Source organism: Pseudorhizobium xiangyangii, from assembly GCF_020531965.1.
GTDB classification, from domain to species: Bacteria; Pseudomonadota; Alphaproteobacteria; order Rhizobiales; family Rhizobiaceae; genus Neorhizobium; species Neorhizobium xiangyangii.
Window position 1 is genome coordinate 1 of record NZ_JAJAWH010000012.1, and the last position, 56,457, is coordinate 56,457.

At 61.1% G+C, this 56,457-nt stretch carries 57 protein-coding genes and 1 other annotated feature (1 of these 58 only partly in view); of the genes, 22 read left to right on the forward strand and 35 right to left on the reverse strand.

Annotated features, from left to right (window positions below):
- Positions 1–28: 28 nt before the first annotated feature.
- From LH464_RS12335 to LH464_RS12360, 6 genes are all read left to right on the forward strand, one after another.
- Positions 29–1,051: a hypothetical protein gene (locus LH464_RS12335; protein WP_226786690.1), complete on the forward strand. Its 1,023-nt coding sequence runs from the start codon at positions 29–31 to the stop codon at positions 1,049–1,051.
- Positions 1,044–1,793 (forward strand): DUF5131 family protein, encoded by a 750-nt coding sequence (locus LH464_RS12340; protein WP_226786691.1) that lies wholly within the window; start codon positions 1,044–1,046, stop codon positions 1,791–1,793. The genes LH464_RS12335 and LH464_RS12340 overlap by 8 nt, the downstream gene beginning before the upstream one ends.
- Complete coding sequence (locus LH464_RS12345) at positions 1,790–2,305, forward strand: hypothetical protein (RefSeq protein WP_226786692.1); 516 nt, start codon at positions 1,790–1,792, stop codon at positions 2,303–2,305. The genes LH464_RS12340 and LH464_RS12345 overlap by 4 nt, the downstream gene beginning before the upstream one ends.
- Positions 2,302–2,628 (forward strand): helix-turn-helix domain-containing protein, encoded by a 327-nt coding sequence (locus LH464_RS12350; RefSeq protein ID WP_226786693.1) that lies wholly within the window; start codon positions 2,302–2,304, stop codon positions 2,626–2,628. Before LH464_RS12345 ends, LH464_RS12350 begins: the two co-directional genes overlap by 4 nt.
- Before the next feature lie 44 nt (positions 2,629–2,672).
- Positions 2,673–3,644, forward strand: a complete 972-nt coding sequence (locus LH464_RS12355; protein ID WP_226786694.1) for a tyrosine-type recombinase/integrase — start codon at positions 2,673–2,675, stop codon at positions 3,642–3,644.
- A gap of 365 nt (positions 3,645–4,009) precedes the next feature.
- The gene (locus tag LH464_RS12360) at positions 4,010–4,495 is read left to right on the forward strand and encodes a hypothetical protein (RefSeq protein WP_226786695.1); all 486 of its coding nucleotides are present in this window, start codon (positions 4,010–4,012) and stop codon (positions 4,493–4,495) included.
- Positions 4,496–4,677: 182 nt separating this feature from the next.
- Here the strand turns inward: LH464_RS12360 and LH464_RS12365 are convergent, their stop codons facing one another.
- From LH464_RS12365 to LH464_RS12400, 8 genes are all read right to left on the reverse strand, one after another.
- Positions 4,678–4,872: a hypothetical protein gene (locus tag LH464_RS12365; protein WP_226786696.1), complete on the reverse strand. Its 195-nt coding sequence runs from the start codon at positions 4,870–4,872 to the stop codon at positions 4,678–4,680.
- A gap of 190 nt (positions 4,873–5,062) precedes the next feature.
- A complete protein-coding gene (locus LH464_RS12370) occupies positions 5,063–5,536 on the reverse strand; it encodes a BA14K family protein (protein ID WP_226786697.1) in 474 nt (157 codons plus the stop codon).
- Between the two features lie 100 nt (positions 5,537–5,636).
- Positions 5,637–6,173 carry a MerR family transcriptional regulator gene (locus LH464_RS12375; RefSeq protein WP_226786698.1) on the reverse strand — a complete coding sequence of 179 codons (537 nt, stop codon included), beginning with the start codon at positions 6,171–6,173 and terminating at the stop codon, positions 5,637–5,639.
- A 137-nt stretch (positions 6,174–6,310) separates the two neighbouring features.
- On the reverse strand, positions 6,311–6,649 hold the full coding sequence (locus LH464_RS12380) for an integration host factor subunit alpha (protein ID WP_226786699.1): 339 nt from the start codon (positions 6,647–6,649) through the stop codon (positions 6,311–6,313).
- A gap of 137 nt (positions 6,650–6,786) precedes the next feature.
- Complete coding sequence (locus tag LH464_RS12385) at positions 6,787–7,758, reverse strand: beta-ketoacyl-ACP synthase III (protein ID WP_226786700.1); 972 nt, start codon at positions 7,756–7,758, stop codon at positions 6,787–6,789.
- An 18-nt stretch (positions 7,759–7,776) separates the two neighbouring features.
- The gene (gene plsX, locus LH464_RS12390; protein WP_226786701.1) at positions 7,777–8,823 is read right to left on the reverse strand and encodes a phosphate acyltransferase PlsX; all 1,047 of its coding nucleotides are present in this window, start codon (positions 8,821–8,823) and stop codon (positions 7,777–7,779) included.
- Positions 8,824–8,915: 92 nt separating this feature from the next.
- Positions 8,916–9,485 (reverse strand): YceD family protein, encoded by a 570-nt coding sequence (locus LH464_RS12395; RefSeq protein WP_226786702.1) that lies wholly within the window; start codon positions 9,483–9,485, stop codon positions 8,916–8,918.
- Positions 9,486–9,492: 7 nt separating this feature from the next.
- A complete protein-coding gene (locus tag LH464_RS12400; protein WP_226786703.1) occupies positions 9,493–10,029 on the reverse strand; it encodes a ubiquinol-cytochrome C chaperone family protein in 537 nt (178 codons plus the stop codon).
- Positions 10,030–10,269: 240 nt separating this feature from the next.
- Between LH464_RS12400 and LH464_RS12405 the strand changes: the two genes are divergently transcribed.
- Positions 10,270–10,755 (forward strand): outer membrane protein assembly factor BamE, encoded by a 486-nt coding sequence (locus tag LH464_RS12405; RefSeq protein ID WP_226786704.1) that lies wholly within the window; start codon positions 10,270–10,272, stop codon positions 10,753–10,755.
- A gap of 75 nt (positions 10,756–10,830) precedes the next feature.
- Here LH464_RS12405 and LH464_RS12410 read toward each other — a convergent pair whose 3' ends face one another.
- The 14 genes from LH464_RS12410 to LH464_RS12470 form a co-directional block, all read right to left on the reverse strand.
- Positions 10,831–12,969 carry a sodium-translocating pyrophosphatase gene (locus LH464_RS12410; protein WP_226786705.1) on the reverse strand — a complete coding sequence of 713 codons (2,139 nt, stop codon included), beginning with the start codon at positions 12,967–12,969 and terminating at the stop codon, positions 10,831–10,833.
- A gap of 149 nt (positions 12,970–13,118) precedes the next feature.
- The gene (locus LH464_RS12415; protein ID WP_226786706.1) at positions 13,119–14,342 is read right to left on the reverse strand and encodes an MFS transporter; all 1,224 of its coding nucleotides are present in this window, start codon (positions 14,340–14,342) and stop codon (positions 13,119–13,121) included.
- Positions 14,343–14,355: 13 nt separating this feature from the next.
- Positions 14,356–14,835, reverse strand: a complete 480-nt coding sequence (gene nusB, locus LH464_RS12420; protein ID WP_226786707.1) for a transcription antitermination factor NusB — start codon at positions 14,833–14,835, stop codon at positions 14,356–14,358.
- 4 nt (positions 14,836–14,839) lie between these two features.
- Entirely contained in the window at positions 14,840–15,286 is a 447-nt protein-coding gene (ribH, locus tag LH464_RS12425; RefSeq protein ID WP_390624973.1) for a 6,7-dimethyl-8-ribityllumazine synthase, read from the reverse strand.
- A 182-nt stretch (positions 15,287–15,468) separates the two neighbouring features.
- Positions 15,469–15,933 (reverse strand): group III truncated hemoglobin, encoded by a 465-nt coding sequence (locus tag LH464_RS12430; RefSeq protein WP_226786709.1) that lies wholly within the window; start codon positions 15,931–15,933, stop codon positions 15,469–15,471.
- Positions 15,934–15,980: 47 nt separating this feature from the next.
- Positions 15,981–16,574, reverse strand: a complete 594-nt coding sequence (locus LH464_RS12435; protein WP_226786710.1) for a sugar O-acetyltransferase — start codon at positions 16,572–16,574, stop codon at positions 15,981–15,983.
- Positions 16,575–16,758: 184 nt separating this feature from the next.
- Positions 16,759–17,376 carry a riboflavin synthase gene (locus tag LH464_RS12440; protein ID WP_226786711.1) on the reverse strand — a complete coding sequence of 206 codons (618 nt, stop codon included), beginning with the start codon at positions 17,374–17,376 and terminating at the stop codon, positions 16,759–16,761.
- Entirely contained in the window at positions 17,376–18,422 is a 1,047-nt protein-coding gene (gene ribD / locus LH464_RS12445) for a bifunctional diaminohydroxyphosphoribosylaminopyrimidine deaminase/5-amino-6-(5-phosphoribosylamino)uracil reductase RibD (protein WP_390624974.1), read from the reverse strand. Before ribD ends, LH464_RS12440 begins: the two co-directional genes overlap by 1 nt.
- Positions 18,423–18,454: 32 nt before the next feature.
- Entirely contained in the window at positions 18,455–18,934 is a 480-nt protein-coding gene (gene nrdR, locus LH464_RS12450; RefSeq protein WP_226786713.1) for a transcriptional regulator NrdR, read from the reverse strand.
- Between the two features lie 18 nt (positions 18,935–18,952).
- Complete coding sequence (gene glyA, locus LH464_RS12455) at positions 18,953–20,242, reverse strand: serine hydroxymethyltransferase (RefSeq protein WP_255648357.1); 1,290 nt, start codon at positions 20,240–20,242, stop codon at positions 18,953–18,955.
- A 170-nt stretch (positions 20,243–20,412) separates the two neighbouring features.
- Entirely contained in the window at positions 20,413–21,741 is a 1,329-nt protein-coding gene (locus tag LH464_RS12460) for a L,D-transpeptidase family protein (RefSeq protein ID WP_226786714.1), read from the reverse strand.
- A gap of 297 nt (positions 21,742–22,038) precedes the next feature.
- Positions 22,039–22,173 (reverse strand): hypothetical protein, encoded by a 135-nt coding sequence (locus tag LH464_RS24540; RefSeq protein ID WP_255648358.1) that lies wholly within the window; start codon positions 22,171–22,173, stop codon positions 22,039–22,041.
- Between the two features lie 119 nt (positions 22,174–22,292).
- Positions 22,293–22,805, reverse strand: coding sequence for a transcriptional regulator LdtR (ldtR, locus tag LH464_RS12465; RefSeq protein ID WP_226786715.1), 513 nt, complete (start codon positions 22,803–22,805; stop codon positions 22,293–22,295).
- 230 nt (positions 22,806–23,035) lie between these two features.
- Positions 23,036–23,473, reverse strand: a complete 438-nt coding sequence (locus tag LH464_RS12470) for a DUF6163 family protein (RefSeq protein ID WP_226786716.1) — start codon at positions 23,471–23,473, stop codon at positions 23,036–23,038.
- 143 nt (positions 23,474–23,616) lie between these two features.
- Here LH464_RS12470 and hemB point away from each other — a divergent pair, with 143 nt between their 5' ends.
- The 3 genes from hemB to LH464_RS12485 all read left to right on the forward strand — a co-directional run bounded on the left by hemB (position 23,617) and on the right by LH464_RS12485 (position 26,031).
- On the forward strand, positions 23,617–24,630 hold the full coding sequence (gene hemB / locus LH464_RS12475; protein WP_226786717.1) for a porphobilinogen synthase: 1,014 nt from the start codon (positions 23,617–23,619) through the stop codon (positions 24,628–24,630).
- Between the two features lie 75 nt (positions 24,631–24,705).
- Positions 24,706–25,164, forward strand: a complete 459-nt coding sequence (locus LH464_RS12480; protein ID WP_226786718.1) for an RDD family protein — start codon at positions 24,706–24,708, stop codon at positions 25,162–25,164.
- Between the two features lie 108 nt (positions 25,165–25,272).
- The gene (locus LH464_RS12485; protein ID WP_226786719.1) at positions 25,273–26,031 is read left to right on the forward strand and encodes an arginyltransferase; all 759 of its coding nucleotides are present in this window, start codon (positions 25,273–25,275) and stop codon (positions 26,029–26,031) included.
- A gap of 151 nt (positions 26,032–26,182) precedes the next feature.
- Here LH464_RS12485 and parC read toward each other — a convergent pair whose 3' ends face one another.
- On the reverse strand, positions 26,183–28,441 hold the full coding sequence (gene parC, locus LH464_RS12490; RefSeq protein WP_226786720.1) for a DNA topoisomerase IV subunit A: 2,259 nt from the start codon (positions 28,439–28,441) through the stop codon (positions 26,183–26,185).
- 180 nt (positions 28,442–28,621) lie between these two features.
- Between parC and LH464_RS12495 the strand changes: the two genes are divergently transcribed.
- Positions 28,622–29,812, forward strand: coding sequence for a hypothetical protein (locus LH464_RS12495; protein WP_226786721.1), 1,191 nt, complete (start codon positions 28,622–28,624; stop codon positions 29,810–29,812).
- A 54-nt stretch (positions 29,813–29,866) separates the two neighbouring features.
- On the opposite strand, the gene LH464_RS12500 is transcribed toward LH464_RS12495, so the two are convergent.
- The 3 genes from LH464_RS12500 to aspS all read right to left on the reverse strand — a co-directional run bounded on the left by LH464_RS12500 (position 29,867) and on the right by aspS (position 33,849).
- On the reverse strand, positions 29,867–31,351 hold the full coding sequence (locus LH464_RS12500; protein ID WP_226786722.1) for a SulP family inorganic anion transporter: 1,485 nt from the start codon (positions 31,349–31,351) through the stop codon (positions 29,867–29,869).
- Positions 31,352–31,433: 82 nt separating this feature from the next.
- Positions 31,434–31,491 (reverse strand) — a sequence feature (sul1 is cis-regulatory element that is thought to sense ions involved in sulfur or methionine metabolism; They are found in Alphaproteobacteria).
- Between the two features lie 99 nt (positions 31,492–31,590).
- Complete coding sequence (locus LH464_RS12505) at positions 31,591–31,917, reverse strand: DUF1236 domain-containing protein (RefSeq protein ID WP_226786723.1); 327 nt, start codon at positions 31,915–31,917, stop codon at positions 31,591–31,593.
- A gap of 144 nt (positions 31,918–32,061) precedes the next feature.
- Positions 32,062–33,849, reverse strand: a complete 1,788-nt coding sequence (gene aspS, locus LH464_RS12510; RefSeq protein WP_226786724.1) for an aspartate--tRNA ligase — start codon at positions 33,847–33,849, stop codon at positions 32,062–32,064.
- Between the two features lie 221 nt (positions 33,850–34,070).
- Between aspS and LH464_RS12515 the strand changes: the two genes are divergently transcribed.
- Positions 34,071–35,309, forward strand: a complete 1,239-nt coding sequence (locus tag LH464_RS12515; protein WP_226786725.1) for an MFS transporter — start codon at positions 34,071–34,073, stop codon at positions 35,307–35,309.
- Positions 35,310–35,390: 81 nt separating this feature from the next.
- A complete protein-coding gene (gene rnd / locus LH464_RS12520; RefSeq protein WP_226786726.1) occupies positions 35,391–36,536 on the forward strand; it encodes a ribonuclease D in 1,146 nt (381 codons plus the stop codon).
- Positions 36,537–36,564: 28 nt separating this feature from the next.
- Here rnd and LH464_RS12525 read toward each other — a convergent pair whose 3' ends face one another.
- Positions 36,565–36,972, reverse strand: coding sequence for a DUF2000 family protein (locus LH464_RS12525; protein ID WP_226786727.1), 408 nt, complete (start codon positions 36,970–36,972; stop codon positions 36,565–36,567).
- On the opposite strand from LH464_RS12525, the gene LH464_RS12530 reads away from it, so the two are divergent.
- A complete protein-coding gene (locus tag LH464_RS12530) occupies positions 36,971–37,864 on the forward strand; it encodes an AraC family transcriptional regulator (RefSeq protein ID WP_226786728.1) in 894 nt (297 codons plus the stop codon). The genes LH464_RS12525 and LH464_RS12530 overlap by 2 nt on opposite strands.
- 104 nt (positions 37,865–37,968) lie before the next feature.
- On the forward strand, positions 37,969–39,327 hold the full coding sequence (locus tag LH464_RS12535; RefSeq protein WP_226786729.1) for an esterase-like activity of phytase family protein: 1,359 nt from the start codon (positions 37,969–37,971) through the stop codon (positions 39,325–39,327).
- Between the two features lie 50 nt (positions 39,328–39,377).
- Here LH464_RS12535 and ppx read toward each other — a convergent pair whose 3' ends face one another.
- The 4 genes from ppx to LH464_RS12555 are packed head-to-tail and all read right to left on the reverse strand — an operon-like array spanning position 39,378 to position 44,996.
- The gene (gene ppx / locus LH464_RS12540) at positions 39,378–40,898 is read right to left on the reverse strand and encodes an exopolyphosphatase (protein ID WP_226786730.1); all 1,521 of its coding nucleotides are present in this window, start codon (positions 40,896–40,898) and stop codon (positions 39,378–39,380) included.
- 5 nt (positions 40,899–40,903) lie between these two features.
- Positions 40,904–43,090, reverse strand: coding sequence for an RNA degradosome polyphosphate kinase (locus LH464_RS12545; RefSeq protein WP_226786731.1), 2,187 nt, complete (start codon positions 43,088–43,090; stop codon positions 40,904–40,906).
- A 59-nt stretch (positions 43,091–43,149) separates the two neighbouring features.
- Positions 43,150–43,857 carry a DnaA regulatory inactivator HdaA gene (gene hdaA / locus LH464_RS12550; RefSeq protein ID WP_226786732.1) on the reverse strand — a complete coding sequence of 236 codons (708 nt, stop codon included), beginning with the start codon at positions 43,855–43,857 and terminating at the stop codon, positions 43,150–43,152.
- Entirely contained in the window at positions 43,854–44,996 is a 1,143-nt protein-coding gene (locus LH464_RS12555) for an AI-2E family transporter (RefSeq protein ID WP_226786733.1), read from the reverse strand. Before LH464_RS12555 ends, hdaA begins: the two co-directional genes overlap by 4 nt.
- A gap of 172 nt (positions 44,997–45,168) precedes the next feature.
- Here LH464_RS12555 and purM point away from each other — a divergent pair, with 172 nt between their 5' ends.
- Positions 45,169–46,242 (forward strand): phosphoribosylformylglycinamidine cyclo-ligase, encoded by a 1,074-nt coding sequence (gene purM, locus LH464_RS12560; protein WP_226786734.1) that lies wholly within the window; start codon positions 45,169–45,171, stop codon positions 46,240–46,242.
- A complete protein-coding gene (purN, locus tag LH464_RS12565; protein WP_226786735.1) occupies positions 46,239–46,913 on the forward strand; it encodes a phosphoribosylglycinamide formyltransferase in 675 nt (224 codons plus the stop codon). Before purM ends, purN begins: the two co-directional genes overlap by 4 nt.
- 66 nt (positions 46,914–46,979) lie before the next feature.
- Here the strand turns inward: purN and LH464_RS12570 are convergent, their stop codons facing one another.
- Positions 46,980–47,588 (reverse strand): NUDIX domain-containing protein, encoded by a 609-nt coding sequence (locus tag LH464_RS12570; RefSeq protein ID WP_226786736.1) that lies wholly within the window; start codon positions 47,586–47,588, stop codon positions 46,980–46,982.
- A 50-nt stretch (positions 47,589–47,638) separates the two neighbouring features.
- Positions 47,639–49,771, reverse strand: coding sequence for a molybdopterin-containing oxidoreductase family protein (locus LH464_RS12575; protein ID WP_226786737.1), 2,133 nt, complete (start codon positions 49,769–49,771; stop codon positions 47,639–47,641).
- A gap of 83 nt (positions 49,772–49,854) precedes the next feature.
- Between LH464_RS12575 and LH464_RS12580 the strand changes: the two genes are divergently transcribed.
- A complete protein-coding gene (locus LH464_RS12580) occupies positions 49,855–50,703 on the forward strand; it encodes a 23S rRNA (adenine(2030)-N(6))-methyltransferase RlmJ (protein WP_226786738.1) in 849 nt (282 codons plus the stop codon).
- 4 nt (positions 50,704–50,707) lie between these two features.
- Here LH464_RS12580 and LH464_RS12585 read toward each other — a convergent pair whose 3' ends face one another.
- Positions 50,708–51,664, reverse strand: coding sequence for a lysylphosphatidylglycerol synthase domain-containing protein (locus LH464_RS12585; RefSeq protein WP_226786739.1), 957 nt, complete (start codon positions 51,662–51,664; stop codon positions 50,708–50,710).
- Positions 51,665–51,750: 86 nt separating this feature from the next.
- Here LH464_RS12585 and LH464_RS12590 point away from each other — a divergent pair, with 86 nt between their 5' ends.
- The 3 genes from LH464_RS12590 to LH464_RS12600 all read left to right on the forward strand — a co-directional run bounded on the left by LH464_RS12590 (position 51,751) and on the right by LH464_RS12600 (position 54,219).
- Positions 51,751–52,404, forward strand: a complete 654-nt coding sequence (locus LH464_RS12590) for a ribonuclease T2 family protein (protein ID WP_226786740.1) — start codon at positions 51,751–51,753, stop codon at positions 52,402–52,404.
- Between the two features lie 26 nt (positions 52,405–52,430).
- Positions 52,431–53,030 carry a glutathione S-transferase gene (locus LH464_RS12595; RefSeq protein WP_226786741.1) on the forward strand — a complete coding sequence of 200 codons (600 nt, stop codon included), beginning with the start codon at positions 52,431–52,433 and terminating at the stop codon, positions 53,028–53,030.
- A 199-nt stretch (positions 53,031–53,229) separates the two neighbouring features.
- A complete protein-coding gene (locus LH464_RS12600; protein ID WP_226786742.1) occupies positions 53,230–54,219 on the forward strand; it encodes a Bug family tripartite tricarboxylate transporter substrate binding protein in 990 nt (329 codons plus the stop codon).
- 75 nt (positions 54,220–54,294) lie between these two features.
- Here the strand turns inward: LH464_RS12600 and LH464_RS12605 are convergent, their stop codons facing one another.
- Positions 54,295–54,930 carry an outer membrane protein gene (locus LH464_RS12605; protein ID WP_226786743.1) on the reverse strand — a complete coding sequence of 212 codons (636 nt, stop codon included), beginning with the start codon at positions 54,928–54,930 and terminating at the stop codon, positions 54,295–54,297.
- Positions 54,931–55,502: 572 nt separating this feature from the next.
- Here LH464_RS12605 and uvrC point away from each other — a divergent pair.
- Positions 55,503–56,457 carry the 5' portion of an excinuclease ABC subunit UvrC gene (gene uvrC / locus LH464_RS12610; protein WP_226786744.1) on the forward strand. Its footprint extends 1,076 nt past the window's final position, so the window shows 955 of its 2,031 coding nt (coding positions 1–955); its start codon is at positions 55,503–55,505; its stop codon lies off the right edge, out of view.

Consider the following 56,457-nt stretch of genomic DNA (forward strand, 5'->3'; position numbering starts at 1 on the left):
TCACCCCAACCGAATGTGGAGGGCGGCAATGGCTGAACTTTTCGGGAAAGTGCTGGTGTATTCGCTGAACTGCGATCACCCGGAACATGACAGGGAAGCCTACGCGAAGAAGCGTTTCTCTTCGCCAGAAGGGGATGAGTGGGCCATGCGGGAGCCAACCACCGTTGCCGAGTGCAGACGCTTCGCAAGGCTGGATGGGTGGCAAATCAAAAATGGTCGGGCGATCTGTTCAATGTGCCGAACCCCACCGCCCCAGACGAATGTGCAGGCGGCTGACATTGACCAGCGAGCGTTGGCGGTCGCCGACGACATTGTTCGCCAGATGATGGACAAAGGCGCGCTGCTAGCCGTCCGCGACAATGACGACGAGATGGTTCCCATGGCGCTCGATCGACAGTTCCAGCTAAAGGCCGGCTGGCAAGTTGCCATTGCTGCCGCAATCGAAGCGCCACCCACTCCAGATTTGCATGTGGAGCCGGTAGCGTACCTTCGTCACGGCGAGGAGGCTCCAGTTCGGCAGGTGCCATGGGGCGCAATGTGGATCAGTGACAAGGACGATCCGCGAGCTTTCCCGGTCTTCGCCACACCTCCCGTGCAGCATGCGGCGGGGGAGCAGATTGACTATCCAAAGATCCTATACGTCTGCGAGATATGCGCCGAGAACAACGCGGAGGCATGCGGCAACGATCGGGGCCGTATCAACGTCACCCCCGATGGGCGTTGGCTCTGCGACGATTGCCGGGACGGCGAGGGTGTAGACGTTGGCGAATGCCGGGATGCTCCGAAGCTCTACACCGCTCCCGCCACCAATGTGCCGTGCCGGGACTGCGACGGATATACCTGTGATGATGGTTGCGCATACCCTGACCCATCACCCTCACCGACAACGGCCTCCACGAACGCTTGGCACACTGCCTGTGTCAACATCCTCTGGACGAGCGGCGAGACCTACAAGCTATTCTACAAGATCAAGGAGCTGGCTGAGGCAATCGAGCGTGGTGAAGTTTACCCCGCGACCGAAACGAAATCGGAGCGCACAGATCATGGCTGAGAACAGCAAGATTGAGTGGACCGACCACACCTTTAACCCTTGGATCGGCTGCACAAAAGTCTCACCGGCGTGCGACGGCTGCTATGCTGAGAACCTGATGGCCAACAGATACCGTCGCGTCCAGTGGGGACCCGGCGAGGATCGTCAGCGCACCGGGAAAGCGAACTGGCGCAAGCCAATTACATGGAACAGGGAAGCAGCAGCCTCCGGTCGCCGTCCTTTCGTATTCTGCGCATCACTTGCCGACGTCTTCGACAATGAGGTCGATGACCGCTGGCGCGACGATCTTATGGACCTGATCGAGGCGACACCGAACCTTATCTGGCTCCTGCTGACTAAGCGTATCGGGAACGTCATGAAGATGACCGATCCCTCCCGCGGCCATCGGATGCTCCCACGCAACGCCGCGATCGGCGCCACGATCGCCAACCAGCAGGAATACGACCGCGACCGCATGAAGCTCTGGGAGGTCAAGCAGTCGCTCGAGCCCCTTTTCACGTTCGGTAGTTTTGAGCCCCTGTTAGGCCGCACTATTCTCGACAATTACGCACCGGACTGGATCATCACCGGCGGAGAAACCGACCAGGGACCGCACAAGGCACGCCCGACCGATCCCGATGACTTCCGGTACCTGCGCGACCAGAGCCGATCGCTCGGCCGAGCATTCTTCATGAAGCAGATGACGCGGAAACAACCGATCCCCGCGGATCTCCAAATTCGCCAGTGGCCGGAGGTAGCATGAACCTGGTCGAGGCCAAGGCCCTGTACCCGCAGGCGAAGGAGATCGCCGGCCTGATCAGCGACTGGACAGAGTCCTACAACGTCGATGAAAAGCGCCCGGAGATATGTATTCGCGACACCCTGACCGGCGAAATCGTGCCAATCGCAACGATCATGCCAGAGTGCAGCTACGACGATCGCCGCCTTATGGCGGCGGCGCCACGGCTTCTGACCGCAACCCTCCTGCTCCTTGAGGCGGCATTCGCCGAGATTCGCAAACTGAAGCCAGATGAGGACAAGAAGGATTTCGCCGCCGAGGTGGCGATGAAGTGCAGAGGCGACCGACGGTTTTCAGACTACCTGATGGAGCACCACGGCCTGCAGGACCCATCCAACAGCGAGCGCATCAAAACGCGAGTTCGCTCGATCCTTGCCGTGCAGTCACTGGGCGAACTTAACGAAGACCCCGCCGCAGCCGACCGTTGGCTGAAACTTCGCGGCGATTTCAAAGCATGGCTGAGGAGGAACCGATGAGCGAACACGATCTCCTCACCCCTGCAGAGGCCGCCGGTCAGCTTCGAATTTCGGAACGACAGCTCAGGGACTTGACCGATGATGGCCTTCTGCGCTGGATTAACGTGGGCCGAGGCAAGAAGAGAGCGGCCCGACGGTATGCCCAGCAGGACATCGACGAGTTCAAAGAGAAACAGGCTAAGACAATATGTCGGTCTACAAACGTAGCGGTAAAGAAACCTACTCGTACGATTTCGTCGTCGGGCACCGTCGATTTTCTGGCGATACTGGCGCAACGAAAAAGCGAGACGCAAAAAGCTTCGAAGACAACCAGCGGCAGATAGCCAAAGCAACAGTTGCCGCCGAATCTGCACTTCAGGCAGACACGATGACATTCGAAATCGCCGCCCTGCGCTGGTATCACGAGGTCGGCCAGCATCATAAGAACTTTGAGACCACGCTGAAGGTTTTGGAATGGCTGCGGCAGAATGTTGGCGCCGGAACGGATCTTCGCGATATCGACGACGCCACAGTTGCGCGCCTAGTCGCAAGGCGGCGCGGTGAACGCGTGCGCCGGAAGCATAAGGACGGAAAGTTCCACGAAGGAAACCTTGTGAGTTCCGCGACCGTCAACCGGTCCTGCACCCAGCCACTTCGAGAGATCATCCTGAGAGCCAAGAACGTCTGGAAGGTTTCTGTCGGTGACATCACATTCGGAAAGCACCTGCTGAAGGAGCAAAAAGAGCGCGTCCGCGAGGCCTCAGTCGAGGAGGAAAGCGCAATTATGAATGCGCTTGGTCGTGGCTACGAGGACGCCGTTCGCTTTGCTTTTCTCAACGGCTGCAGGCGCATGGAAATCCTTGGCCTCGAATGGCAGCACGTAGATTTCTTCTCGCGCCGCTTCACTGTTACGGGAAAAGGTGGCCACTCGCGGACGATCCCCATGTCACAAGAGACCTTCGATTTACTGTGGGCACAGAAGGACAACCATCCCGTCAGGGTCTTCACCTTCGAAGCAGCCAGGGCCAACAAAAAGCTGAAGCTGTCCCGTGGGAAGCGCTACCCCCTGACGGAGAGCGGATTGAAGAGTGCGATGCGGAGAGCGGTTCCGGCTGCCGGCGTTTCGAATTTTCGCTTCCATGATACGCGCCACACCGCAGCGACCCGTGTCCTGCGGAAGTCTAACCTGCGCGTTGCGCAGCGGCTTCTCGGCCATGCTGATATCGCTACGACGACCAAGTATGCCCACGCGCAGGATGACGACCTGAGAGCGGCGCTAGAGGCGACATCAAGTCCCACCAGAAATCCCACCAACGGGACCGACGAGGAAGCCAAGACTATGGAAGGAAAGAGAAATTAGGCTTGAGGGGATCGTTCCCCCAGTCAAGTGCGCTACCGGGCTGCGCTACGCCCCGACCTGCTCAATGAGCATGATTTCCCTAGTCTTTCGGCCGTTCAGGTGCAAGGGAAAAAACGGCATGGTTCGCAAAAAGGATCCTCAGCGGGCGGAAAGAGGCAGCGTTGGTGGGAAAGGTCATGCGAAATCCCTGCGGCATGCTGCACTGCCCTTCCAGATATCGACGCGGTTTGCACACCGCGCCGAGGCCACGCAAAAAAACATAGTCAATGTCAGGTTTACCACGGCGTGTAACAGGCCACGTTGAACGGGGTGACTTTGCTAGTAAGCGGCATCGATCGTATGAAACGATCATGGAGGCGAGCTCGATGAATGAGCCATTAGAAGATTGGATCGCTTTGGCGTCTGTGGCTCGAAGCTATCGGCGCAAGTTTGATCTGGCCCGCTATATCGATTCTCGCTCGGAGAACCCGGCTCTGACGGCGGCTGCCGCACGGGTTCTGGACAGCCTGGCGGAGGTCATCGATTCTCCCATCGCGGATGCTGCCGTCCTGAAGCGCGCAAATGGCGCATTTTTCATCCTTCGGAGGGTGCTGAACGCCGCATCCAAGACAAGGACGCCGGTTGCATACCCGTCTGCTATCGACCCACCACAGGCGCGCATGTTACGCAACGCGAAGGCCGTCCAGGCCAGCTTCCCTCGCAAGGACGAGCAATTCCCGCACCCCCGCGCCGCCGCGCTTCTGTCACCCATTGCCGTGCGGCCGTGCATGCAGGCAGAGAACGATTCTCCGTTTCGCGAACTGGACCTCCAACGACATCCACTGATCCGCCTTCGATCCCACCCGTCTTAGTGGCACATCGATTCTATACGCAGTTTTACTTGGGGAACGTGACAGGCGGGCAGGACTGAGCGGCAGCTGCCAAGCGAACAAACGAAATGCCGTCATCCTGCGTTGTTCAGGTGCCGGGTTCGCAAACGGGGATCGGGCGGCGTCCGTGCGCCTGCCCGCCGGAAAGCAAGATTAAGTGAAGTTCAGGCAAAGCCGGGCGGCTGGTGATCCATCGTGCGGGCCAGCGAATAGTCTCGGGCGTAGGACTCGCGGAAATTCCTGTCGCGCTCGTTGGCCAGTTCCTTCGCGGCAAGAACCGGGTACAGGCCATCTGGATAGGTGCCGGTCGCAAGCTGGTTGTCGCTAGTGAAATAGGAACCGAAAATCTTCAAGATCATAACCCGAGCCTCCATTTGCGCACCGCATGAACGATGCGTCTGCCCCACAGGTTCCCAGTCTACAAAGACTTTGTTTACGAAGTTTTACATTAAATTCTAATCGAATTGTAAATCCGTTGACACGCGCCTGCAATTGGCGTGTGGGCACAAAAAAGGCCGGGCGAACCCGGCCTTTGGATGGATCTCCCTATCAAAAGGGAGAATAGCACTGGCGACGTGGCCCGTTGTAGGGCTGGAACGTGTTGTCGAATGCCCGATAGGAACGGTACTGCGAGTAGCACCAGTTCACGTGATCGTTGCCGCCGCCGCCGCGATAGTAGCGAGGCTGCTGTGAGGCGATCGCGCCGCCGATGATGGCACCTGCGGCCAGACCGCCGATGATCGCGCCCGCGTTGTTGTTGCGGTGGCGGTAGTGGCGGCGATGGCTATAGCGCCGGTCATCACGCCAATGACGGCCTCGATCCCCGCGCCAGTCACGGTCGCGACCACCGCGCCAATGGCGGTTGTCATGACGGCTCCAGCGTGGATGACCGTCCCGCACCTGCTGCACGTCAGGCATCTGGGTCTGAACCTTGGGAGCCACGACCGAGGGGAATGCCTGCGCAGGCGCAACGCCCGAAATGGCTGTGACCAGTGATATAAGAATAATTGCGAGTCTATTCATGCTTCCTCACCTGTTCTCGCGTCCCTTGCTGCGCTCATAGTCGAGCCTCCCGCCTGAACGAGAGGTGAACATGGAGCTGACGTTATTGTGAGGTGATCGGTTAGCGGACCTGATCCAGCAGGCGCTTGCATTCCAGAAGATCGAACAACGCTTCCTGCAGCAAGGCGCGATCCTCCTTGCCGACGCTGCCCTTGCCCACGGAAACTTCCGATCCATCGTCATCGCCACTGGAGCCGAAGCCGAAGAAACGGCCGCTCGGCTTGGTCTTCGGCCGCCCGACGATCTGATCGTCCTCGGCATGAGCGACCTTGGGTTCCGCCTGCTTCTCGCTGCTGGCCGCCATGATCGCGTCCATCGTGGCGAGATCACCGGACGCGATAGCGGCGACAAACTTGTTGCCGTTCGTCTTCAGAAGCTTCTGTACGCCCTTGATGGTATAACCGTGATCGTAAAGGAGGTGCCTTATGCCCTTCAGCAGGTCGACGTCATCGGGGCGATAGTAGCGGCGTCCGCCCCCTCGCTTCATCGGCTTTATCTGCGGGAAGCGTGTCTCCCAGAACCGCAGCACATGCTGCGGCAGGTCCAGGTCTTCGGCGACCTCGCTGATGGTGCGGAAAGCGTCGGGGCTTTTGTCCACGTCAGTCTCCAAGATGCAAGGACGGCGCTCGCGAGCGAGCTGCCGCTTGCCACAGGGAACATCACGAATCGTGAATATTTCAGCGCTTTAAAGGTGGAAATTCAAGTATGCACGCAGGAATTACACAGGCAAATGCATCAGGCTGCCGGCGCGGCGGGCTTCTGCTTCAGCTTTCGCGTGTTGTGAGCACGAAGAATACGCTGCTTGAGCACGTTCGAGGCCTTGAAGGTCATGACACGACGCGGGGAGATCGGCACCTCCTCGCCCGTCTTCGGATTTCGTCCGATACGCTCGTTCTTGGCGCGAACCTGGAATGTGGCGAAGGAAGAAAGCTTCACCATTTCCCCGCGAACGATGGCGTTGCAGATCTCGTCGATGATCGTTTCCACCAGCTCGGCAGACTCGGTTCGTGAAAGCCCGACCTTGCGAAATACCGATTCCGCCAGATCTGCCCGTGTCACTGTCTTTCCGGCCATGATCCCCGCCCAGTTAACTGATGTTCTGAAAGCTGGGGCAAGATTATTTTGGTTGAGCGTCAGGGTCAAGCTCTACTGTAAAATCAGCAGCTTCCGAGCCTGTCCTGAAACAATCCGGCGCTATCTGCGGTATCAGACTACCAGCGAACCAGAAGAGCACCCCAGGTGAAACCGCCGCCCATGGCTTCCAGCATCACAAGGTCCCCCTTCTTGATGCGGCCGTCGTCCAGCGCCACGGACAGGGCCAGCGGAATGGAAGCTGCCGACGTGTTGCCATGGAGATCGACGGTGACCACCACCTTCTCGGTCGGGATTCCCAGCTTTTTGGCGGAACCGTCGATGATGCGACGGTTGGCCTGGTGGGGCACCAGCCAGTCGAGATCGTCGGCCGTCGTGCCGGTGGCATCGAACGCTGCCTCGATCACGTCGGTGATCATGCCCACCGCATGCTTGAAGACCTCGCGGCCTTCCATGCGAAGATGGCCGACCGTACCGGTGGTCGAGGGTCCGCCGTCCACATAGAGCTTTTCCTTGTGGGAGCCGTCGGAACGCAGATGCGCCGTCAGCACGCCGCGATCGGAAACAGTCCCCTCGCCCTCAGCCGCCTCCAGTATGAGTGCGCCTGCGCCATCGCCGAACAGCACGCAGGTGGTGCGGTCCTTCCAGTCGAGGATGCGGGAGAAGGTCTCTGCGCCGATGACCAGAACGCGCTTGGCCATGCCGCCGCGAATATACATGTCCGCCGTTGCCATAGCGAAGACGAAGCCGGAACAGACCGCCTGCATGTCGAAGGCGAAGCCATGCTTCATGCCAAGCCGGTTCTGGATGTTGACCGCAGTGGCGGGAAAGGTGTTGTCCGGTGTCGAGGTGGCGACCAGCACCATGTCGATGTCGTCCGGCGTCAGGCCTGCCTTCGCGAGAGCAGCGCGTGCAGCCTCTTCACCAAGCGACGCCGTCGTCTCGCCCTCGCCGGCAATGTAGCGCTGTCGAATGCCGGTCCGCTGGACGATCCACTCGTCCGACGTCTCGACAATGCCTTCCAACTCGCGGTTGGCTACCGCGCGCTTGGGGAGCGCTGCCCCGTAACCGCGAACCACTGAACGGATCATGCTAATCACATCCTGTCGTCATGCCGCCTCTGGGTCAGCAGGCGGCTGACGTCGGGCATGATAAATTCTCAAATCTTCGGCGATCTTTTCTGTCAGCCCGTTGTGGGCCATGTCATAGCCGACATCGATCGCCGCTGCGAAACCCTCGGCATCGGTGCTACCATGGCTCTTGATGACAATCCCGTTCAGCCCGAGAAATACACCGCCATTCACCTTGCGTGGGTCCATCTTCTCGCGCAGGCGATCGAAAGCGCTCTTGGCAAAGAGATAGCCGATCTTGGCGAGGAGCGTCCGCGACATCGCTTCACGCAGAAGCTGGGCCATCTGACGGGCGGTTCCCTCGGCGGCCTTCAGTGCAATATTGCCGGTGAAGCCTTCGGTAACGACCACGTCAACCGTGCCCTTGCCGATATCGTCGCCTTCGACGAAGCCGTGATAGTGGATCGTTCCCAGATTGGCCTCGCGGATCAGGCGACCCGCTTCCTTGACGTCCTCCTGGCCCTTCACCTCCTCGACGCCGACATTGAGGAGGCCGACAGTCGGCCGCTCCGCGTCGAAGAGAGCACGCGCCATGGCACCGCCCATGAGGGCGAAATCCATCAACTGCTGCGCATCCGCTCCGATAGTCGCGCCGACGTCGAGAACGATCGATTCGCCCTTGAGGGTGGGCCAGATGGCTGCAATCGCGGGCCGCTCGATATGGGCCATGGTGCGCAGGCAGAACTTGGCCATCGCCATCAACGCGCCGGTGTTGCCAGCCGATACGGCGACATCCGCCTCACCCAGCTTTACCGCTTCGATGGAGCGCCACATCGTCGAGACGTAACGGCCCCGGCGCAGGGCAGCACTCGGCTTTTCATCCATTCCGACCGCAAGTTCGCAGTCGTGAAAGACCGAACGCTCGCGCAGTTTCGGAAATCTCTGGAGAATGGGCTCGCACTCGGCCTTCAAGCCATACAGAATAAAGCTGACGTCGGGATGCCGTTCCAATGCCTTTGCTGCACCGGCGATGGTGACTTCGGGTCCGAAGTCGCCCCCCATGACATCAAGAGAAATTCTGATCACGCGTCGTTGATCCTTATGCTCGCCGTCGGCGAAATCGATGCCAAAATAATGGTTCCGCCGGTGCTTACAACCCAATCGCGGCGATTTCCATCCTAGTCTTTCTTTTTCCAGTCCTTCAGAACCGCAAAAGGTGACGGCTTTGGGGCATCGGTGGAATCATCGCTCTCAATGCGGTCGGCAAATTCCGCGCTTTCGGCGCGTGGATAGGGGTCGATCGCAAGTGCCGCCATTTCGGCGACCAGCTCACCGGCATCGATCGTATCACCGGTGAATGTTTCCGGCAGATCCGGACCTTCCGGATCAAGCACCATCTCCGCCGTTTCGCTCAGCACCACGCGTGCAAGCTTCGAGCCATCGGGCACGAACAGCTGCTCGAATGTCTCGTCGATCCTCGACGTCACCGGCTCGAGCGTCACCACGCAGGCCTGCACGATCTCCGCCTCGACCCGTCCCCGGACACGCACGCCATCCTTTTTCCAGCGGGCGATCTGCAAGTCTGCGCTCAGCGAACGAACGACCTCCACTTCCCAGAGCTTTGCCAGCCCCACCAGTTCGGTGGGGCTCGCCTCGAGGTGGACCGCGACTGCGTTGGCCGACACATGCCCGACACGAACGGGATATGAAAAGGGAGGCGTGTCGCCTCTACCATGTTCTTGATTCATCGAAACCTCACTTCGTTGGGGACGGCATGATGGCCGAACCTCGAGCAATGTCTTCCTCGGAGAGTGAAGACAACGCTGCTTCTGCACCGACCATCCAGTCGGCAAGGCCCAGCATCGACGGCGCATCGCCAGTCTCGGGGTGGATATTGCGTGCCAGCCCCTGCGCCAGGGTTTCGCGGTCGACAGCGTCGAGAGCCAAGGCGTAGCTTTCCAGACGTCCGTAGAACATGCCAGCAAGCTTCTTCATGCGCTTCGGCACGCCTTGATCGCCGATCCCCAGTTCGCGAATGGAATGATCGATGTCCTGGAAAAAGGCATCGATGATTTCCTGCGCGATTTCCTGCCCGCTGACATTCGACTTGGCGGTTCGGCGGAAGAACAGGATCATGACGATCGACAACATCTCGAAACGCCCCATGACTGTGTCAGGCACGCCGAGATCGGTATAGAAGAAAGGATCGCGCGCCGCCGATGTCAAGGCGGCGTACTGGCGATCGACAATCGGCTGGTTTTGTTTTTTCTTTCGGAACAGGCCGAAGACCATAAGAATTCTCGCAGTTGTTCTCCATGTGTTGCATGGAAGCGAAAGCTGGTTTACCGAAGCAGGCACGAATTGCAACGTCGTTGCGCATATCTTCATCAGCGGCCGCAGGCTGCGTGGTTTTCCAGGCAAGGTGATCGCCTCTCCCCGGAATAGCCACAATGATATGGACTGCAGGTGACGGCGAAGGCCGCAAATCGAATGTTTCGGGAAGCCTTTCAAAGGCGAGTGTTAAGGTCTGAAATGAAGTTCTTGAGCAGAACCGCAGTCGCGGTCATCATCGCATCGACCGCAATCACTGGCTGCACATCCATGGACATCGGCCAAACGATGTACAACGGCTACGTGCTTGACGAGGAATCGCTGGCGCTGATCCCGGTCGGATCGAGCCGCGAGCAGGTGTTGCTGACCATGGGCACGCCTTCGACCACCGCAACCTTCGATTCCGAGGTTCTCTATTATATCTCCCAGAAGCGAGAGCGGCCGGTGGCCTTCATGAAGCCGCGACTGGTCGAGCAGACTGTCCTTGCGATCTACTTCGACAAGGACGGCGTCGTGGAGCGCAAGGCGCACTACACGCTTCAGGACGGCAAGGTCTTCGACACGATTTCGCGCACGACGCCGACCGGCGGCAGCGACCTCACCTTCCTTCAGCAGTTGCTGTCGGGTGGCGGAGCAGGCGGTGCCAATGCCGCAAGAAGCATTTTCCAGAACATGGGCGCCAACTAAACCTCGGCGAACGTTCGAAACGAAAAGGCCCGCGAGACGATGTCTCGCGGGCCTTTTTCTTGTTTACCTGGTGGCTTAGCCTGCCAGCACCGCCAGCAGCAGCAAGGCGACGATGTTGGTGATCTTGATGGCCGGATTGACGGCAGGACCCGCCGTATCCTTGTAGGGATCGCCGACGGTATCGCCGGTCACCGAGGCCTTGTGGGCCTCCGAGCCCTTCATGTGCCGTGTGCCGTCCTTGTCGACGAAGCCGTCTTCAAAGCTCTTCTTGGCATTGTCCCAGGCACCGCCGCCCGATGTCATCGAGATAGCCACGAACAGGCCGTTGACGATGACGCCCAGTAGCGATGCTCCCAGTGCTGCAAAGGCAGAAGCCTTCGATCCGGAGATTGCAAGGACACCGAAGTAGACGACGATTGGGGCCAGGACCGGAAGGAGCGAGGGGATGATCATCTCGCGGATGGCGGCACGGGTCAGAATATCGACGGCGCGGCCATAGTCCGGCCGTTCGGTGCCTTCCATGATGCCGGGCTTCTCGCGGAACTGACGACGGACCTCCTCGACGATCGAGCCGGCCGCCTTGCCTACGGCGGTCATCGCGATGCCGCCGAACAGATACGGAATGAGCCCGCCGAAGATCAGGCCGGCCACGACGTACGGATTGGACAGGCTGAAGGAGATGTCGCCGATGCCTTCAAAATACGGGTACTGGGCAGGGTTGGCGGCAAAGTACTGCAGGTCGTTCGCGTAGGCTGCGAACAGGACGAGTGCACCGAGGCCGGCCGAACCAATGGCATAGCCCTTGGTCACCGCCTTGGTCGTGTTGCCGACGGCATCCAGAGCATCGGTGGACTTGCGCACCTCGGGCGGCAGGCCGGCCATTTCCGCGATACCGCCGGCATTGTCCGTTACCGGCCCGAAGGCGTCGAGTGCGACGATCATGCCCGCGAGGCCAAGCATGGCGGTAACCGCGATGCCGGTGCCGAACAGGCCACCGAACTGGTAGGTGGCGATGATGCCGGCAACGATGACGATTGCCGGAAGGGCAGTCGATTCCAGGGAAACAGCAAGGCCCTGAATGACGTTCGTGCCATGCCCCGTAACCGAGGCCTGGGCGATAGAATTGACCGGACGCTTGTTGGTGCCCGTGTAATATTCGGTGATGACCACGATCAGCGCGGTTACCACGAGCCCGAGAATGCCGCAGATGAACAGGTTACCGCCGGTGATCTCCTGGCCGGCCACCGTGCCGATCGTGCCCCAGCCCACAGTCAGCGAGGTTGCTGCTGCCAGACCTATGATCGACAGAAGGCCGGTGACGATCAGGCCCTTGTAGAGAGCACCCATGATCGAGCCGTTTGCGCCAAGCTTGACGAAGAAGGTGCCGATGATGGAGGTGATGATGCAGACGCCGCAGATGGCCAGCGGATAGATCATCGCGCTTTCAAGCACCGGCGCACCGGCGAAGAAGATCGCAGCGAGTACCATCGTCGCGACGACCGAGACTGCATAGGTTTCGAAAAGGTCTGCCGCCATGCCGGCGCAATCGCCGACATTGTCTCCGACGTTGTCGGCAATGGTGGCCGGGTTGCGAGGATCGTCCTCCGGAATACCGGCTTCCACCTTGCCGACAAGGTCACCGCCGACATCGGCGCCCTTGGTGAAGATACCGCCGCCGAGACGGGCGAAGATCGAAATCAGGGAGGCGCCAAAGCCGAGGGCAACGAGCGAATCGATCACGTCGCGCGAACCGCTTTCGTGCCCAAGGGCCGCGGTCAGTATCCAGTAGTAGATGGAGACGCCGAGAAGCGCGAGCCCAGCGACCAGCATGCCGGTAATCGCGCCGGACTTGAAGGCGATGTCGAGGCCTGCCGCCAGGCTCTGCGAAGCCGCCTGTGCCGTGCGCACGTTGGCGCGGACGGAGACGTGCATGCCGATGAAGCCGGCCAAGCCCGAGAGCACTGCACCGATGATGAAGCCGATGGCCGCCGTTCCGGACAGTAGAAGCCAGGTCAGAATGGTCACCACCACACCGACAATGGCAATGGTCAGGTATTGGCGGGCCAAGTAGGCCTGAGCCCCTTCACGGATATAGCCTGCGATTTCCTGCATACGGGCATTGCCCTGATCAGCGGCAAGTACGCTTCGCGTCGCCCATGCGGCATACGCGACCGACAACAGGCCGCACAGGATCACACCGAAAATAACGGTCATTTCGCTTCTTCCTCTCCCTTTCGCCGACGAGGTCCCCTCGGCAGCATTAAGCAGCAACCACCTCCCCTCCCAAGGAAACCAAGGGTTGCCATGCGGAGGGAGATTGCCCGTGAGGAGGAGGCTGCGTCAAGTCCCAGAATACCGGAGGGTCAGGGGGCTTTTGTCGCAGCCTTATTGCGCATCAGGAGGAGGATGAGGATGAGGCAGACGATCGTCACCGGCCAGATGGCGAGGTTGATCGCCGACCAGCCCCAGGCCGTGAACACCTTGCCGGAGGAAAAGGATGAGAGCGCCACGGTGCCGAAAAGGATGATGTCGTGGAAGCCCTGCACCTTGTCGGCCTCATGCGGCCGATAGCTGGAAGCGATGATTGCGGTGGAACCGATAAAGCCGAAGTTCCAGCCGATGCCGAGGAGCACGAGCGCACCCCAGAAATTCCAGAGCTCGATGCCCATATGCGCGACGACGGCGCAGGCCATGAGAATCACAAGCCCGGCGGCGACCACTTTCTCCGTGCCGAAGCGGGAGATCAGCATGCCGGTGAAGAAGCTCGGAGCGAACATGGCAAGCACGTGCCACTGGATTCCGAGCGTCGCGAGTTCCGTGGAGAAACCGCAGCCGATGACCATGGCGAGCGGCGCGCCGGTCATCATGAAGGTCATCAGTGCAAACGAACCGATGCCGCAGATCATGCCGGTGAGAAAGCGCTGTGTCAGCACGATCTCCTTGAGCGGGCGTACGGGCAGGTCTCCGGCGGACTTGATGCTGGCCTCCGGAAGCTTCAACGCCGAGAGAACGAGGACGGCAATGAGGCAGAGGGGAATCACCGTGATGAAGGCGCCCGCGAACATCACAGGAGCGAACAGGTCCTTGGCCCAGATCGCCAGTTGCGGCCCAAGGATCGCGGAGACGATCCCGGCGGCCAGGATCCAGGAAATGGCGCGGGGCTTGTAGAAGGTCGGCGACGCGTCGGCAGCTGCAAAGCGTATCTTCTGGGTGAAGCCGCCCGAAATTCCGATCAGCAGCAGGCCGAACGCGAAAAGCCAGAAATCGGAGCGGAACAAGGCGACCGCTGCGACCGCCGCCCCGGTGGCGCCCATGAACGCACCGAGGATAAAGCCCACCTGACGACCGAGAAAGCGGGACGCGATGGCAACCGCCACGGCACCGAACGCGACACCCAGATTGAAACCGGTCAGTGGTGCCGTGGCGAGCGACTTGTCCTCGCCCAGCATCTGGTAGCCGGCGAGCGCGCCAAGAGAGAAGACGAGAGGTGGTGCCGATCCGAGGATCGCCTGCACCGTGGAGAGGAGGAAGACATTTCGCTTGGCGGATTTCAGCTGTGCCTGCAAGCCGTCAACACTTCCCTCCATGGTCGTCCATTCCCTATCTGGCAGTTGGCCCGCGAACCTGCTTGGCGATCCGATCGAGAACCGCGTTGACGATCTTCGGCTCCTCGCCCTCGAAGAAGGCCTGGGCAATCTCGACATATTCGGTGACGATGACCGGGATCGGAACATCCTTGCGCTCGAGAATTTCGAACGTGCCGGCGCGCAGGATGGCGCGCAACGTCGAATCGAGACGCGACAGCGGCCAGTCGTTCTGCAGAGCGGACCGGACGACCGGATCGATTTTCACCTGGTCGCGCACGACGCCGGACACGATAGACCGGAACCAGGAAGCATCGGCCTTGAGATAGGTGTCGCCGTCCAGCTCCTGGCCGAGGCGATGCGCCTCGTATTCGGCGACAACTTCCAGGACGCCGGCACCGCCAACATCCATCTGGTAAAGTGCCTGAACCGCGGCAAGCCTTGCGGCGCCACGCTGATTGGCAGGTTTCACCGCCGGCTTTTCTTCATTCGTCATTGGATCAACCATTCAGCTTTTCGCGAAGCGCGATCATGGCCAGCGCAGCGCGTGCGGCAAAGCCGCCTTTGTCCTTGTCGGAGCGGCGGACCCGTGCCCATGCCTGCTCGTCGTTTTCAACCGTCATGATGCCGTTGCCGATCGCAAGCGATTCCGAGACCGCGAGGTCCATCAGCGCACGTGAAGATTCGTTGGCGACGATATCGAAGTGATATGTCTCGCCACGAATGACCATGCCAAGCGCGACGAAACCATCATATTCCCGCCCATCGTTTTCGCCCGCGTCGAGCGCCATCGCGATCGCAGCCGGCACTTCCAGCGCGCCGGGCACGGTCACGACGTCATAGGTCGCGCCAGCTTCCTTCAGCGCATGCGTAGCTCCGTCGAGAAGCGCATCCGCCATGTCGTCATAGAAGCGGGCTTCCACGATCAGAAGATGAGGCTTTGACATATCTGACATGACGGCTTCCTAAGGAAAAATCGGCGCAACGGGATGGCGCGGGTCAAACCACGGCATCGTCAGGAAGGCAAGCGTTTTTAGCCATAGCAGCCCTGCGCCAGCGACGCATCAGCGGGTCGTCCCGCGCTTTCGGGGATGACGCATGGCAACATGTTACCTTAGCAAGGCTCCTGCTATTTCCGCACTATCAACGCCGGATCGTCAAGCGCCGGGTTGTAAAACAGCGAGAGCGTCAGACTTTGTGCGATGCGAGCCGCCGTTGCCATGAACCAATCCCTCGCCGCCTTACTCGGCGCGATATCGTCTAGCGTGGCGGCAAACAGCTCGAGCCATTTCGCGAAAAGCTCCGGTGTGAGATTGGCCACGCCGGTATGCGCCTGGACAGGTTTTCCGCCATAGGCACCGCTGCGCAGAGCCACTGAGGACCAGAAGCTCTTCATCTTCACCAGATGGTCCGGCCAGCGCCCGGAAAGGCGCGCATCGAAGACAGGTCCCAGTTCGGGGTGCGCCAATACGCGGCCGTAGAACGTATCGACGAGCTCCCCGATAAAGGTCTCGTTGATGCCGATTGCATTCATGTCTGCTTCTACGCGTTGGCGTGCTGCCGCCATGTGGATCGACCGATCACTATTGTGCATTCTGAACTCCGTTGGCGCCCCTGGTATCCGACAGACAAGGCCCCGCCTCACTTCCGGGTAAAATTCTCCCGGGTGCCATCTTCATCGGTAATGGCACGAATGACCCGTGCCGGATTCCCTCCGACGACGACAGCGGGCGGTACGTCGCGCGTCACGACTGCTCCTGCGCCGATGACGGCCCTCTCACCAATGGTCACGCCGGGCATTATAGACACACCGCCCCCAATCCAAACACTGTCACCGATCGTTATCGGCAAAGCATACTCAAGCCCTGCGTTTCGACGCTCCGCATCCAGCGGGTGCCCGGCGGTATAGATTCCGACATTGGGAGCGATGAAGACGTTATTCCCGACCGTGACCTTTGCTCCGTCGAGGATAGTGAGATTTGTGTTGGCATAGAAGTTGTCGCCAATCTCAATGTTGAAGCCATAATCGCAATGGAACGGTCCCTCGATTACAAAGCTCTCGCCTATCCGGCCAAGCAGGCCCTTGATCAACTCCGCATGTTCGGACCCGGCGTCGGGCGACAGCGCATTCAGGCGGTGCAGGACGCGTTTGGTTGCCCTGCGCATATCCAGGACAGCAGGATCATAATTCGCATCATAAAGCAGTCCTTGAGCAGCCTTCTCAAGTTCTTCCATTGATCACCTTCATCGTCGGAGAGTTTGAAGCACTGCCGGGTTTGCAGACAATCGGGGCCATATTGGGCCAGATAAGATGGTTTTTTACCCGCAGTTTCTGCTTCTGGCCGAACCAGAAGGTGCCTCACCTCTCGTTTTCGCAGTGTCCGCAACATGGGCGGCACACCTTCTGCCTTGTTCGCGTCTATTTCCCTGCCCCAGGAAACTCAGCCAGACGGGCGGCGTAGCGTGCCATTGTGTCGACCTCGAAGTTGACGAAATCGCCCGGCTTGCGATCGCCCCAGGTGGTGACGGCGAGCGTGTGGCGGATCAGGAGGATGTCGAAATCGGTGCCGTCCACGGCGTTGACTGTGAGCGACGTGCCGTCGAGGCAGATCGAGCCCTTCGGCGCGACGAAACGGGCAAACTCTTCCGGTGCCCGCAAGCGAATGCGGACTGCCTCGCCTTCCGACTCGACCGACAGGATCTCCGCCTTGCCGTCCACATGGCCCGAGACGATGTGACCGCCGAGTTCATCGCCAATCTTCAGCGCCCGCTCCAGATTGATGCGCGTGCCTTCCTGCCAGCCGGCGATCGTCGTCAACCGCAGGGCTTCTTCCCAGGCCTCGACCTCGAACCAGCGCTCATTGCTGGTGTCGCCCGGCAGGCCCGTAACCGTGAGGCAGACGCCGCCGTGGGCAATCGACGCTCCCATGTCGATGGTCTTCGGATCGTAACTGGTGGCAATGCGCAGCTTCACGCCCTCGTCCATCGGCGAAACCTTCGACACGGCGCCAACGTCGGTGACGATACCAGTGAACATCAGGAAGACCTTTCGTATTCATAATAACGGTCGGTAGCGAAGGTGCCGCTACGGACCAGGCTGAAACCATCCGGAATATCGGAGTGGACGACAGGCGATTCAATGCCAGCTTCGCCGATGACGACATCGCTCTCGAAGAGGAGGATGCGATCAACCAGTCCGGCATCGAGGAAGTTGCGAGCAACGCCTGCGCCGCCCTCGACCAGTAGCGACGAGAGACCACGGGCGGCAAGCGCATTCAGGAGTGTGTGGAGGTTTTCGGCCTCGAGAACTTCGACGCCGGCCTCTTGCAGTTGCTCCTGCCGCTGGGGCCCCGAGGGGGATATAGTAACGTTCAGGACAGGCACGTGCCGCGCTGTGCTGGCAAGCTTGGATGTCGGCGGCAGGTCCAGCCCACGGTCCAGTACGATCCGGACGGGCGACCTGCCCTCCAGACCCGGCAGGCGGACGGTGAGTTCCGGATCGTCCGCAAGCGCCGTGCCAATGCCGACGAGAATGGCATCCGTTTCGGCGCGCAGGACATGGACCTGCGCACGCGCCGCAGGACCGGTGATCGCCACCTGTCCATTGCCTTTTCGTCCGATCATGCCATCGGCGGAAACCGCAAGTTTCAGAGTCACATAGGGGCGGCCTCTCGTCTGACGCATGAGGTAGGCCCGCAGCACCTGGCGCCCCTCCTCTTCCAGCACGCCGCTTTCGACCTCGATGCCGGCATCGCGCAGGATGGCAAGCCCGCAACCGGACACACGGGGATCGGGATCGGTAAGGCCGACGACGACACGCGCCACGCCGGCGGCAACGGTGGCATCGGCACAGGGCGGCGTCCTGCCATGATGTGAGCAGGGTTCGAGCGTGACGTAGAGGGTCGCCCCCCTCGCCTTCTCTCCCGCCATGGCCAAGGCTTGCGATTCCGCATGCGGACGCCCGCCCGGCGCGGTGACGGCGGCGCCGACGATGGCACCGTCCTTCACGAGGACGGCTGCAACGGAGGGATTGGTCTCGGTCTGCCCCGTATGCCAGCGCGACAGCCGCATTGCTGCCGCCATGTAGCGCCGGTCCTCGGAGGAGACAGGCACGACTAAGGCTCTAGCCCGGGGTCGCGGGCAATCTTGGCGTTGATCTCTTCGATGACCTTCTCGAAGTCTTCCGCATGGCTGAAATCGCGATAGACGGAAGCGTAGCGAACGAAGGCCACGTCATCGAGGCTCTTCAGCGACTCGAGCACCTGCAGGCCGATTTCTTCCGAGGAGATCTCGCTCTCGCCGGAGCTTTCAAGCCGGCGGACGATGCCCGACACGGCACGCTCGATGCGGTCGGGATCGACGGGCCGCTTGCGCAGTGCGATCTGGAACGACCGCACCAGCTTGTTGCGGTCGAACGGCACCTTGCGATTGGTCTTCTTGACGACCATCAGCTCGCGCAGCTGCACCCGTTCAAAGGTGGTGAAACGGCCGCCGCAATCCGGGCAGATGCGCCGCCGGCGGATGGAGGTGTTATCCTCCGCCGGGCGGGAATCCTTGACCTGCGTATCTTCCGAACCGCAATAGGGGCAGCGCATTCGCTTGGTTCTCTTCGGTTACATGTACGGATACATCGGGAAGCGACCGGTGAGCGCTACGACCTTTTCGCGCACGCCTGCCTCGACCGCAGCATTGCCCTCGTCGGAATTGGCGGTCTTCAGGCCATCCAGGAGTTCGACGATGAGGTTGCCGATTTCCGTGAACTCAGCTTCCTTGAAACCGCGCGTCGTACCGGCCGGGGTCCCGAGACGGACACCGGAGGTAACGAACGGTTTTTCAGGATCGAACGGGATGCCGTTCTTGTTGCAGGTGATGAAGCCGCGGCCGAGCGCTGCTTCCGCGCGCTTGCCGGTGGCGTTCTTCTTGCGAAGATCGACCAGCATCAGGTGGTTGTCCGTGCCACCCGAGACGATGTCGAGACCGCCGGCCATCAGCGTGTCTGCAAGCGTCTTGGCGTTCTTGACGATCTGGGCAGCGTAATCCTTGAAGTCGGGCTGCAGCGCTTCGCCGAAGGCAACGGCCTTGGCGGCGATGATGTGCATCAGCGGGCCGCCCTGCAGGCCGGGGAAGACGGCCGAATTGAACTTCTTCGCCAGATCCTCGTCATTGGTGAGGATGACGCCACCGCGCGGGCCACGCAGCGACTTGTGCGTCGTGGTGGTGGCGACGTGGCAATGCGGGAACGGCGACGGATGCTGGCCACCGGCGACGAGCCCGGCGATGTGAGCCATGTCAACCATCAGATAGGCGCCGACTTCATCAGCGATCTCGCGGAAACGCTTCCAGTCCCATATGCGGGAATAGGCGGTGCCACCGGCGATGATCAGCTTCGGCTTGTGGGTGCGGGCCTTTTCGGCAACCGCGTCCATGTCGAGCAGGTTGTCGCCTTCGCGCACGCCGTAGGAGATGACGTTGAACCACTTGCCGGACATGTTGACCGGCGAACCGTGCGTCAGGTGACCGCCCGAATTGAGGTCGAGGCCCATGAACGTGTCGCCCGGCTGCAGCAGCGCCAGGAAGACGGCCTGGTTCATTTGGCTACCGGAGTTCGGCTGAACGTTGGCGAAGTTGACTCCGAACAGCTTCTTGGCGCGCTCGATGGCCAGCTCCTCGGCAATATCGACAAACTGGCAGCCACCGTAGTAGCGCTTGCCCGGATAACCCTCGGCATACTTGTTGGTCATGATCGAACCCTGCGCGTCGAGTACGGCGCGCGAGACGATGTTTTCCGAAGCGATGAGTTCGATCTCATGGCGCTGGCGACCCAGTTCCTTCTCGATCGCGCCAAAGATTTCCGGATCTGTTTCGGCAAGCGGACGGGAGAAGAAGGCGTCGGTGTTCGACATGGGCAGGGCTCCTCAGGCGGATCAGGATGCGTGTGCCCCGCGTCTTAACGGGTGGCCCGGATTTGGGCAATACGGCGCGCGACATTTGCGCGTCCGCGGACCGCCAACGCACATGAAAAAAGCCGCGACGAACGCCGCGGCTTTGAAGCAATCGTATCCGGCTATCGCAATTATTGCGGCAGCAGATCGGCATCTATCGGGCCGGCCGACTGCTCGATGCCGGTCGTCGTCTGCAATGCGAGCTCAGTTGCGCCGTCGCGCTGATAGATGTCGTCGCGGAACTGGACCACACCGTCGTCCGCCGACCAGGCGGTGATGTAGGTGAAGTAGACCGGCACTTCTTCCGCCAGCTTGATCGGGTTGTTCTGGCGCGTGGCAATGACGCGCTCCATCTCCTGGCGAGACCAGCCGGGTGTTTCATTGAGCAGCCAGGTAGACAGGTCGCGGACGTTCTGGACGCGCACGCAACCGGAGGACTCAAACCGCATCAGCTTGTTGAACAAGCCCTGCTGCGGCGTATCGTGCATGTAGACGGCATGCTCGTTGTGGAAGTTGATCTTCGTCGACGACATGGCATTGATCTTGCCCGGGTCCTGCCGGAACATCAGGTTCGGAGCCTTTTCGGCATTCCAGTCGAGGGTTTCCGGGGCCACTTCGCCGCCGTTGCCGTCGAACAGGCGGATGTTGTTGCGCGCCAAGTAGGTCGGATCCTTGCGCATCAGCGGCATGATATCCTTCTGGATGATCGAGCGCGGCGCAGTCCAGTACGGATTGAGGATGACCTCATAGATCTTCGAGTTGAGCGTCGGCGACTGGCGCGAGATGGATCCGACGACCGCGGTATTGCGCAGGGCGACACGGCCGTTCTCGACAGCTTCGATATAGGCGGCCGGGATATTGACCATCACGTAGCGGCGGCCGAGATCACCGGACATCGACTGCAGCCGGACAAGATTGGTCTCGAGCTGATGCAGGCGGGTGTTCGCCGGGATATTCAGCGCCTTCACGGAATATTCGCCAAGCACACCGTCGGCCGGAAGGCCGTGGCGTGCCTGGAAGCGCTTGACCGCGCCATCGACGTAGCTGTCGAAGGAATTGGACATGCCTGCGCCCTGTGGCAGATCGCCCGAAATCATCAGGCGCTGGCGCAATTGCTGCACGGCCGGGTCGACGACACCGAGGCGGAGCGTCTGCGCGGGATTGACTTGCGGCCAACCACCGTTCGAAGCGATCATCTGGTAGTTAATGATCGCCTGCTGGATGTTGGCCGGCGCATGCGGCCCAAGAACCGGATTGTTCGTGGCGACGGCGGTGACCGTGCGCGTACCTGCCTTGGCGTCGAACTGGTCGTCCCAGGCACCGCGGCGCGGCGCGGCAATGAGGCTTTCGAGAGCGGTCTGCGCCAATGCAGGTGCTGCAAGCGCAACCGCGCCGGCAGATACGGCAGACCGCAGCAGCATGCGGCGAGAAAGACTTTCCGATCCGATTTTCTTCGACATCATCCTACCCAACTATTCCCGATCGGCTTCCAGAGACACGTAGCGGGATATGGTTAACAAACGCGCAAAACGCGCAGCCGGCAACGACACCTAGGGGTGATTCCTGCCCAGCGACCCTAGCTGCCGATCCCATGGTAATATGGCCAATTCGTGTCCCGGGCGAGGCCTGCCCAGCGGCAGACGCATGACAATGCCGTGACAGGCCACGCGCCGGCGGCCTTGTGACCTTTCGGTAACGCGTCACGACCGGATTGAAACTGGCGCCTCACGGCATGCCCGCAGGCACAAGAAATGTCTTCAGAGGACGGTCTCGGGGATCGGCGCCCAGGTACCGTCGACCTGGGTGAACTGGGGAATGTGTGCGAGGCTGTGGATCAGCCCGGCATCTTCGCCGAGCGTTTCCTGCCAGTCCTTCGCCTCCGTCAGTACCACGCCGATGCCGACCACCTCCCCACCGACCGCACCAGACCCCCCGTGCCGTTTGACAAACGCGAAAACCGGACGCGCAGGGGACGCATCCGGTTTCGATCGCGACTGGAGTCTTTTTTGTATTACAGGCGGTAGGCGATGCTGTCGTTCCAGAACCGGTCGAGGCGCTGAAGCAGCTTGTTCATCTGCGTGAATTCGTCGGAGCCGATGCCGCCGACCTTTTCGATCGAGCCTACGTGGCGCTCATAGAGCTTGGCGACTGTTTCGGCGATTTCCTGGCCTTGTTCGGTCAGGCTGATGCGGACCGAGCGGCGGTCGATGCGCGAACGCTGGTGGTTGATGAAGCCGAGGTCTACCAGCTTCTTGACGTTGTAGGATACGTTGGAGCCGAGGTAGTAACCGCGTGAGCGCAGTTCACCGGCCGAGAGTTCCGAATTGCCGATGTTGAAGAGCAACAGTGCCTGTACGGCGTTGATGTCGTCGCGGCCCTGGCGATCGAATTCATCCTTGATGACGTCGAGAAGGCGGCGATGGAGACGCTCAACGAGGTGAAGAGACTCCAGGTAGAGCGAACGGATGGCTTCTTCACGCGGTTCTACGGCGACCGCTGCCTGCGGCTTCAGGTTCGTATTCATGATGTCTGCCTCACTGTTTGTTTGGCGGTTTTTGTTTCTGTCCGCCTTGTGAGTGACACTAACGAATGCCGATAAAATTCGACTTAAAACATATGTTTAACAATGCCTTACCCGCATATTTCGGATTGCGGCCGATCAAAGGCAGGTCCGCACCGGATATATTTCCGCCATTGAAAATCAAATAGTTAGGCCGAAAAATCATTCAAATTTCAGCGCTCAAAGCTTTCGCATCAGGGTAAATCAGTGGTTACCGGTTCAGCCTTCCGGCGCTCCTCCAGCCACAAAGCGACGCGAAAGAGCACGTATAGCGATGCGACGACGGCATGGAAAAGCAGGACGACGCTGTTGGTGCCGAAGATTTCGGGCCACAGCTTGTACATCAGAAACTGGGAGACGGCAGCGATCACCCACAGGACCGGCCCCCAGGAAACCGCCAGCCACAGGCCGAGCGAGGCGACGGGAAAAAGCACGGCGAGGCTGGGTGCCGCCACCTGCCACGGGACGGACAGGAGATCGAAACGACCGCCCCCACCCCTCGAATAGCCGACGAGCATTGCCCAGTACTGCAGGCCGAACCAGAAGCAGGTGACCGCGACCAGCCTTAGAAAGATCACGAACATGATCTGGGTCAAGGTGCGCTTCATGACTGTGGGTGAATCAGGCTCCATGCGCACACCATAGCCAGCGTAACCGGTGACCGCTAGCCTTGGGACGCAGCTGGGACACATGCGCGGCGTTCTGCCCATTCGCATTCGGCGCCCGAAATGCTATGGACGGCCTAAAATCAGACTAGGGAAAGCGAGGCTTCTTCATGAACGACAAGACACACCTCGTCGACGAGATCACCGGCCATCGCCGGATGCGCCGCAATCGCAAGGCCGACTGGACACGCCGCATGGTGCAGGAAAGCCGGCTGACGACGGATGACCTGATATGGCCGATCTTCCTCGTGCCCGGAACGGGCATCGTGGATCCGATTGCCGCCATGCCCGGCGTCAACCGCATGAGCGTCGACAAGGCGGTGGAAGCCGTCAAGGAAGCAGCAGACCTCGGCATCCCGGCGATTGCCACCTTCCCGGATATCGAAATGGAACTTCGCGACGAGACCGGCTCCCAGAGCCTTGTCGCCGATAACCTGATCAACAAGGCGACGGCAGCGATCAAGAAGGCCGTGCCCAATATCGGCATCATCACCGACGTGGCGCTCGACCCGTTCACCAGCCACGGCCACGACGGCATCCTGCGCGACGGTATCATCGTCAACGACGAGACGGTGGACCAGATCGTCAGGGCAGCCGTGATGCAGGCCGACGCCGGCGCAGACATCATTGCACCATCCGAGATGATGGACGGCCGCATCGGCGCCATTCGCCGCGGCCTCGATGCGAATGGCCACCAGGATGTCGGCATCATGTCCTATGCGACGAAGTTTTCGTCCGGTTACTATGGTCCCTATCGCGAGGCGATCAGTACCGGCGGCCTACTGAAGGGCGACAAGAACAGTTATTATATCAGCCCGGCCAACGCCGCCGAGGCACTCCGAGACGCCGCACTCGACGTCGAAGAGGGTGCCGACATGCTGATGGTGAAACCGGGTCTCGCCTATCTCGATATCTGTTGGCGCCTCAAGGAGGCCTTCGGCCTGCCGACCTTCGCCTATCAGGTCTCCGGCGAGTACACGCAGATCAAGGCAGCGGCGATGAACGGCTGGATCGACGGCGACCGGATCATGATGGAGACGCTGCTATGCTTCAAGCGGGCCGGCTGCGACGGTATCCTGACCTATTTTGCCGTCGACGTGGCCCGCAGGCTGGCCAAGGGATGATGAGTGGATCGGGTGACTGCTTGCGCAGACACCTTCGACCTCCCATATCGAGTACAACAACTGGAGGTAACCGACATGGCACTCGATCCGAACCCGACCTATTCCGCACCGGACGACTGGCGTGCCTATAGCGGCGTGCTATCGCGCCGTGCCTTCGCTTTCGTGATCGACTACGCAATCGTGCTGCTGCTCTGCATTCCGGCGGCGGTGGTCGTCTTCTTTCTGGGCATCATCACGCTCGGCCTCGGCTTCTTCCTGTATCCGGCACTGTTCGTGATCGTTGCGCTCCTGTACTTCGGCATGACGCTGGGCGGACCCAGCCAGGCAACGCCGGGCATGCGCGCCATGGGCGTCGCCATGATGCGGCTCGACGAAAGGCGGATGGATTTCCTTACCGCCATGGTCCACACGGTGCTGTTCTGGATCATCAATTCGGTCCTGACGCCGCTCATTCTGCTGGCCGGACTGTTCACGAACCGCTCGCGGCTCGTCCATGACATGCTTCTGGGTACCGTCGTCATCCGCAGGGATTGAAACGCCTGCCCGCAAGCATGCGCAAGGCCATGTTGACCTTTTTCCAAAGTGCGCCATGGTATGGCTTTTACGGCATCTTCAGGAAGCCAAGGGGCTGATTGCGCCGCGATGAACACACAGACAACGCCCTCCCCGCAGTTCTATCTGACGGCGCCGGCTACGTGCCCCTATCTAGCGGGGCAGCTGGAGCGGAAGGTATTCACGCATCTGGTCGGGCCCCGAGCGCCGGAGATGAACGACCTCCTGACGCAAGGCGGCTTCCGACGCTCCCAGAACATCGCCTACCGCCCGGCTTGCGAGACCTGTCGCGCCTGCATCTCCGTGCGCATCCTGGCCGACGAATTTCAGCCGACGCGCACCATGCGGCGGGCCCTGGCCGCCAACAAGGACGTCATAGCCACCCTGCTTCCCGCCCAGCCCACGCCGGAGCAGTTCTCGCTTTTTCGTGGTTACCTGGACGACAGGCACCGGCAGGGCGGCATGTCCGACATGTCCGCGCTCGACTACGCGATCATGGTGGAGGACACCCACGTCAACACCCGCATCATCGAGTATCGCCGCCGCGAGCCAGGTGACGGCATCGGTGAGAAGCCCAAAGGTGAACTTCTCGCCGTAGCGCTCACGGACATGATGAGCGACGGGCTGTCCATGGTCTATTCCTTCTTCAATACCGATCTTGCCCGGCGATCGCTCGGAACGTTCATGATCCTCGACCATGTCAGCCGGACACAGGCGCTCGGACTGCCGCACGTCTATCTCGGTTATTGGGTGAAGGGATCGAGCAAGATGGGCTACAAGACGCGGTACCAGCCGCAGGAGCACCTGACGCCGCGCGGCTGGGAGCGGTTTTACGGCGAGCAAGAATAGCCGATCATCGTGAATTTCCGCCGATTAGCGGGCACTTGATCGAAGCGACCCAGGCCGAGGTCATCGCTTTAGTTCCGGCCATCGCGGCAGGTGAGATGGACGAGGAAGGCGCGACCGCTTTCTGCGCGATCACGCCGTTCCCTATCCCTGGTCACCCCGAAAACTTTCCGCTGCGGGGAAAGCCCTTCGGCACGAGACGCCCGGCCGTGGCACGGTCGCCCAGCCATTCGACCAGTTCTTCCTTCGACTTGGTGAAGATACGACCGGCCGAGTCTTCCCAGGTGAGGCCGTCGGCGATCGCGAAGCACTTGACGTCGGAAATGCCGCCGTCCTTGTAGCGCTGCAGGCGTACGCCCTTGCCGCGGCTCATCTCAGGCAATTGCGCCAGCGGGAAGACCAGCAGCTTGCGGTTTTCGCCAACGACGGCCACGTGGTCGCCGGCAACCGGCACGACCAGCTTTGTTTCGTCCGGCATGCCGACGTTCATGATCTGCTTGCCCTTGCGGGTATTGGCGATCATCTCGCTTTCGGCGACGACGAACCCGTTCCCGGCAGTCGACGCCAGCACAAACCTGCGCGACGCGTCGTGGACGAAGGCCGTCAGGATGTCCTGGTCGTTTTCCATGTCGACCATGATGCGGAGAGGTTCGCCATGACCGCGGCCGCCCGGCAGCTTGTCGGCGCCGATCGTGTAGACCTTGCCGCCCGTCGTGACGAGCAGCAGCTTGTCCGTCGTCTGCGCAGGGAAAGCGAGCCTCAGCGCATCGCCCTCCTTGAAGGTCAGCGATGACGTGTCGGCGATATGTCCCTTCAGCGCACGAATCCAGCCCTTTTGCGAGATGACGATCGTGACCGGTTCCTTCTCGATCATCGCCTGCTGGATAGCCTCGACATCGGCGTCCGGGGCTTCTGCGAACTGGGTGCGGCGACGGCCAAGCTCCGTCGCCTTGGCGAACTTCTTCTTGACGTCCTGGATCTCGACTTCGACGACCCGCCAGAGCTTCTCGTCGGAAGCGAGCAGGGTTTCGATGTCGGCCTTTTCCTGTGTCAGTTCGTCGAATTCCTTGCGGATCTCGAACTCTTCCAGCTTGCGCAGGTTGCGCAGCCGCATGTTGAGGATCGCTTCGACCTGGATCTCGGTCAGGTCCCACTTGGCGACCATGACGGGCTTCGGCTCGTCCTCCTCGCGGATGATCCGGATGACCTCGTCGAGATTGAGATAGGCGATGAGCAGGCCGCCGAGGATCTCAAGGCGACGATCGATCGCGGCGAGTCGGAACTTCGAGCGGCGGACGAGGACTTCCTTGCGATGGTCGAGCCATTCCAGCAGGACCTCGTTGATCGCCATGACCCGGGGTACCTTGCCCATGGACAGGACGTTCATGTTGAGCGGGAAGCGGTTCTCGAGATCGGTCAGCCGGAACAGCGATTCCATCAGCAGCGTCGCATCGACCGACCGGCTCTTCGGCACGAGAACGACACGGACATCCTCCGCGGACTCATCGCGGATATCTTCCAGCAGCGGAAGCTTGCGGGCGATGAGCAGCTCGGCGATCTTCTCGATCAGCCGCGACTTCTGCACCTGATACGGGATTTCGGTGATGACGATCTGGTAGCCGCCGCGACCGAGATCCTCCATCTCCCATTTTGCGCGGACGCGAAAACCGCCGCGGCCGGTCCTGTAGGCCTCGATGATCTGCTCGCGGCTGTCGATAATGATGCCGCCCGTCGGCATGTCCGGGCCGGGAATGAACTCCACCAGCTTTTCGACCGTCGCGTCGCGATGCTTGATAAGATGCAGTGCCGCGTCACAAAGCTCGTGCGCGTTGTGCGGCGGGATCGACGTCGCCATGCCGACAGCAATGCCTGACGAGCCGTTCGCGAGCAGGTTCGGGAAGGCGGCCGGCATGACGACCGGTTCCTCGTCTTCCTCATTGTAGGTGGGGCGGAAATCGACGGCGTCCTGCTCTATCCCTTCCAATAGAAGGGCGGCGACCTCGGTCATGCGCGCTTCGGTATATCGATAGGCGGCGGCACTATCGCCGTCGATATTGCCGAAGTTGCCCTGCCCGTCGACGATCGGATAGCGCTGCGAGAAATCCTGCGCGAGGCGCACCAGCGCATCGTAGACCGACTGGTCGCCGTGCGGGTGAAACTTACCGATCACGTCACCGACGATACGGGCGCATTTCTTGAAGGCGGAGTTCGGGCGGATTCCCATCTCGCTCATCGCATGGATGATGCGGCGGTGAACCGGCTTCAACCCGTCGCGAACGTCGGGCAGCGCACGGTGCATAATCGTCGATAGAGCATAGGCGAGATAACGCTCTTCGAGCGCCGCCTTCAGGTCGATCGGTACGATGTGATCGCCGCCTTCGCCGTCTGACGGCGGTGTAAGATTTTGTCCCATGGCCTTGACTAGCGGAAAGCCTGATTTTCAGCAAGATTCGTGGCAAAGCAGCCTGTGGATGAAACGTCGCAGGATGGTCGCGGCCCTTCAACAAAATCATGGACGTTTGTTCGCCGCCGCCTATAACAGCGGGAAATGCAACATGTCGGGCTGCACCGCCCGAAAAGGGAGAACTTCGTAATGTCTCACGCCGGCAAGATGCGGCTTCTCATGGCCGGTACGGGCCTCCTGATGATGGCGGGACCGGCCTTTTCGCTGGACGGTGCCGACCTCGTCGCGAAGATCAACGCGGCAATGGGCCTGCCCGACAACCCGCTTGCCGCCAAGACCATAGATGTTCGCGGATCGACCGTCACCTTGCGCGACGCAACCTACAAGCCGGTGCCGACAGGCGAAGCCATGTCGCTTGGCGACATCACGCTCGAAGGCGTCGTTGAAGACGGCGGCGCCTACACGATCGAGAAGGTGCTTTTCCCGAACGTCAACGTTCGGGAAGACAAGACCACCGTTTCGATTGCCGACATCTCCATGACAAACGTGACCGTGCCGGCTGACGTCACCGGCGACACGCTGGATTCCGTTCTTCTCTATGAGGAAGCATCGTCGGGTCTGATGGAGGTTACGTTTGACGGAAAGCCGGTATTCTCCGTCGAGTCGTCCGTCTCGACGACCGAAATTGCCGAAGACCAGTCTTCGGTCGGGTTCGCGATGGAAGTCTCGGGTATCGCGGCGGATCTCTCGACGGTGGAAGATCCCAAGTCACGCGAGGCCATCGAAGCGATGGGCGTTACCTCGCTGAACGGCAGCATGTCGCTCAGCGGAAGCTGGCAGCTAGAGGACGGCCTTGTCGACATCGACGACTACAATTTCGCCTTCGACGACATCGGCAAGCTTGCCATGGCATTCAGCATTTCCGGCTACACGATGGACTTCGTGAAGGCCGCAGCGGAAACGTCGAACGCGATGCAGGAAAATGGCAGCAAGGAAAGCCAGGATGCAGCGGGCCTTGCCATGCTCGGGCTCATGCAGCGACTGACCTTCAACAGCGCCGAGATCAGCTTCGATGATGACGGCATCACCAATCGCGCCCTGGATTATGCGGGCAAGGAACAGGGCATCACCGGCGAGGCCATGGGGGAGATGCTGAAGGCCATGACACCGCTGATGCTGGCGCAATACAACGTGCCGACATTGCAAAACATGGTGAGCGAAGCGGTCAACACCTACATCGACAATCCCGGCAACCTGATCATCACCGCCGAACCTGAAAACCCGGTCCCCTTCCCGATGATCATGGGAGCGGCCATGGGCGCGCCGGAGACGCTTCCGGACGTGCTGGGCGTGACAGTGGAAGCCAACCGGCGGCGGTAACGCTCTATCGATTGTTACGAAAAGGCCTCCGGCAGATGCCGGAGGCCTTTTTGTTTAGTGCCCGGATGCAGGCCGGGGAGCGTGTTGCTTGTCGTGCAGTCCGAAGCGGTCGATCATGTGGGCACTCGCCTCGTTGACCCCGCGCAGGTTGACCTCGACACCGTGACGGCGGAACTTCAGTACGACATCATCAACAACCCCGACCGCCGAAATGTCCCACAGATGGGCTTCCGTGACATCGATCGTCACCCGCTTCAGCGGCTCGCCGAAATCGAACGCCTTGATGAGGATTTCGGTGGAGGCGAAGAAAATCTCGCCGTCAACATGATACGTGCGCTCCGTGCCGTCGGCGCTCAACTCCGAGCGGACATGGAAAAGACGCGACACCTTGCCGGCGAAGAAGACACCGGAGAGCAGCACTCCGACCAGAACGCCCTTGGCGAGATCATGTGTCGCGACGACGGTCACGACCGTTGCCAACATCACGATCGAGGACGGCAGCGGATTTCGGCGGAGATCGATTATCGAGCGCCACGAGAATGTGCCTATCGAAACCATGATCATGACGGCGACGAGCGCAGCCATCGGGATGATCCGCACGATGTCGTCGAGGACCAGGATGAGGACGAGCAGGAACGCGCCGGCCACGAAGGTGGAGAGGCGGCCGCGACCACCGGACCTGACATTGATGACGGACTGGCCGATCATGGCGCAGCCGCCCATGCCGCCGATGAGGCCGGAGGCGATATTGCTCACCCCCTGCCCCACGCATTCCTGGCTCTTGTTGCTGTTCGTATCGGTCATCTCGTCGACAATCTTCGCGGTCAGCAGGGATTCCAGCAGACCGACGGCAGCAAGGGCCAGCGAATACGGAAAGATGATCTCCAGCGTCTCCCAGGTCAGCGGAACCTGAGGCAGTGCAAAGATCGGAAGGGTCGCTGGCAGTTCGCCCAGATCGCCGACCGTGCGGATATCCATGCCGAAGTAGACGGAAATGCCGGTCAGCACGGCGATTGCAACGAGTGGCGACGGGATGGCCTTCGTGACCAGCGGGAACAGGTAGATGATGCCAAGGCCAGCAGCAATCATCACGTAGGTTTCCACCGGGACACCGATCAGTTCCGGCAACTGCGCCATGAAGATCAGGATCGCGAGCGAGTTGACGAAGCCCGTCATCACCGACTTCGACACGAAGCGCATGACGCGGCCGACCTTGGCAAGCCCCGCGAGGATCTGCAGCAAGCCCATCAGCAACGTGGCAGCGAAGAGATATTGCAGGCCGTGGTCGCGCACCAGCGTGACCATCAGGACGGCGGTCGCAGCCGTTGCCGCGGAGATCATGCCTGGGCGGCCACCCGTGAAGGCGGAGACACAGGCAATAGCGAAGGAGGCGAAGAGGCCGACCTTTGGATCCACGCCGGCGATGACCGAAAAGCCGATGGCTTCGGGAATGAGCGCAAGTGCGACGACGATACCGGACAGGATGTCGCCGCGGATGTTGGAAAACCATTCACGTTTGTAGGTAGTAAAACCGTTCATCTGGGAAATTTCGCAAAAGAAGCATCCACCGGATGTGATCCGGTTCAGGAGCCTTTTATGGCTAAAAGGATGTGATGCTTTGCGTTGTCCGGCGGATCGGCGGCCGGAAGAGCCACCCGGGAGTCTCACCCGAGTCCTTGTGATGAAGGGTCTATAGCGGCAGACTGACTGCCGCACAACGTGATGAACGCCAGCTCGCACAAAGAGACCGGGACTAGCCGCCCCGGCCTGCTTCTTGATCAGTCGAGAACCTGGATAACCGAACGGGTCTGCGGGTTCACGAGGACGCGGCGCTCATTGACGACCGTGTAGGCATAGTCGCTGTGACCATCGATCGTACGGACCTCGACCGTGTCCGGAAGGGGGGAGCCGACGACGATTTCACCTTCATAGGCGACGGAAGGAACGCTCTGCTCCATGACGTAGGTCCGGACTTCGCCGGGAACGACGACCGTCGATCCCGTAACGACCGGGGCCGATTCCTGGACGATGACCGTGCTCTGCGCTAGGGCCGCGCCGGAAACCATAACGAAGGCCGCGGAGGCGGCCAGCAGCATAGTGCGCATGTTCTTTCTCCTGTGCTTCTGCTGGCCAGACAACACAGGAACGAGAATAAGGTTCCGGCACATGCGGCCGCCAAAAGTCCCATGGAACGCGAAACGGCGGCCTTCCGGCCGCCGTTCGAACGTTCGGTCACTGTGACCTGAAGATCAGTCTTTCTTCTGCGGCACGACACGCATAGCCAGCTCGCGCAGCTGCGTCGGCGTGGCTTCCGAAGGCGCCCCCATCAGCAGGTCCTGAGCCTGCTGGTTCATCGGGAACAGCGTGATCTCGCGCAGGTTCTTGGCACCCGTCAGCAACATGACGACGCGGTCGACACCGGCTGCCATGCCGCCATGCGGAGGCGCGCCGTACTGGAACGCACGGTAGAGGCCGCCGAAGCGGTCTTCCACGTCCTGCTGGGAAAGGCCCACCATTTCGAAGGCCTTGACCATGACTTCCGGCAGCTGGTTACGGATCGAGCCCGAAGCGATTTCAAAGCCGTTGCAAACCATGTCGTACTGGTAGGCCTTGATCGTCAGCGGATCCTGGTTTTCCAGTGCGTCGAGGCCGCCCTGCGGCATCGAGAACGGGTTGTGGGCAAAATCGATCTTCTTGTCTTCCTCGTTGTGTTCGAAGAACGGGAAGTCGACGATCCAGCACAGGGCGAACTGGTCCTTGTTGGACAGGTTCAGTTCGTCGGCGGCACGGGTACGCGCCTCACCTGCGAACTTGTAGAACTTCTCCGGCTCGCCGGCGACGAAGAAGCAGGCATCGCCCGCTTCGAGGCCAAGCTGGACGCGCAGCGCCTCGGTGCGCTCCTCGCCGATATTCTTGGCGAGCGGGCCTGAGCCGGCGACCTTGCCTTCTTCTTCCTTCCAGAAGATGTAGCCGAGGCCGGGCTGACCCTGCTGCTGCGCCCATGCGTTCATGCGGTCGCAGAATGCTCTGGAACCGCCGGTCTTGGCCGGGATCGCCCAGATTTCGACCTTCGGGTTGGACGCGATCATGCCGGCGAACACCTTGAAGCCGGAGCCAGCGAAGTGTTCGGTGACGGCTTCCATCTCGATCGGGTTGCGCAGGTCCGGCTTGTCGGAACCGTATTTGCGGATGGCGACATCATACGGGATGCGCGGGAATTCCTGGGTAACGGGCTTGCCTTCGGCGAACTCTTCGAAGATGCCGCGCATGACCGGCTCCATCGTCTCCCAGATTTCTTCCTGGGTGACGAAGCTCATTTCGAGGTCGAGCTGGTAGAATTCGCCCGGCAGGCGGTCGGCACGCGGGTCTTCGTCGCGGAAGCACGGCGCGATCTGGAAGTAGCGGTCGAAACCGGCCACCATCATCAGCTGCTTGTACTGCTGCGGCGCCTGCGGCAGGGCAAAGAACTTGCCGGGATGGATACGCGACGGAACGAGGAAGTCGCGCGCGCCTTCCGGCGACGACGCGGTCAGGATCGGCGTCGAATATTCGGTGAAGCCACCGGCCGTCATCTCGCGGCGCATGGCGGCGATGATCTGGGTGCGCTTGACGATGTTCTTGTGCAGCGTTTCGCGGCGCAGGTCGAGGAAGCGGTACTTGAGGCGGACGTCTTCCGGATATTCCGGCTCGCCGAAGACGGGCAGCGGCAGTTCCTTGGCGGCCCCGAGAACCTCGATTTCCTGGGCGTAGAGTTCGATCTCGCCGGTCGCCATGTTCTTGTTGGTGGTTTCTTCCGAACGCGCCTTGACGGTGCCGTCGATGCGGATAACCCATTCGCCGCGCACGGTTTCGGCCAGTTTGAAGGCCGGGCTGTCCGGGTCGGCGACGACCTGGGTCATGCCGTAATGGTCGCGAAGGTCGATGAACAGCAGGCCGCCATGGTCGCGGACACGATGAACCCAGCCGGAAATGCGGACATTGGAGCCGACGTCCGCCTTGCGGAGGGCTGCACAGGTGTGGCTGCGGTAACGATGCATTTGATTAACTATCCTGGACTGGTGCTGAACTGCGGCGAGCGGCGTGAAAAAACCATCGAGCCGGCAGACGGAAATTCGGCGCGAAAAGCGCATGGTCGACCCGCTTTGTCAAGACTTTGCCCCTCCTGCCGGCTTTTCACCTGTCTTTCCAGCAGGACCTTGCTAGAACTTCTGCAAGCGAACGACGGCAATGAGTCGAGCGCCTCCCGCGGAAGTCTTTCATGAGCCAGATTCGCCCCCTGATTCCCCTGCTCGTCACTGCCGGCATCCTGATCGGCGGCAACGGACTACAGGGAACGTTCATTGCGTTGCGCGGCTCGCATGAAGGCTTTTCACCCTCGATCATCGGGATGATCGGAGCCGGTTACAGCGTCGGCTTCGCGATCGGCTGCATCTACGTCACCCGCCTGCTCCGGAGTATCGGCCATATCCGGACCTTTTCCGCGATGGCGGCAATCGGCGCATCCTCTTCGCTTGCGCTGTCGCTGGTGATGGATCCGACCTTCTGGTTCGTGATGCGCTTCATTATCGGGATTGCGGTCGCCAGCCTTTTCGCAACGGTGGAGAGCTGGATCAACGCCAAGGTGACGAACGACAATCGCGCGCGCACCCTCTCCCTCTACCGTGTTGTCGATCTCGTCTCGGTGACCGCGGCGCAGTACATGATCCCGGTTGCAGGGATCGAGGGAACAGTGATCTTCAGCGTCATCGCGATCGCCATGACGCTTTCGCTGGTACCGATCTCGCTCGCCGATCGTTCCAGCCCGGCGCCACCGGAAGCGATCCGCTTCGACCTCAAGGCCGTCTGGCGCATCTCGCCGCTCGCCGTGGTGGGCGTGATCTGCGTGGGGCTCGCCATGGCGGCCTTCCGCAATATCGGCCCGATCTACGGCGAAACGATCGGCATGAGCATAACCTCGATCGCAACCTTCATGAGCGCCGGCATCATCGGCGGCGTAGTGCTGCAATATCCGCTCGGCGTCTATTCCGACAGGCTGGACCGGCGCACGGTCATCCTCTGGACGACCGTCGGTGCGATCCTGACCGGTGCCTATCTTTCCTTCGGCGCGGGAACCAATGAAACCGCCAACATCATCGGCGTCTTCCTGTTCGGCGCCTTTTCCATGCCGCTCTATTCGCTCTGTTCCGCTCACGGCAACGACTATGCGAAGGATGGCGAACACGCGATCGTCTCCGCCGGACTTCTGTTCTACTGGTCGATCGGCGCAACCATCGGACCGCTTTTCGCCGCGCTACTGCTGGAATATTACGGGCCGGAGGTCTTCTTCATTTACACCTCGGTGATCTTCGCGGGTTTTGCCCTGTTCACCATGAAACGGATGGGTGCGCGCGCCGCTGTCCCGCCCGAGGAACGGCCTCGCCGATTCCGGGCCCTTTTGCGAACTTCGGCCTATTTCAACAAGCTCGCGGCACCGCCGGACAAAGAAGATCGTTCCTGATTGCGTCCTGTTATATTGACATATGCAGCCGGAAGGAGAAGGAAGACTGATCTTTTGACGTGAATTCTTGTGACTGGACTAATGATCGAAACGACTGCCGCACTGGAAGACGCCTGCCGGGCGCTTGCCCAATCCGATTTCATCACCATCGATACCGAGTTTCTGCGCGAAACGACGTTCTGGCCGCAGCTCTGCCTTATCCAGATGGCGAGTCCGACCCTGGAGGTGCTCGTCGATCCTCTCGCCAAGGGATTGGACCTCAAGCCGTTCTTCGAGCTGATGGCGAACCCGAAGGTCATCAAGGTGTTCCATGCCGCGCGGCAGGACATCGAGATCATCCACCACCTGGGCAATCTCGTGCCGCATCCGATCTTCGACACGCAGGTCGCAGCTATGGTCTGCGGCTTCGGCGACAGCATTTCCTATGACCAGCTCGTCCAGCGGATCAACGGAGAGCAGATCGACAAGTCGTCGCGCTTCACGGACTGGAGCCGGCGCCCGCTTTCCGAAAAACAGCTCGACTACGCGCTGGCTGACGTTACGCATCTTCGCGATGTCTATCAGGCGCTCAAGGAACAGCTTGAGCGCGAAGGCCGCGCGACGTGGCTGAACGAAGAGATGGCGATCCTCGAATCCGCCGGCACCTACGATATCCATCCCGACGACGCCTGGTTGAGGCTGAAGGCACGCCTGCGCAAGCCGACCGAGCTTGCCATCCTGAAGTATGTCGCCGCCTGGCGCGAGCGGGAGGCGCGTAGCCGCAACGTTCCGCGATCGCGCGTGCTGAAGGACGATGCGATCTTCGAGGTCGCCCAGCAGCAGCCGAAGGATACGGAAGCATTGTCGCGGCTCAGGACCATTCCCAAGGGCTGGGAACGTTCGACTTCAGGCGCGGCCGTCATCGAAGCGGTCAATGAGGCACTCGCCCTGCCGAAGACCGAGATGCCGCATGCGCCCAAGCCAACCCGTTCGCCCGAGGGCTCCGGTGCCGCCGTCGAGCTTCTCAAGGTGCTCCTGAAGCTGATCTCCGACAAGGAAGGGGTCGCCGCCAAGGTGATCGCCAATACCGACGACCTGGAAAAGATCGCGGCCGAGGGGGAGACCGCCGAGGTGGCAGCACTTCACGGCTGGCGGCGAGAACTGTTTGGCGAAACTGCGCTGAGACTGATCTCCGGCAGCGTCGCCCTGCGGTTCGTGGACAAGAAGATCGAGGCCGTGGAGCTTTAATCCACGGCCCTTCCTCACGCTTCAAGGCTCATCCGTGCAGCCTTGCACCCTTGGTGATCTTGTCGACGATCTTCTTGTCGGCTCGCATGGCGATGCCGACAACCTTCGCATCGTCCGGCGAGAACCGCCCGAAGACTTCGCGGTTCGCCACATCGTGGCCGGTTGCAAACATCTCCTCGACATAGATGGATGTGGTGACCGCACGCTCCAGCGAACGAAGGTGGATCGTGCGGAGATCGTCCTGGCCGGCACTCAGGACGACCATGGGCTGGACGCTCAGCCGATTGTAGACATTGCCCGTCGCATCCCGATAAGGTTCGCCGATGATCGTCGGATATTGGGCGACGATCCCGCTCGTCAGGAAAGCGGTCACGTTGAGCTCCTGCCAGGGAGCAAGGTCATTGCGAAGGACGATGGCGATCTTGGTATCGAACATGCACGGGAACTCCGTTCGGGGAATCGAGAAAGGCGACCAGATAACGGCAGCCGCCGGTCTCGATCTTGCACGTTCGTGCGTGCCGGAAGGCGGCGACCGGATCCGCCTGGCAAGCTCACCTCGCGGCATCGAACGCATCGAAGCCCGCTTCCACGGCAACGGGTTCTCGCCGCATCGGCACGACACCTATGCGCTGGGGGTTACCATGTCCGGCATACAGACCTTCAGCTACCGGGGCTCATCCCGCTTCAGTCTTCCGGGACGCGTGATCGTACTGCACCCGGACGAGCTGCATGACGGAGGAGCCGGGACCGAAGACGGGCTGGTCTATCGCATGGTCTACCTGCCCCCGAGCCTCATTGCAGAAGCTTGCGGCCAGACGGCGGGCTCCCTCCCCTTCGTCGCCGATCCCGTCGTTACGGATGTCGGGTTGCGCGCAGCGCTGCTCGACGTGCTGGAAGACCTGGTGCACGAACCGCAGAGCATGCTCATGGACGACGCCCTGACGCGGATTGCCGCCGGCCTCTGCCGCAACGCATCTGTTGCGCCTGGGCGTGTCGGCCCCACGGCGCACCGCGCCGTCCTGATGTGCCGTGATTATCTCGACGAGCACTGCGAAGAGACCGTATCTTCCGGCGAACTGGAGGAGCTTGCAGGCATGGACCGCTATGAGCTGGCACGACAGTTTCGCCGCGTCCTCGGAACGAGCCCTCACCGGTACCTCGTGATGCGCCGTCTGGACCGGGCGCGGCGGGAACTTCGCGCAGGCACAGGCCTGGCGGAGGCTGCTGCAGCAGCCGGATTTTCCGACCAGGCGCATTTCACCCGCCATTTCAAGAAGACGTTCGGAATGACGCCCGGACGCTGGACGGCGCTCAGCCGCGCTTCCTGATGCGGACAATCGCAACCTTCATCAATCTGTCAAACCTCCATCAACTCATCGTCATGTGAGGATCCTAGGAGAGGGTGTTTCAACCTCTTACCGTAGGTGATCTCATGATCAGGACTTTGCTCGCATCCGTCGCGCTTGCCGCTTTGATGGGTGGCCACGCCTTTGCCGACGAACAGGAATTTTCCGCCACGCTCGTCTCGCACGCCATTCTGCCGGCGAACACCATCATTGCCGCACCGGAAGATGCGCCGGAGCATCTGAAGACCTCCGGCAAGTTCTCGACACCCAACCGCAAGCGCGCCGAAGGCCTCGGCACCGTCCCCGGCAAGGACGGCGTGCGTCCGACCGGCCTTTCGCTGCCCTTCGACGGCCAGCCCGTCCAGGGCTTCTCCGGCATAAAGACGATGCCGGATGGCACGTTCTGGAGCCTTTCCGATAACGGCTTCGGTTCGAAGAGCAACTCGAGCGATGCTGCCCTGATGCTGCACAACATTCGCTTCGATTGGGAAAACGGCATGGTCGAGCGGCTGGACACCGTCTTTCTCAGCGATCCGGATCGCAAGGCACCCTTCCCGATCGTGCTGGAAGGCAGTGACGCGCGCTACCTGACCGGCGCGGACTTTGACCTCGAATCCATCCAGCCGGTCGAGGACGGCTTCTGGGTCGGTGAGGAATTCGGTCCGTACATCCTCAAGTTCTCCAGCGAAGGCAAGCTGACCGACGTCATCGCCACGAAGGCGGGCGAAGTGGAGGTCAAGTCCCCGGACCATCCGGCTCTCGTCACGCCGGCCAATCCGACGGCAAAGATGGCTGCCTTCAACCTCAAGCGCTCAGGCGGCTACGAGGGCCTTGCGATGTCGAAGGACGGCACGAAGCTCTATGGCCTGCTCGAAGGCCCGCTCTACCTCGAGGACGGCTCGCTCGAGGCCGCCGACGGCAAGACGGCGCTCAGGATCATCGAACTGGATGTCGCGTCGAAGGACTGGACCGGACGCAGCTGGTTCTATCCGCTAGCGGACGGTGGCGAGGCTATCGGCGATTTCAACATGATCGACGACACGACGGCACTCGTCATCGAGCGTGACAACGGCGCCGGCACCGCCGACCGGGCGTGTGCCGATCCGAAGAAGCCGGAGCCGACCTGCTTTGCGACGCCCGCCAAGCTCAAGCGGATCTACAAGATCGAGATGACGGAAGAGAATGTCGGCAAGGCAGTGCGCAAGATCGGCTATATCGACCTGATGCAGGTGAAGGATCCGAATGGCGTGGCACGCCAGGGCGGCGGCGAAGGCTTCTACGACATGCCCTTCGTCACCATCGAGGATGTCGACGTCGTCGATCCGACGCACATCATCGTCGGCAACGACAACAACCTGCCTTTCTCGGCAGGTCGCGCGATCGACAAGGCGGACGATAACGAATTCGTACTGCTGGAAGTCGGCGATTTCCTCGCCGCGAAGTAAGCGGTCAATCGACCCTCTCCCCGCTCGCGGGGAGAGGAGACGCCGTAATCCTACTCGAACTTGAAGGCCAGACGCTTGCCGGTCAGCTTGGCAAGCTGCTGCAGCCGGCCGTCGAGACGCTCGCCGGCCAAATCCGCGTGCTCATGGGGCACCACGAACTCCAGGTCGAGATCCGGCGACGAGGAACGACGGAAGGACAGGCTGTTGACGATCCCCGGCATGGAGGCCGAAAACAGGTAGACGACACGCAGAAGACCGCCCAGAAGTTTCGCCAGATCCTGCAGACGCGGTCCGGCGATGGCGGCGAGCGGGCTGGAAGCGCCATCATCCTGCAACCCTTCGAACCGATAGTAATTCGCGAGCGCGAGATAGGCACGGCCCGGATGCGTGATGCCGACCAGCGACGAGTGCGCTATGAGGTTCAGCGCCTGCGGCCCGCGATAATCCGGATGGGCCCGCCAGCTGATATCGGCCAGAAGGCAGGCGGCCTGCCGGTAGCGGCTCTCTTCCTCGTTCTCGTCGATGCTGAAAAGCGGCACCATCCGGCCTGTCCAGGTGGTGAGTTCGCGTGCATGCTCGGGCGAGCGCGCGCGCAGGATCGCCAGTTCGTCGGCGGCAACCAGCAGAGGATCGCTCGCCTTCTCCTCATCGGAGAGCAGCGAATAGAGGTAGCCTTCACGAACGCCCTGGGCCGAGAACAGGATGCGGGCCGGCTTCATCGCCCGGAGCACTTCCTGCATCGCAACCGCGCCAAAAGGCAGCAGCGCTCGGCGGTTCTTGGAGACCGCCTGCCATGCGGGATGCTTGCTGTCCCCACCCTCGATCACCGTATCGAGAAAGGCGTCCATCTCCTTGAACCCGACCTTGTACCCCTGCATCATGTGCAGCGGGTACCCAGTGATTTCCATGTGCAGCTTGGCAATGTTACGCCAAGTACCGCCCACGGCATAGAAGGTCCGGCCCTCGCCATCCTTCAGGAACTTCGCCTTGGAAATCTGCTCCGCACTGATGGCCCTCGCCTTTTGCAGCGACTGGCCCGAGGTTTCCGACAGGCGAAGACCACCCAGCGGAAGGGTAATGCCACGGCCGAGCCGTTCCCTGCGGATGTCGATGAGTTCGAGAGACCCGCCGCCAAGGTCGCCGGCGATCCCGTCCGGATCATGGAAGCCGCTGATCACGCCATGGGCGGAATAAAGGGCTTCCTCCTCGCCGGTCAGGACCTGGACCCTGCACCCAAGGATCTGCTCCGCATTGCGGATGAAGCCCGAACCGTTGGTAGCCTCGCGCGCAGCAGCAGTTGCCAGCACGTAGATGTCGGTTGCTCGGGCCTGCTCGGAAAGAGCTCGAAAGCGTCTGAGCGCGGCAAGCGCCCGTTCAACGGCCACCGGATCCAGGCGGCCGGTCGACGCAAGTCCCTTGCCCAGCCCGCACAGGACCTTCTCGTTGAAGAGTGTGGCGGGCGCGCGTGAAAGGCCCTCGTATATGACGAGACGGACCGAGTTGGAACCGATATCGACAACGGAGACCGGGGCGATGCCCGGGAGCCGCCCTTGGGCTTCCGATCTTACCATACTGCCTATTTCTTGCGTCCGGACATGAGGCCGGCAATCAGTTTCGGAGCACTCGAATTCAGAGCTTCACCACGACCGGATAGACTCGGATTGGTCATGAAATACTGTTGTGCGTTAAAAGGTTCCTCGCCGGGACGCACCTCGATGCGCCTTGACGTTCCGTCGGCCAATATCTCGTAGCTCTGCTGGTTGTCAATCAAGTTGCCCAGCATGATCTGGGACAGAACCTGCTCATGCACCGTGGGGTTGAGAAGCGGCACAAGCGTCTCCACGCGGCGGTCGAGATTGCGGGGCATCATGTCGGCCGAGCCGATGTAGACGAGCGCCTTGTCCGATGGCAGACCAAAGCCGTTGCCGAAGCAGAATATGCGGCTGTGCTCCAGGAACCGGCCAACGATCGACTTGACGCGGATGTTGTCCGAAAGGCCAGCAACCTTGGGGCGCAGGCAGCAGATGCCACGCACCACGAGATCGACATCGACCCCAGCCTGACTTGCGCGATAGAGCGCATCGATGATGTCCGGATCGACCAGCGAATTCATCTTCATCCAGATCGCGGCCGGCGCACCGTTCTTGGCGTGGGCGGTCTCTTCCTCGATGTGGCGCAGGATGCGCGAGCGAAGCGTATAGGGCGACACGGCGAGCTTCATGCTCTCTTCCGGCTCGCCATACCCGGTGATGAAATTGAAGATATTCGCCATGTCGTGGGCGATCTTCTGATTGCAGGTAAAGAACGACAGGTCCGTGTAGATCTTGGCGGTAATCGGGTGGTAGTTGCCGGTGCCCAGGTGGCAATAGGTGCGGAGCTTGCCGTCTTCGCGGCGCACGACCATCGACATCTTGGCATGGGTCTTCAGCTCGATGAAGCCGAACACAACCTGCACGCCGGCACGCTCCAGGTCGCGCGCCCAGCGGATGTTGGCTTCCTCGTCGAAGCGAGCCTTGAGCTCGACGAGTGCCGTCACGGACTTACCGGCTTCGGCGGCATCGATCAGCGCACGGACGATCGGGCTATCGTTCGAGGTGCGGTAGAGCGTCTGCTTGATCGCCAGCACATCGGGATCGCGGGCGGCCTGCAGCAGGAACTGCACGACCACGTCGAAGCTCTCGTAGGGGTGGTGGACGACCATGTCCTTTTCGCGGATCGCAGCAAGGCAATCGCCGGCGTGCTCGCGGACGCGCTCGGGAAAACGCGGATTGAACGGTTCAAAGCGCAGGTCGTCTCGCGGCGCCTTGGTGATCTCCGAAAGCGTGTTGAGCGCCAGCAGGCCCGGCAGAACCGCAATGCGATTCTCCGGAACGCCGAGTTCCTGCACGACGAACTGCCGCAGCGACGCCGGCATCTCGGAGTCGGTCTCGATCCGGATGACCTTGCCGCGGCGGCGGCGCTTCAGTGCCGTTTCAAAGAAGCGAACTAGGTCTTCGGCCTCTTCCTCGACCTCGATATCGCTGTCGCGGATGATGCGGAAAGTACCGGCACCCTTGACCTCGTATCCCGGGAAGAGCCGGTTGGTGAACATTCCAACCACATCCTCCAGCGTGATGTAGCGGATGGTCGCGCCATCGTCCGGCAGGCGCACGAAGCGGTCAAGCGTCGGCGGCAGGCGCAGGAGACCGGTCATCGGGTCGCGGCCGCTCAGGCTGGCGAGCTGCAGGGCGATGGAAAAGCCGAGGTTGGGAATGAAGGGGAACGGATGAGCCGGATCGATCGACAACGGCGTCAGGACCGGGAAGAGTTCGTTGTCGAAAGTCGTCGCAAGCCAGTTGCGATCCTCCGACGACATCGCGGCGGGCCGGACGATCAGGATGTCCTCGCGGGCGAGATACTGCTGCAGAACGGCAAGAGACGCCTGTTGCTCCATCTGCAGGTTATCGATCTCCTGCAGGATCGCGTCGAGCTGCTCGGCGGGCGTCTTGCCATCGGGGCTGCGAACGACGATGCCCTGCCGCACCTGGCCTTCCAGGCCCGCGACCCGCACCATGAAGAATTCGTCGAGGTTGGCGGCCGAGATGGAGAGGAAGCGGACCCGCTCGAGTAGGGGGTGGGCCGTGTTCAGCGTTTCCTCGAGAACGCGGCGGTTGAATTGCAGCCAGGAGAATTCCCGGTTGATGAAGCGGTCCGGGCTGGTCATCAGCTCATGGGCAACCGGCGTCTGTTCGCCCTGCTGATGCGTCTCCGTCGTCAAGTCCATTTCATCGCCCCCATTTCACCCCCGGCCGATATTACAGTTTGACGACGGAACTATGACAGTCAATCGCCCTCGCCGGGATTTCCAACCTCGTTCAGGACTTCCGCCGCAAGCTGGCGCGTGATCCGCGTGCCGCGGCCCAAGGCCAGCCGGTCGAGCCGCTCGACGATGGTCTGCGCGGAGCCGAGCGAACGTTCCATCCGGTTGACGATGTAACCGACAAGCTTGTCATCTATGTAAAGCTGCCGGTCGGCAAACAGCTTGACGATGACCTGGGCGAGGAGTTCCTCGTCCGGTTCGCCGATCTCGACCACAGTCGCCGCCTTCAGGCGCGATCGCAGGTCCGGCAGCGTCACCGGCCACGACATGGGCCAGAGCCGCGACGTCATGAGAAGGCTATGACCGTTCTCGCGGACGCTGTTTATGATGTGGAAGAGTTCGGCATCGTCGAAACCGCGGCGATCGGCGTCCTCGAACAACACAGGGCCCGCTGCGGCGAGAGACGCCCCTCCGGACCCGCTCGTCGGATGGATATCCGCCGCCTGGCTTCGCGTCTGCCAGATGGCCGCCAGATGAGATTTTCCGGACCCCACCGGGCCGGCAAGAATGACCACTGGCGAGGGCCAATGCGGCCATGCGTCGATGATGGAGACAGCCGCATTCAGCCGCTCGGAAACCAGCAGGTCCTCGCGACCCGTCGCTGCATCATAGGTGAAGGCCAGCGGCAGCTGTTCGTGGCGCCGCTGGTCGCGCTCTGTCGTGTCGTTCATTGCTTGTCCTGGGAATGCTCCAGTACCTGGGACGGCGGCACCTCCTCCCAGGGGAGCGTGGCCGACCGTCCGTAATAGAGATCGCTGTCAAGATACCGCGAGAGGGCGAAACGGACAAGCACACCGACAACGGCTGCCGCGGGGACTGCAATCAGCAGGCCGACAAAGCCAAACATGGCGCCGAAGGCAAACAGTGCGAACATCAGCCAGACAGGATGCAGGCCGATCCGCGAGCCCATCAGCTTCGGTTGCAAAATGTTCCCCTCGATGAACTGACCGGCGAAGAAGATGGCGGCGGTGGCAATGATCCAGGTGTAATCCGGCCAGAACTGCACGAGCGCGACGCCAACCGAAAGAAGCAGGCCGACGAAGGAGCCCACATAGGGAATGAAACTGATCATGCCCGCGGCAAAGCCGATCAACAGGCCGAAATTCAGCCCGACGAGCGAGAGGCCGATGGCGTAGAAAATACCGAGAACAAGGCAGATGGAGCCCTGACCACGGACGAAGCCGGCGATCGCCGAGTCCATATCCCGAGCCAATTGGCGCACTGTGATCGATTGATCACGTGGAATCCAGCTGTCCACCTTGGATACCATCTTATCCCAATCGAGCAGAAGATAGAACGCGACGACGGGCGTGACGACCAGCAGGGAAAACACGTCGAGCAGCGTGCGTCCCGAGGCCCAGATCTGCTTGAGCAGGCCACCGATGAAACCGGCCCCCTCCGACATCACATTGGAGAAATTACCCTTCACGGCCTCGATCTGGGCGCTGATCCAATCCGGCAGAAATGCCCGGGGGCTCGCGACCAATTCCTGGAGCTTTCCGATATATTCAGGCAGCGCCATGCCAAAATCGTTCAACTGGCTGACGATGATCGGAATGATGACCATCAGGGACACGGTGAAGACGAGCACGAAGCAGACAAGGATGACGGTGGTCGCCATCATGCGGCTCAGGCCCCGCCGTTCCAGCCAGTCGGCTACCGGATCCAGGAAATAGGCGAGTGCCATGCCCGCGACGAACGGCAACAGGATAGAGCGAAACGCCCAGAGGAAGATAACGAAGACGAAGACGGCCGCCACCCAGAACAGGACCTGGCGCCGAAGGCTCGCGCCGCTGATATGATAAGGCATGCGTCAAATTCCTCATGGCTGCGGCCTGCGACACCGATATGCTGGCATTGCCGCAAAGGTCAAGTGGATCAGCTCCACCGGATGTTTACCCCTGCAAAGGCGGGCCTGACGCTTGCATAACGCCGCGTCCCGTGCAATGGCCCCTCAAAGCGTAGCGAGCGGAGACAGTACGATGAGCGAGGCGGGCAAGAACGGTCTCACCTACAGCGATGCAGGCGTTGATATCGACGCGGGCAACTTGATGGTCGAGAAGATCAAGCCGGCCGTGCGCTCGACGCGGCGTCCCGGCGCCGACGGGGAGATAGGCGGTTTCGGCGGCCTGTTCGACCTGCGCGCTGCCGGCTTCACCGATCCGGTCCTGGTGGCCGCCAATGACGGCGTCGGCACCAAGCTCAAGATCGCCATCGACGCCAATCAGCACGACACCGTCGGGATCGACCTCGTTGCCATGTGCGTCAACGACCTCGTCGTCCAGGGTGCCGAGCCGCTCTTCTTCCTCGACTACTTTGCCACCGGAAAGCTCGATCCAGACCAGGGCGCCGCCATCGTGCAGGGCATCGCCGCCGGATGCCGAGACGCCGGCTGCGCGCTGATCGGCGGCGAGACAGCCGAAATGCCCGGCATGTATGCGGGCGGCGACTATGACCTCGCGGGCTTCGCAGTCGGTGCCGCGGAGCGCGGCCAGCTTCTGCCGGTTGGCGACATTGCAGCCGGCGACATGATCCTCGGCCTCACCTCCTCCGGCGTGCATTCCAACGGTTTTTCGCTGGTCCGCAAGATCGTTACCGTCTCGAAGCTCGACTGGAGCGATGCGGCCCCCTTCGCGGATGGCAAGACGCTCGGCGAGGCTCTGCTGACGCCGACCCGGATCTATGTAAAGCCGCTTCTGAAGGCTATCCGCGAGACCGGCGCCATCAAGGCGTTGGCCCACATCACCGGCGGCGGCTTCCCGGAGAACATCCCGCGCGTTCTGCCGAAAAACCTCGCGGCTGAAATCGATCTCGACTCTATTCCGGTCCCGCCGGTCTTTTCCTGGCTTGCCAAGACAGGCGGCGTCGAGGCGAAGGAAATGCTGCGTACTTTCAATTGCGGCATCGGCATGATCATCGTCGTGGCCGCCGAGAATGCTCAAGCCGTGACGGACGCGCTGTCCGCCGAAGGTGAAGTGGTGGTGCCGCTTGGCCGCATGGTGGCGCGTGAGGAAGGCGCTCAGGGCGTCATCTATCAGGGCACGCTTGGCCTATGATCCCATCGGCCAGCCAGAGGGGCCGCAAGCGCGTCGTCGTCTTCATCTCCGGCGGCGGCTCCAACATGCTCACGCTGGCAAAGGCGTGCGAGGCTGCGGACTGGCCTGCCGAGATCGCCTGCGTCATTTCTGACAAGCCTTCGGCCGGTGGATTGGCAAAGGCCGAAGCGCTCGGCATTCCTACCCGCGTGTTCGAACGCAAGGACTATGCCGGCAAGCCGGAACACGAAGAAGCCATTCTGGCAGCGCTAGACGAAATCCGGCCGGACATCATCTGCCTTGCCGGATATATGCGCCTGCTTTCCGGTGACTTCATAAGGCGCCACGAAGGGCGGATACTCAACATCCACCCTTCCCTGCTGCCGCTGTTTCCAGGCCTTCATACGCACCAGCGCGCCATCGATGCCGGCATGAAAATTGCCGGCTGCAGCGTTCATTTCGTCACCGAAGGCATCGATGAAGGCCCGATCGTTGCACAGGCGGCGGTGCCCGTGATCGGCAGCGATACCGCCGATACGTTGGCGGCTCGGGTTCTGACGGTCGAGCACCAGCTCTATCCGTTGGCGCTCAAGCTCGTCGCGGAGGGGAACGTCCGGATGGAGGATGGCCGCGTCATACAGACGAATGGCACCGGCAATGCCGACGCAACGCTTCTGTCACCGATGAGCTGAGGCAGGCGCCTCCCACCTCCCGGGTGGTCATCAGGCCCTCTGACCGATGTCACGGCTAGATTGTTTTCAACCCGACAGACTGTCGCGATTAAGCATCGCCCATTGCAGCAGGACGATCGTCTTGGCGTCGTTGATCTCGCCAGTGCGGATCATCGCATAGGCATCATCCAGCCCCATGGTCACCACTTCGATATCCTCGCCCTCACCGGCCAGGCCTCCGCCTGTTCCCGGTCTGCGGTCGGCGCTGACGCTTGCGACGAACAGCGCGACCTTCTCCGTCAGAGTGCCGGGGCTGGCATACATGTCGAACAGATAGCGGGCCTCGTCGATCTCGAAACCGGTTTCTTCCATTGCCTCACGGATCACCGCATCTGCAGGCAACTCATCCTCGTCGATCAGCCCGGCCGGGACTTCCAGCATGAAGGCCGGATCGCCATTGACGAAGGCGCCGGGCCGGAACTGGCGAACCAGAACGACACTTCCCTCCTTGGGATCATGGAGAAGGATCGCCGCTGCCGTGCCATGGTCGTGCACCTCGCGATCGAGCGTAACCATGCTGCCGTCCGGCATCCGCTGTTCGAAGACGAGTTTCTGAAGATGCACGAACCCCTTCCACAACCTCGCTCTGGAGATCAGCCGCACGCGTTCTGCCTCGGAGGTATCGATGTCGAGCATGTCCGTCCTATCTGGATGCGCTTGTCCCGGATGGAACCTGCGGGCAGTCGTCAGGCCTTGCGCAGCCAGACGCGATTATCATGGAAGGCCGCGCCGCCATAGGGGGCGACGGCATCGGCACCGGTCAGCACGTTGATGCCCTCCCCGTCCAGATGAGCCTTGTTGGGCCAGAGGCCTTCGGCAATCAGGACACCGGGTCGCGCACCGGCAACGATCCTCGCATGAAGGCGGATTTCGCCACGCGGGTTTCCAAGCTTCACGACGTCGCCGTCTGTGATCCCGAGCCGGGCGGCATCGGAAGGTTCGACCATCACCTCGGGGCGCTTCTCCTTCTGAACCGAACTCGGTGTCTCCGCGAAGGTCGAGTTCAGGAAGCTGCGCGCAGGCGACGTGGCAAGGCGGAACGGATGCTCCTCGTTGGCGACCTCGATGACCGGGACGTAGTCCGGGAATTTCGGCAGCGCTTCAACCGGGCCCATCGGTCCGATACTCTTCGGGGGCCGATCCGGCGACGGACCATTCGCCCAGTCGGGACTGAAGCGGAACTTGCCGTCCGGATAGCCGAAGCCCTTGATGTAGTGGGCGGTCTCGAAATCGGGTTGGGCATCGATCCAGCGTTGTAGCGCAAGCGCATCAAAACCGGGCCAGCCACTCGCCGCCAGCATGCGGTCGATATGCTCGCGTTCGGAAAGACCGAAACCGGGATAATGCGAGACGCCGAGGCGGCTTGCCAGTTCCTCGATGACGAAGAGGTTGGTGCGCACCGTGTCCGGGGCATCGACCAGCTTGGGGCCGAGCAGGATGTGGTTCTGGCCGCCTCCGCGGTAGATGTCGTCATGCTCCAGGAACATGGTGGCCGGAAGCACGATGTCGGCCACCTCCGCCGTTTCAGTCATGAACTGCTCGTGGACTGCAACAAACAGGTCATCGCGCAGGAAACCCTGTTTCACCAGACGCTGTTCCGGCGCCACGTTGACGGGGTTGGTGTTCTGGATCAGCAGCGCCGTCACCGGACCACGCTGGCGCAGTGCCTCGGCATCTCCGGTCAGAACGCGACCGATCTGCGACTGGTCGAGCATGCGGATGTCGGGATCAGCGTACGCCGTGCCCATGAGTTCCGCCTTGTTCAGCCGGAAGATCTCGCCGTTGTTGTGGAAAGCACCGCCGCCTTCGTATTGCCAGGAACCAAGAACGGTCGCGACCGACAGTGCCGAATGCATGGAGACCGTGCCGTTGCGCTGGCGGCCGAAACCGTAGCCGAGGCGGAAGAATGTCTTCTTCGTCGTCCCGACAAGGCGCGCGAACGCTTCGATCTCGTCCACCGAAAGACCCGTAAGGGCCGAGGCCCATTCAGGTGTCTTTGTTCGAAGGTGAGCTTCGAGGCCCGCGGGATCGTCAGCGTATTGCGCCATGTAGTCGCGATCAGCATAGCCGTCACGGAAGGCGATGTGCATCACGGCGCAGGCGAGAGCCGCATCTGTGCCAGGCTTCAGGATCAGGCCCATGTCGGCCTGCTTGATCGTCGGATTGTCGTAGATATCGATGACGACGATCTTCGCACCGCGTTCCTTGCGGGCTTTCACCGCATGCGTCATGACGTTGACCTGGGTGGAAACTGCGTTCGTCCCCCAGATCACGACGCAATCCGACTTCGCCATCTCGCGTGGATCAGGGCCGCGTAGAGCGCCCGTGCCCATGACATATCCGGTCCAGGCCATGTTCGTGCAGATCGAACCGAAGAAGCCTGAATACTTCTTGGCGTGGCGCAGGCGCTCGATGGAATCTCGCTGCACCTGCCCCATTGTTCCCGCATAGAAATAGGGCCAGACGGCTTCCGTACCGTGAAGGGCTTCCGCCTTCACAAACGCGTCGGCAATCTCGTCGAGCGCATTCTCCCAGGATATCTCCTGCCAGGCACCGTCGCCCTTGGCGCCAATACGGCGCTTCGGCGTCAGAAGCCGCTGCGGATGGTAGATCCGCTCGGTGTAGCGCGCGACCTTGGCGCAGATGACACCGGCGGTATAGGTATTGTCGCTCGAGCCGCGGACGCGGCCGATCTTGCCTTCCGCCGTCAGATCAACATCTAGCGCGCAGGCGGACGGACAGTCATGCGGGCAGACCGTATGGCCGACGCGGTTGACATTCGAGGTGGCTTTCGCCGTGATCGGGGTCGTAACGTTCATGATATTTCTATATGCGAAGGCAGGAGCAGCAAAAAGGCGCTTTTGCAGTTCATCAAATTAATTCATCCGGGACACAATCAGGCATGAACTATCGGCACATCTACCACGCGGGCAATTTCGCCGATATCCTGAAGCACGCCGTGCTGGCGCGTCTCGTCGTCTACATGCAGAACAAGGACAAGGCATTCCGCGTGCTGGACACGCATGCCGGCATCGGCCTCTACGACCTCTCCTCGGAAGAGGCGCAGAAGACCGGCGAATGGCGCGACGGGATCGGGCGCCTGATCGATGCCGATCTTCCAGCCGCTGCTGCCGACCTGCTGGCGCCGTATCTCCGCATCATTCGCGAGCTAAACCCGGAAAACGACCTGAAGCTCTATCCCGGCTCACCGAAGCTGGCACGGATGCTGTTCCGGCCGCAGGATCGGCTCTCAGCCATGGAACTCCACCCCGAGGACTCGCGCCGGCTGGCGCGGCTTTTCGAGGGGGATTATCAGGCACGCGTCACGGAACTGGACGGTTGGCTGGCGCTCGGCGCACACCTGCCGCCCAAGGAGAAACGCGGCATCATCCTCGTCGATCCGCCTTTCGAGGAAGATGGCGAATACGAGCGACTGGTGAGCGGACTGGCGACGGCTTACCGGCGTTTTCCCGGCGGCACCTACTGCCTCTGGTATCCGCTGAAGAAAGGAGCGCCGATCAGGGCGTTCCACCAGGCGCTTCAGGAGCTGGAAATCCCGAGGATGCTCGGCCTTGAGCTTTCGGTACGCAGCGACCGGGAGACGACGGGGCTGTCCGGCTCCGGCCTTGTTGTCGTCAACCCGCCCTTCACGCTGAAGGACGAGATGCACACGCTGCTGCCTGTCCTGAAGAACATACTGGCACAGGACCGCTTCGCCTCGCAACGGGCGTTCTGGCTGCGCGGCGAGTAGCGGATCAGGTTTCGCCGCGCCGCATGTCCGGCGGGTTGTTGCGGCGAAACTGCGAGCGCTCGAAGACCAGGATCACCACCAGCGCCATGACGAAGGGGATGATCAGGTAGAACAGGCGGAAGACCAGCAGCGCGGCAATCACGTCCGCCGGGTCCATGTCCGGCAGCCCCATGACGAAGACGAGCTCGAGCACGCCGAGCCCGCCTGGGGCGTGAGACAGAAGCGCCGCTGAAAACGAGATCAGGAAGATGCCCATCACGACCAGAAAGCCGGGATTTCCCGCTTCCGGGAGGGCGAAATAGATGATGCCGGCGGCACCGATCAGCTCGACCGGTGCGATGATCAACTGCGGTATGACGACGCGCGGCGCGGGATAGAAGATGTTGATCGAACCCAGTTTGATCGGCTTGAGCTTCATGAAGCTGGCAACGACGTAGAGCGCGACAAGGCCGAGAATCACAAAGCCCGTTACAGCCGAGGCCTCGACCGGCACGAGATCGCCAAATCGCTCGGTCAATTCCGGTTCAATGACCAGCACCAGGCCAGCCAGAAGCAGTGTGCCGAGCATGAAGGTGAATGAGCAAACGGCGATGAGAATGCCAATCTCCGCCGGCGTCAGGCCCTTTGACGAATAGGCACGGTAGCGCACGACCGCACCGGACACGACCGATGCCCCAACATTGTGCGACAGCGCATAGGTGGTGAAGGAGCAGATCGTGATGAACCACCAGTCGATCTTGCGGCCGAGATGCATGAGCGCAATGCGGTCGTAGCCGGCCAGGGCGGCATAGGCGACCAGCGTGCATAACCCCGACAAAACCCAGTGGGTGTGGGAGATCGCCGCGAGACTTTCCCAGACATCATCTAGTGAAAGGCCGCGCAATTCCTTGTAGAGAAGCCAGGCACAAACCGCTATCGTCGCCGCGCCGACGACGGGCCAGAGGTACTTTTTCAAGGTCATTCAAACTTGCCGATCTTCTCTCCTCCAAGACATTTCAGCACCTGCAGAACAACCGCTGACTCGCCCACATTGGAGGCAATGGGTTAATGGATCAACCTTTCCGCACCGTATTAGCCGCTTTCGCATGCCTGGCTTTTTTCGCCTGGGGCGGCACCGCAAGGGCGCAATCTCCTGACTTCGATTTCTATGTCCTGTCGCTCTCCTGGTCGCCAACCTATTGTGCAACTCAGCAGGGCGGACGCAGTTCCCAGCAATGCGACGGTGGTGAACGCTATGGCTTCATTGTCCATGGCCTGTGGCCGCAATACGAGGCCGGCTATCCCGAATTCTGCCGCAACCGGGAACCGCAGCGTGTGCCGAACGCGCTCGGCGAGACGCTGTTCGACATCATGCCGTCGATGGGGCTGATCGGCCACCAATGGCGCAAGCACGGCAGTTGCACCGGGCTTAGCCAGAAAGAATATCTCGCCGAAACCCGGAAGGCTTACGATCGGGTGCGCATTCCCGACACGCTTGCTGAAGGCGAAAAGCAGCTCACTCTCTCGACCGCACAGATCGAGAGCGCGTTCGTCGCTGCCAACCCGGGCATGACGACACGGGGCATCGCCGCCAGCTGCGAAGGACGGCAACTGGAAGAGGTGCGCATCTGCCTGACGAAAGACCTGCAGTTCCGCGACTGCGCCGAAGTCGACCGGCGCGGCTGCCAGCGTAGCCAGATCGACGTTCCCCCCGCCGAATAACCGAAGCACCACCCAAGGACGCCGCAATGAAGCTCCTCTATTCGCCCGCCTCTCCCTACGCCGCGAAGGTGCGGATGGCTGCCCATCACGCAGGCATCCGACTGGATGCCGAGAAGGTGGACACATCGAGCAATCCACCCGAACTGTTGGCCAACAATCCGCTCGGGAAGATTCCGACACTCATCCGCGAGGGCGAGCCGCCGATCTATGACAGCGTCGCCATCATGCATTACCTCGATCGTCTGTCCGGCGGGAAGCTCTACCCCAGGAAGGATCCGAAGCGGGCGGATGCGGACGTGCTGGAAGCACTGTGCGACGGCGTGATGGACAGCCTCCTGGCGATTATGAACGAGCGGCGCAGCCGCCCGGAAGACAGAGTGCACCAGCCTTGGATCGACAAGCAGTGGGACAAGGTCAGCCGCGCGCTCGATCACCTCAACGGCCATCTGCCGAAGACCGGAAAGAAGCTGAATGGCGGCCATTTCGCACTTGCGGCGGCGCTGAGCTACCTTGACCTCCGCTTCAGCGACAAGGACTGGCGGTACGGGCGGGTGGAGCTTGCCGCGTGGCCGGACACGTTTGCCAAGCACTTCGCCGGCTTCGCGGAAATGAAGGCAGCGGGCTGACCTCCAGCTGCTGCCGGACGGCGGCCACAGGCCCCATTCCATCGGGCTGACCGACCAGGAAGCATCGGAGCCGACCGGCCGCCTCCGATGCCAGCGATCTTTCCGTCCGCCTGCACAGGGTATTGAAGAGCTTGCCCTGCGGCATACCTACGCTACCATGCAACAAGCGGCAGGAGGCCGTATTATGGAGAAGATTTGCATGAAGCTTAATGTTCTGACGCGACGCGCCGCACTTATACTTGCCGGTTCGGCACTATCCCTGATGTCGCTCGGCCATGCGGCTATGGCACAAACCTTTCCCGACCAGACCATTACGCTGGTCGTGCCCTTTTCCGCCGGTGGCTCGACGGACGTGGTCGGGCGCGTCGTGGCGCAGAAGATGGGCGAGATCCTGGGCCAGCAGATCGTGGTCGAGAATGTGGCTGGCGCCGGCGGCAACCTCGGCGCGGATCGCGTAGCGCGTGCCGAGCCTGATGGCTACACGATCCTGATGGGAACGGTCGCCACCCATGCGCTCAACCCGTTGATCCTCAAGACCACGCCCTACGACGCGGAAAAGGACTTTTCGCCGATCTCGCTGCTCGTCGTCGTGCCAAACGTGCTCGTCGTCAACCCGGAGCTGCCGGTCAACACGGTGGCCGAACTGATCGACCTCCTGAAGAAGGAGCCGGACAAATACTCCTACGCCTCGTCCGGCAACGGCACGCCGCTGCACCTCTCCGGCGAGTTGTTCAACAGCATGGCCGGGGTGACGATGCTGCACGTCCCCTACAAGGGCGCCGGGCCAGCCCTGAACGACGTGATCGGCAACCAGATCCCGATCATGTTCGACAACCTCCCCTCCTCGTCCGGCCACATCAAGGCCGGCACACTGCGGGCGCTCGCGGTGACGACCGCCAAGCGGGCTCCATCCTTCCCGGACGTGCCAACGGTGGCGGAAACCGTTCCCGGCTATGAGACCTATACGTGGAACGCGTTGTTCGCACCGGCGGGCACTCCGCCGGAAGTGGTGGCCAAGCTCAACGAGGCAGCAAACACCGCGCTCAAGGATCCAGCGGTCATCGCCCGGATGGACGAGTTCAGCGCCACGATCGTCGGCTCGACGCCGGAAGACCTCGGCAAGCATGTAACAGCCGAAATCGCCAAGTGGGCGCCGATCGTCAAGAGCGCCAATATCCAGATGGATTGAGAGCGCGCCAGACCTCGCGACACAAAAAAAGCCCGGGCCAAAAGCCCGGGCTTTTCCGCCTGTTAAGGCTTGGAATTAGAACTTGACGCCAATACCAACCTTGACGCTGTGGTCGTCAAAACCACGCGAGAAGGAACCGGAGTCGAGGTTGTAGGTGTCGCTGCCGAAGTCCGTGTAGCGGTATTCGACGCGCGTGGTGATGTTTTCAGTCACCATGGCTTCCACGCCAGCACCGACGGTGTAGCCGACAGCGGTGTTGCTATCGGACGACGTTGCGTCGGACAATTCGTTGTCCTGCAGGGCAACACCAGCCGTACCGTAGATGAGGAAGGGGTTCATGTCGTAACCGACGCGAGCGCGGACCGAACCGTTCCAGCCGGCTTCGCCTTCAACACCTGGTGCAGCTTCTTCTTCTACGCCGTTATAACCGACATCGGCTTCGACACCGTAGACGATCTGGCCGCTCTGCATGTTGTAGCCGCCGTAAACGCCGCCACCGAGAGCACCGTCACGGTCGTTGCTTCCAAAGCGACCCCATTTGTAGTCGCCATAGCCACCGAGATATGCGCCGCTCCAGTCACTGACCGGTGCAGGCTGCTCGTAAGCTACAGGTGCTTCCGGAATCTGATCGACGGCATCAGCGGCATTGGCAACCGAGATCGTGGCGAAGGTAGCAGCCGAAACCAACAGAGCTGCGGTAAGATTACGCATACAGAATTCTCCTTTTCATGCTGTGCCGGGAATGTGCCGCGACGAAACTGCCGCGTCGTTGTTCCCTGCCCGCTGAACCGAAGATGGTCGGGAAATGAGTGCAAGAAAGAGCCGAATTGTGAATTGATTGTGGCGCAGCAATGGCTAGAAAGTGATGTTGCATTGCCGCAACACATTACTCATTAACTATATATACAACAACACACATAACGCTTCACAATATCCACTTTTGATCATCCCAATACGCACTGGAATTAATTTGTAATTAACCTTGCGTGCACTTCTGTCGTTGCTCGACGTCGATTGATTTACATTTTGTTTACCACATTTTCCCAGCACGCGACTCATCACGTCCCGGGGCAGCAGGTGCAGCAGCAACCCATCACCGCTATCGATGACATCCCGCCTGTTCGGTCAGCCGTCGCAGATAATGCTTCCCAATCGGGCATGGCGGCTTCGTCGTCTTTTAATAAGATCGCCCACGCACTACCTGTAGGGCATCCAGACGACGCGATTCGATGCCCGCCGACGATGCGCCCCGCATCCGTGCGCCGGCAGGCGGAGAGGACGAGATGAATTCAGCCAAACTGCCCGATGGCGGTGTGCTCTACGACGAAACGGAAGACGACGAGGACGACGTCATCCCCGTCGACCTCAACGCTGCTCCTGCGTCGGGGATCGACTGGAACGAGGGCTGGAAGAACGAGAGCGGCCTGAAGGGCGCCGACCTTATCGCCGAATTCGTGAAGCATCTTCCGAACGCGCCGGGCGTCTACCGCATGTTCAACGAGGCCGGCGACGTCATGTATGTGGGCAAGGCGCGCAGCCTGAAGAAGCGCGTGGGCAACTATGCACAGGGACGCCTCCACTCGAACCGTCTCTCCCGCATGGTGCGCGACACGACCCATATGGAGTTCGTCACGACACGGACGGAGACCGAGGCTCTGCTGCTCGAAGCGAACCTCATCAAGCGCCTGCGGCCGCGCTTCAACGTGCTTCTGCGGGATGACAAGTCGTTTCCCTACATCCTGATCACCGGCGACCATCGCGCGCCCGCCATCTTCAAGCATCGTGGCGCCCGCGCCCGCAAAGGCGACTACTTCGGGCCATTTGCGTCGGCGAGCGCCGTCGGTCGCACCATCAACTCGCTGCAGCGTGCATTCCTGCTGCGCACCTGCACTGACAGCGTCTTCGAAACCCGCACCCGTCCGTGCCTGCTTTATCAAATCAAGCGTTGTTCCGCTCCCTGCACCCGCGAGGTCAGCGACGAAGGCTACGCCGAACTGGTCGAAGAGGCGAAAGACTTCCTTTCCGGCAGAAGCCAGAACGTCAAGGCGACGATCGGTCGGCAGATGGCTGAAGCATCGGAGGATCTGGATTTCGAGCGAGCCGCCATCTATCGCGACCGCCTGGCAGCCCTCAGCCATGTGCAGAGTCACCAGGGGATCAACCCGGCTGGGATTGAAGAGGCGGACGTGTTCGCCATTCACCACGAAGCCGGGCTCACCTGCATCCAGGTCTTCTTCT

Bases quoted from the DNA above. Each gene is read 5' to 3' on its own strand.
- LH464_RS12335 (WP_226786690.1), top strand. From the start codon at position 29: ATGGCTGAACTTTTCGGGAAAGTGCTGGTGTATTCGCTGAACTGCGAT.
- LH464_RS12340 (WP_226786691.1), top strand. From the start codon at position 1,044: ATGGCTGAGAACAGCAAGATTGAGTGGACCGACCACACCTTTAACCCT.
- LH464_RS12345 (WP_226786692.1), top strand. From the start codon at position 1,790: ATGAACCTGGTCGAGGCCAAGGCCCTGTACCCGCAGGCGAAGGAGATC.
- LH464_RS12350 (WP_226786693.1), top strand. From the start codon at position 2,302: ATGAGCGAACACGATCTCCTCACCCCTGCAGAGGCCGCCGGTCAGCTT.
- LH464_RS12355 (WP_226786694.1), top strand. From the start codon at position 2,673: ATGACATTCGAAATCGCCGCCCTGCGCTGGTATCACGAGGTCGGCCAG.
- LH464_RS12360 (WP_226786695.1), top strand. From the start codon at position 4,010: ATGAATGAGCCATTAGAAGATTGGATCGCTTTGGCGTCTGTGGCTCGA.
- LH464_RS12365 (WP_226786696.1), bottom strand. From the start codon at position 4,872: ATGATCTTGAAGATTTTCGGTTCCTATTTCACTAGCGACAACCAGCTT.
- LH464_RS12370 (WP_226786697.1), bottom strand. From the start codon at position 5,536: ATGAATAGACTCGCAATTATTCTTATATCACTGGTCACAGCCATTTCG.
- LH464_RS12380 (WP_226786699.1), bottom strand. From the start codon at position 6,649: ATGGCCGGAAAGACAGTGACACGGGCAGATCTGGCGGAATCGGTATTT.
- LH464_RS12385 (WP_226786700.1), bottom strand. From the start codon at position 7,758: ATGATCCGTTCAGTGGTTCGCGGTTACGGGGCAGCGCTCCCCAAGCGC.
- LH464_RS12395 (WP_226786702.1), bottom strand. From the start codon at position 9,485: ATGAATCAAGAACATGGTAGAGGCGACACGCCTCCCTTTTCATATCCC.
- LH464_RS12400 (WP_226786703.1), bottom strand. From the start codon at position 10,029: ATGGTCTTCGGCCTGTTCCGAAAGAAAAAACAAAACCAGCCGATTGTC.
- LH464_RS12405 (WP_226786704.1), top strand. From the start codon at position 10,270: ATGAAGTTCTTGAGCAGAACCGCAGTCGCGGTCATCATCGCATCGACC.
- LH464_RS12410 (WP_226786705.1), bottom strand. From the start codon at position 12,969: ATGACCGTTATTTTCGGTGTGATCCTGTGCGGCCTGTTGTCGGTCGCG.
- LH464_RS12415 (WP_226786706.1), bottom strand. From the start codon at position 14,342: ATGGAGGGAAGTGTTGACGGCTTGCAGGCACAGCTGAAATCCGCCAAG.
- nusB (WP_226786707.1), bottom strand. From the start codon at position 14,835: ATGACGAATGAAGAAAAGCCGGCGGTGAAACCTGCCAATCAGCGTGGC.
- ribH (WP_390624973.1), bottom strand. From the start codon at position 15,286: ATGTCAAAGCCTCATCTTCTGATCGTGGAAGCCCGCTTCTATGACGAC.
- LH464_RS12430 (WP_226786709.1), bottom strand. From the start codon at position 15,933: ATGCACAATAGTGATCGGTCGATCCACATGGCGGCAGCACGCCAACGC.
- LH464_RS12435 (WP_226786710.1), bottom strand. From the start codon at position 16,574: ATGGAAGAACTTGAGAAGGCTGCTCAAGGACTGCTTTATGATGCGAAT.
- LH464_RS12440 (WP_226786711.1), bottom strand. From the start codon at position 17,376: ATGTTCACTGGTATCGTCACCGACGTTGGCGCCGTGTCGAAGGTTTCG.
- ribD (WP_390624974.1), bottom strand. From the start codon at position 18,422: ATGGCGGCAGCAATGCGGCTGTCGCGCTGGCATACGGGGCAGACCGAG.
- nrdR (WP_226786713.1), bottom strand. From the start codon at position 18,934: ATGCGCTGCCCCTATTGCGGTTCGGAAGATACGCAGGTCAAGGATTCC.
- glyA (WP_255648357.1), bottom strand. From the start codon at position 20,242: ATGTCGAACACCGACGCCTTCTTCTCCCGTCCGCTTGCCGAAACAGAT.
- LH464_RS12460 (WP_226786714.1), bottom strand. From the start codon at position 21,741: ATGTCGAAGAAAATCGGATCGGAAAGTCTTTCTCGCCGCATGCTGCTG.
- ldtR (WP_226786715.1), bottom strand. From the start codon at position 22,805: ATGAATACGAACCTGAAGCCGCAGGCAGCGGTCGCCGTAGAACCGCGT.
- LH464_RS12470 (WP_226786716.1), bottom strand. From the start codon at position 23,473: ATGGAGCCTGATTCACCCACAGTCATGAAGCGCACCTTGACCCAGATC.
- hemB (WP_226786717.1), top strand. From the start codon at position 23,617: ATGAACGACAAGACACACCTCGTCGACGAGATCACCGGCCATCGCCGG.
- LH464_RS12480 (WP_226786718.1), top strand. From the start codon at position 24,706: ATGGCACTCGATCCGAACCCGACCTATTCCGCACCGGACGACTGGCGT.
- LH464_RS12485 (WP_226786719.1), top strand. From the start codon at position 25,273: ATGAACACACAGACAACGCCCTCCCCGCAGTTCTATCTGACGGCGCCG.
- parC (WP_226786720.1), bottom strand. From the start codon at position 28,441: ATGGGACAAAATCTTACACCGCCGTCAGACGGCGAAGGCGGCGATCAC.
- LH464_RS12495 (WP_226786721.1), top strand. From the start codon at position 28,622: ATGTCTCACGCCGGCAAGATGCGGCTTCTCATGGCCGGTACGGGCCTC.
- LH464_RS12500 (WP_226786722.1), bottom strand. From the start codon at position 31,351: ATGAACGGTTTTACTACCTACAAACGTGAATGGTTTTCCAACATCCGC.
- LH464_RS12505 (WP_226786723.1), bottom strand. From the start codon at position 31,917: ATGCGCACTATGCTGCTGGCCGCCTCCGCGGCCTTCGTTATGGTTTCC.
- aspS (WP_226786724.1), bottom strand. From the start codon at position 33,849: ATGCATCGTTACCGCAGCCACACCTGTGCAGCCCTCCGCAAGGCGGAC.
- LH464_RS12515 (WP_226786725.1), top strand. From the start codon at position 34,071: ATGAGCCAGATTCGCCCCCTGATTCCCCTGCTCGTCACTGCCGGCATC.
- rnd (WP_226786726.1), top strand. From the start codon at position 35,391: ATGATCGAAACGACTGCCGCACTGGAAGACGCCTGCCGGGCGCTTGCC.
- LH464_RS12530 (WP_226786728.1), top strand. From the start codon at position 36,971: ATGCACGGGAACTCCGTTCGGGGAATCGAGAAAGGCGACCAGATAACG.
- LH464_RS12525 (WP_226786727.1), bottom strand. From the start codon at position 36,972: ATGTTCGATACCAAGATCGCCATCGTCCTTCGCAATGACCTTGCTCCC.
- LH464_RS12535 (WP_226786729.1), top strand. From the start codon at position 37,969: ATGATCAGGACTTTGCTCGCATCCGTCGCGCTTGCCGCTTTGATGGGT.
- ppx (WP_226786730.1), bottom strand. From the start codon at position 40,898: ATGGTAAGATCGGAAGCCCAAGGGCGGCTCCCGGGCATCGCCCCGGTC.
- LH464_RS12545 (WP_226786731.1), bottom strand. From the start codon at position 43,090: ATGGACTTGACGACGGAGACGCATCAGCAGGGCGAACAGACGCCGGTT.
- hdaA (WP_226786732.1), bottom strand. From the start codon at position 43,857: ATGAACGACACGACAGAGCGCGACCAGCGGCGCCACGAACAGCTGCCG.
- LH464_RS12555 (WP_226786733.1), bottom strand. From the start codon at position 44,996: ATGCCTTATCATATCAGCGGCGCGAGCCTTCGGCGCCAGGTCCTGTTC.
- purM (WP_226786734.1), top strand. From the start codon at position 45,169: ATGAGCGAGGCGGGCAAGAACGGTCTCACCTACAGCGATGCAGGCGTT.
- purN (WP_226786735.1), top strand. From the start codon at position 46,239: ATGATCCCATCGGCCAGCCAGAGGGGCCGCAAGCGCGTCGTCGTCTTC.
- LH464_RS12570 (WP_226786736.1), bottom strand. From the start codon at position 47,588: ATGCTCGACATCGATACCTCCGAGGCAGAACGCGTGCGGCTGATCTCC.
- LH464_RS12575 (WP_226786737.1), bottom strand. From the start codon at position 49,771: ATGAACGTTACGACCCCGATCACGGCGAAAGCCACCTCGAATGTCAAC.
- LH464_RS12580 (WP_226786738.1), top strand. From the start codon at position 49,855: ATGAACTATCGGCACATCTACCACGCGGGCAATTTCGCCGATATCCTG.
- LH464_RS12585 (WP_226786739.1), bottom strand. From the start codon at position 51,664: ATGACCTTGAAAAAGTACCTCTGGCCCGTCGTCGGCGCGGCGACGATA.
- LH464_RS12590 (WP_226786740.1), top strand. From the start codon at position 51,751: ATGGATCAACCTTTCCGCACCGTATTAGCCGCTTTCGCATGCCTGGCT.
- LH464_RS12595 (WP_226786741.1), top strand. From the start codon at position 52,431: ATGAAGCTCCTCTATTCGCCCGCCTCTCCCTACGCCGCGAAGGTGCGG.
- LH464_RS12600 (WP_226786742.1), top strand. From the start codon at position 53,230: ATGAAGCTTAATGTTCTGACGCGACGCGCCGCACTTATACTTGCCGGT.
- LH464_RS12605 (WP_226786743.1), bottom strand. From the start codon at position 54,930: ATGCGTAATCTTACCGCAGCTCTGTTGGTTTCGGCTGCTACCTTCGCC.